Origin of the sequence: Nocardiopsis sp. L17-MgMaSL7, from assembly GCF_003182025.1 — a bacterium.
GTDB classification, from domain to species: domain Bacteria; phylum Actinomycetota; class Actinomycetes; order Streptosporangiales; family Streptosporangiaceae; genus Nocardiopsis; species Nocardiopsis prasina.
In genome coordinates, this window is the sequence record NZ_QGTF01000004.1 from 403,701 (window position 1) to 461,371 (window position 57,671).

The window sequence follows — 57,671 nt, forward strand, 5'->3', positions numbered from 1 at the left end:
GGACGAGCGGACCTTCACGCTCTACGAGGAGCGCCCGGTCGTCTCCAAGGAGGAGGTGCCGGTCGAGGAGGTCCACGTCCGCAAGCGGGACGTCACCCATGAGGAGCACATCGAGGGCGAACTCCGCAAGGAGCGCATCGACTTCGAGGACGAGGACGGAATCCCGCCCAGGGGTCCTGACGGCGCTCCGTGACGACGCGCGTACACGCTACCTCCGAGTGGCCCCTCCCAGGAGGGGCCGCTTGCTCGTGCGGGCCTCCTTGCTCGGTATTTTTGGTATACCGCTAGCAGGAAGGCTGTCATGACCGAGCAGAAGCCCCCCACGATCTTCCGCGACGTACGCCCCATGGGCGGCGCCCCCGTCGACCTGGTGGTGGTCGACGGAGTGGTGGCCGACCGCGCCTCCACGGGGGACGCCGACGTGGTCGACTGCGGCGGGCGCGTCGCGCTGCCCACGCTGGTCGACGCGCACATCCACCCGGACAAGACCTCCTGGGGTGAGCCCTGGTACTCGCGCCGCCCCGCGCGGGGGATCGCCGACCTGGGAGAACAGGACGCAGAGTTCTTCCGTGCCTGCCCCAGCCCCGTGGCCGACCGCGCCGAACGCCTCATGGGCCACGCCGTCACCCGTGGAACCCGGGCGATGCGCGCGCACGCGGACGTCGCTCCCGCCTACGGGCTGGACGGTCTGCACGGCGTTCGTGAGGCCTCCCGCCGTCTGGCGCACGCGCTGGACGTGCGGATCGTCGCCTTCCCCCAACACGGGGTCCGCCGCGCTCCCGGCACGGACGCCCTGTTGGAGGAGGCGTTGCGCACCGGCGCGGCCGACCTGGTCGGCGGGATCGACCCCGAGGGGTTCGACGACGACCTGTACGGACAGCTCGACCTCGTGTTCGGCCTCGCCGACCGGTACCGGGTGGGTGTCGACATCCACCTGCACGACAGCGGCTCCGTGGGCTCGCGCACCATGTGGGCGATCATCGAACGCACCCGGGCGCTGGACATGGGCGGCCGCGTCACGGTCAGCCACGCCTTCGGGGTGACCCTGGCCGCCGAGGACTTCGAGGCCGTGGCCGCCGGTCTCGGTGAGGCGGGGATCGCGCTCACCACCGTGGCCCCGGACCCGTCCCGGGTCCTGCCGGTGGCGCGGCTGCGCGAACACGGCGTGCGCGTCGGTGTGGGTTCGGACGGGGTCCGTGACTCCTGGAGCCCGTTCGGTGACGCCGACATGCTGCACCGCGCCCACCTGCTGGCCAGGGCGCTCAGGGCGCGGCTCGACGACCAGCTCGCGGACGCCTTCCTGACCGCCGCGCACGACGGGGCGTCCCTGGTCGGCCTGCCCCGGGCCGACTTCGCGCCGGGTGCCCCCGCCGACTTCCTCCTGGTAGACGGCGAGTGTCTGCCGCAGGTCGTGGTGGACCTGCCCCAGCGCCACGCGGTCGTCCGCGCGGGCCGAGTCGTGGCCCGTGAGGGCCGCCTCCTCTGACGCTTCGGCCTCCCGCGGGGAAAGCGGAAGAAATCTGAAAGCCTTGCGCACTAGGTTTCTTGACTGACGGACGCCGGGGCGGCGGTGCTGACACCACGAGCCCCGGTGAGGACGTGGACCCGGGCCCTGCCACCCGGGTACTCGGAGCGGTCAGGACGGGACCGCTCGTTCGTTCGGGCCGGTCAGGACGGGACGGGCCCGTGCATGCGGGGGCGGGTCGGCGGTGGGAGTGGGAAGAGCGCCCACCGCCGACCCGCCAGCCCTCCCTCACTCTGTCCCCGCCTCAAGTTAGGGTCGTGGCCCGCGACCGGAGCCTCCGGACGCGATGAAGGCAGGGAGGGCCCCGATGGCCGAGGACCGCCAGGGGAACGAGCGGATCGACCGGGCCGAGAGGATCGTCGCGGCGCCGCCAGCCGCGGTCTACCGGGCGCTGACCGACGGTGAGGTCCTGGAGGCCTGGCTGCCCCCGGAGGGCATGGGGGGTCGGATCGAGAACTTCGACCCGCGGCTCGGGGGCGGGTTCCGCATGGTGCTCACCTACGGTGAGTCCGACGCCGGGCACGGCAAGACCTCGGAGACCACCGACGTCACCGAAGTGCGGTTCGACGAACTCGTGCCGGGCGAGCGGGTCGTGCAGTCCGTTGACTTCGACTCGGACGACCCCGCCTTCCTGGGGACGATGATCATGACCTGGCGGATGGAGCCCGTCCCCCAGGGCACGCGGGTGACCATCGAGGCGACCGGTGTGCCCCCGGGCATCCGAGCCGAGGACCACGAGGTCGGTCTGCGATCCTCGTTGGCCAACCTCGCCGGGCACGTCGAGCCCTGAGGCGTCCGTGCCACCGCCCCGGGCCCGGTCCAGGCATTCTCCAGGGAGGTCCCCGTCAAGAGTGTCCGCGCGCCCGCGCAGGGGCTCCCTGGTGTGTCCTCCCTGGTCGGGACAGACCGGGCGCTTAGGGTCGCTCTTGTCGGCCGCCGACACGGAGGGGGAACGCGATGAGCGAGGACGTGGGCGCGGAGATCACCGAGGAGGAGGTCTCCGGCACGGAGGACGGGCACGGGGAGGCCCCCCGCGCCGAGCCCGAACCGCGCGGACGCGAGGCCGCACCCGGCCGGGGCCACACCATCGTCGTGGGCGCCGGAATGGCGGGGTTGGCCGCCGCGGACCGTCTGGCGGAGCAGGGTGAACGCGTGACCGTGGTCGAGGCCCGGGACCGTACCGGGGGACGCATCCACTCCTTGCACGCCTGGGAGGGCGCCACCCTGGATGTGGGGGCCTCCTGGATGCGCGGCGAGGAGAACAACCCGCTGTCCCGCCTGGTGGAGCAGGTGGGCGCGCGCACCGCCGTGTTCAACCGCTCCACCGAGACCGCCTACGACCCCAAGGGCCGCAGGCTCCTGTTCGACCGGCACCGCCGCAACCTGGAGGACGTCAACCTCCTCCACGAGCACATGTACTGGGCGACGGTCGGCGCGAGCCCGGAGGAGTCGATGGAGGAGGGCATCGACCACGCCCTCTACGACGCCAACCTCGTGCGCTCCCGGGCCAGGGACGCCGCCGAGATCGTCCACCGGATCGCCGAGGCCGACCACGGGGCGGACGCCGAGGAGGTCGCGTTCGCCGCGGTCGCCTCCCGGCACGAGTTCAGCGGGGACGACGTGGTCTTCCCCGACGGCATGAGCCAGCTCACCGACCACCTCGCTCGTGGGCTGGACGTCCGTCTGGAGCACGTGGTCCTGGAGGTGTCCCACGACGACCGGGGGGTCGGGGTGCGGGTGGACACCCCCGACGGCGAGGAGACCCTGACCGCGGACCGGGTCCTGGTCACCCTGCCCATCGGGGTCCTCCAGGCGGGCCAGGTCGACTTCACCCCGGAACTGCCCGAGGACAAACGCGACGCCGTGGCGCGACTGGGGAACGGTCTGCTGGAGAAGCTGTTCCTGCGCTTCGACGACGTCTTCTGGGGTGACGCCGAGGTCCTGGTCCACCTGGGCACCGAGGAGGGCACCTGGTTCCACTGGTACGCCGGTCAGAACGTCTACGGTCAACCCATCCTGGTCAGCCGCAACGGCGGCAACGCGGCGCGTTTCCTCTCGGACATGGGGGACGGGGACGTCGTCGAACACGCCATGGCCTCCCTGCGCGGCATGTTCAAGAAGGCCCCGGACCCGGTGGACCACTACCTCACGCACTGGATGGACGACCCCTTCGCGCGCGGCGGGTTCTCGTTCACCGCCGTCGGCGCCGGGGACGGGGACCGCGTGGCCCTGGGTGATCCCGTCGGCGACCGCCTCTTCTTCGCGGGCGAGGCCACCGAGATCGAGCACACCGCCACCGTGCACGGCGCCCTGCTTTCCGGGCGGCGGGAAGCCGACCGCATCCTCGACCTCGGCTGAACCACCACCGGAGTGTGCGTCCGCGCAGGTCGCACCCGGGTCCCGGGCGAAGTCCGTACACGGTACGATCAGCGGGAGGCCGTCCGTCCGGGCACCCGGTTCCGGTGGGGCACGAGGTGGCGGGGAACGACGGCCCCGCCCGTTATCGTTGGCGGTATGGGGCGATCCGCGGAAGAAGGCAGAGACGAGGCGGGGGGCAGCGTGGCCAGCCCGGTGGTCAGTGACCGCATCTGGACGGTTCCCAACCTGTTGAGCATGCTCCGGTTGTTGGGTGTGCCGCTGTTCCTCTGGCTCATCCTGGTGCCCCAGGCCGACTGGTGGGCGCTGCTCGTGCTCGCCCTGGCCGGACTCAGCGACTGGCTGGACGGCAAGATCGCCCGGGCCTGGAACCAGGCCACCAAACTGGGGCAGATCCTCGACCCGCTCGCCGACCGCCTCTACATCTTCGCGGCCCTGCTCGGACTGGTCCTGCGCGGCATCATCCCGTGGTGGCTGATGGGCATCCTGGTGCTGCGCGACGTCCTCATCCTTGGCGCGCTCCCGCTGCTGCGCCACTTCGGCTACGGGCCGCTGCCGGTCAACTTCGCGGGCAAGGCCGCCACCCTCTGCCTGCTCTACTCGTTCCCGCTGCTGTTCATCGCCGGATACGCGTCCCTCGTCGGAGATGTGGCCCGGATTATAGGTTGGGCCTTCGCGCTCTGGGGAACGGCTCTGTACTGGTGGGCCGGACTGCTCTACGCCGTACAGGGACTGCGTCTGATCGACCAGACCCGCCGCGACGAACGCGCTGATCACACGGGTTCCCTCACGGGGGCCCGGGACAGCGACCCCGCACGCGGCCGCGGCGTGGACCGACCCGATCCGTCCGCACCGGCGTCCGCTGACGGCGCGCTCGGCGCGGAACCCGAGGGCTCGGACGGACCGGGCTCGCCGGACCAGGGCCAGGCCGCGCCCTGATCCACCGAACGAACCGGCGGACCGGCTCACCAGAGTCCTGTCGGATCGAAAGGGAGTGTCGTCTCCGCAATGAGAACATGTCCCACCGCGCGCGACCGTGCGCGTTCCGAGAAACCATCCTTCGCCGCGTCTCCTGACGGCCCCGCCGTTCGGGGGTGCGCGCGATGACCGCACCCGACTCCGCGCCCGTCCCCCCGAACGAGGGCGCACCCACCGCACCCCCCATGAAGGCCGTGGTGATGGCGGGAGGCGAGGGCACACGCCTGCGCCCGATGACCGCCAACCAGCCCAAACCGCTCCTTCCGGTCGTGAACCGACCGATCATGGAGCACGTGCTGCGCCTGCTGCGCAAGCACGGGTTCACCGAGACCGTGGTCACCGTGCAGTTCCTGGCCACGCTCATCCGCAACTACTTCGGTGACGGCGAGGAGCTCGGCATGAAGCTCCACTACGTCGCCGAGGAGGTGCCGCTCGGCACCGCGGGCAGCGTCAAGAACGCCGAGGAACACCTGCGCGGCGAACCGTTCATCGTCATCTCCGGTGACGCGCTCACCGACATCGACCTCACCGACATGGTCCGGTTCCACAAGGAGCGCGGCGCCAAGGTCACGATCGCCCTCAAGCGGGTGCCCAACCCGCTGGAGTTCGGCATCATCATCGTCGATGACCAGGGGCGCATCCAGCGCTTCCTGGAGAAACCCACCTGGGGCCAGGTCTTCTCCGACACCGTCAACACCGGCATCTACATCATGGAACCGGAGGTGCTCGACCGCGTCGCCGAGGGCGAGGTGGTCGACTGGTCCGGCGACGTCTTCCCCGAACTGCTGGAGGAGGGCGCGCCCCTGTACGGGTACGTCGCCGACGGCTACTGGGAGGACGTGGGCACCCACGAGAGCTACCTCAGCGCACAGGCCGACGTGCTCTCCGGCAAGGTCGACGTCGAGATCGACGGCTTCGAGGTCTCGCCCGGAGTGTGGATCGGCGAGGGCGCCGAGGTCGACGCCAGCGCCGTGCTCAAGGGCCCCCTGTACGTCGGCGACTACGCCAAGGTCGAGGCCGGGGCGGAGCTGCGCGAGTACACCGTGGTCGGCAGCAACACGGTCGTGCGCGCGGAGGCCTTCTGCCACCGCACCGTGCTGCACGACAACGTCTTCATCGGCCGGGGCGCCAACCTGCGCGGCGCCGTGATCGGCAAGAACACCGACGTGATGGCGGCCGCCCGGATCGAGGAGGGCGCGGTCGTCGGCGAGGACTGCGTCATCGAGTCCGAGGCGTACGTGAGCAACGACGTCAAGGTCTACCCGTTCAAGACCATCGAGGCCGGCGCGGTGGTCAGCACCAACGTCGTCTGGGAGTCGCGCGGGCAGCGCTCGCTGTTCGGCCCCCGGGGCGTGTCCGGACTGATCAACGTGGAGATCACCCCGGAGCTCGCGGTGCGGCTGGCCAACGCCTACGCCACCACGCTCAAGAAGGGCGCGATCGTCACGACCTCCCGTGACGTCTCGCGGGCGGCTCGCACGCTCAAACGGGCGGTCATCAGCGCGCTCACGGCGGCCGCCATCGAGGTGCGCGACCTGGAGGTGGTCCCGCTTCCGGTGGCGCGCTTCCACACCTCGCAGAGCGGGATCAGCGGCGGCATCACCGTGCGCACCAGCCCCGGGGACCCCGAGTCCGTGGACATCATCTTCCTGGACGGAGAGGGCGCCGATCTCTCGTCGGGGGCCCAGCGCAAGCTCGACCGGGTCTTCTCCCGGGCCGAGTACCGCAGGGCCTTCCCCGGGGAGATCGGCGAGCTGTCCTTCCCGTCGCGCAACGTGGAGAACTACTCCCACGAGCTGCTGCGCTCCGTGGACACCTCAGGGGTGGCCGAGGCCGAACTCAAGGTCGTGGTCGACTGCGCGGGTGGGACGGGATCGCTCATCCTGCCCTCCCTGCTGGGCAGGATCGGCGTGGACGTGCTCACGGTCAACAACCGGCTGGACGAGGCCTCGCCCACCGACACCGTCGCGAAGAAGATGCGGGACCTGGAGCGGTTGGGCGAGCTGGTCGCCAACTCCGGCGCCGACTTCGGTGTGCGCTTCGACCCGGTGGCCGAGCGGCTGTCCATCGTGGACGAGAACGGCGAGCTGGTGGACGGCGACCGCGCGCTCCTGGTGGTCCTGGACCTGGTCGCCGCCGAACGCGGTGGCGGACGGGTGGCCCTGCCGGTCACCACGACCCGCGTGGCGGAGAAGGTGGCGCGCTCCCACGGGGCCGAGGTGCTCTGGACGGCCACCGCCACGGACGAGCTGACCAAGGCGGTGCGTTCCGAGGGCGCAGAGATCGTCTTCGCCGGAGACGGCCGGGGCGGCTTCGTCGTCCCCGAGTTCAGTCCCACCAGTGACGCGATCGCCGCCTTCGTGCGGTTGCTCGGTCTGGTGGCCCGGACCCGGCGCTCGCTCGGCCAGATCGACCGTGCGATCCCTCAGGCGCACCTCCTGCGCCGTTCGGTGCCCACCCCGTGGGCGGTCAAGGGGAGCGTGATGCGCGCGGTCGTGGAGGCCGCCGGAGAGCGCGAGCTGGACACCACGGACGGGGTGCGGGTGATCGAATCCGACGGCAGCTGGGCGCTGGTCCTGCCGGACACGGCGGAGGCCGTCACCCATCTTTGGGCGGAAGGTCCTGATTCGGACACTGTGCAGCGCCTACTCGACGAGTGGGCCGCCGTGGTGGAGCAGGCCGAGAGCTAGGGCGTGTTCTTTGGGCGCTCTCGTCGGTGGCGGCTCCGCCGACACCGACGAGAGCGGCCGTCTCCCCCGCTGTGCACCACTACGCAAGCACAGTGGGGGCCCGCCCGGGTTTGGCTGGCCGAGCTTCGTCGGCGCGGCGAGAGGCCCCTGGTGGTAACGCGAGACCGCACCGCAGGCGTCCGTTGAGGCTGGTGGCGGGCGGCGGGTGGGAGGAATGATTCACAAGAACACGCGCTAGCGGAGTGGCCCCGGTCCCCGGGGGCGTGTGGGCGCGGACGGAAGGGACGTCCGCGCCCACACGGTGTGTCCGCCTCCTGCCCCGGGGTGTTCACGTCCTTCATCGGGTCCGGGGATAAAGTGGACGAAGTCGCAGGCCCGGGCAGGGGAGGTCAGTTCGTGGAAATCCGCTCCGGGTGACCGAGAACCAAACGCCCGGGAAGGGCATCTGTTCCAGAACAGGTGTCGGTCTCCCACGAGGCCGGTCACCGGACGCGGCGGGGCCCCAGGTTCCTACGCGTCCGAACCCCGCGGCGCGGGCGCCCGGCGTGGTGTCCGCGGCGGGCTTGGGGGAGCGAAACCCTGTCTGGACAGGGATATGGTTTAAAGTCGAGTGTTCCCTGAGGCACCGTGTCACCACCCGCCACGGGAATCCCGGCAACGGCGGACATCCAACGGGGGTGACAAGGAGTCCTACTTGGGGGATGAGACCTAGCGACCGACCGCGTGAGGCGACCCACTGCCGCGACAGTGGACCGACTCACCGTGTTCCGGACGGTGAGTGGGCCCCTTGCCCGCCCGGCGCCCGGAACGCGCCACCGATCAGCCGAATCAAGCACCGCCCCGTGCGGTAGGAGGCCGAGCCGACCTATGTCGAGCGTTTACTGCACGCAGTGCGGTCACGCCGTTGCGGATGATGCCCGTTTCTGCTCCCACTGTGGAACACCCGTCCGCAGGGCCGAACAGCAGAGCCCACGGCCCAACGCCGGCGACTCCGCGGGAGATGTCACGTCGACCATCTCCATCTCCGGTATACAGGCGCTGGAGGAGGAGGAACAGGGCGATGAACTCGGCGGCGACGACCCCGCCAGTACCGACGCCCTTCCGCCCGGAACCGCCTTGCTGGTGGTCCGGCGGGGCCCCAACGCCGGGAGCCGGTTCCTGTTGGACAGCGACGTGACCACCGCTGGCCGACACCCCAACAGCGACATCTTCCTCGACGACGTCACCGTCTCCCGACGCCACGTGGAGTTCTTCCGCCGCGGCAACGGCTTCGGGGTCCGCGACGTGGGCAGCCTCAACGGCACCTACGTCAACCGCGAGCCGGTGGACGAGGCCGAACTCGGCGGCGGGGACGAGATCCAGATCGGCAAGTTCCGGATGGTCCTGCTGACCAAGCCGCGCCGATGACGATCCGCTGACCACGGTCGACGGGGGCGGGTGTGCCGATGAGGTTTGCGGCCCCCCGCCTCCGGACAGCTTTGTAACGAAGGGTGCCGATTTCGCCCTCGGGTCCTGATCCGACGGAGCAGGGACGAGCGCCCATCCGGCATGACGACTCGTGGGACGGAGCCGCTGTGAAACACATGGAGGTCGTCGGCGTCCGGGTTGAGATGCCCTCGAACCAACCGATTGTCCTGCTCAAGGAATCCGAGGGGGACCGCTACCTGCCGATCTGGATCGGTGGGGTGGAGGCCTCCGCGATCGCGCTCGCCCAGCAGGGTGTCTCGCCCGCGCGCCCGCTCACCCACGACCTGTTCCGCGACGTCCTGGACGCGCTGGACACGGCGCTGGAGACGGTGAACATCACGGGCCTGAGCGACGGGATCTTCTACGCCGAGCTGGTCTTCAGCAACGGTGTGGAGGTCAGCGCCCGGCCCTCGGACTCCATCGCCCTGGCCCTGCGGACCGGCACCCCGATCTACGCCCACGAGGACGTGATCGAGGAGGCCGGGATGCCGATCCCGGACGAGCAGGAGGACCAGGTCGAGGCGTTTCGGGAGTTTCTGGACAACATCTCGCCGGAGGATTTCGGGCAACGTGGTACCTGAGCGGTCGGGGCTCGCCCTTCGCGGGCCCCGATTGCTTTCTCGCGGCCGTGACCTGCGGGTTCGTCGGTCGCACTGGTGATAGATTGGGTGAACGGAATGGTCGTGGAGGGCGCAGCCGAAAACCGTTCGGTGGGTTTCGGCCCGGCGGGGTCCGGCACCGCGGCTCCATTGGCGTGCACACTTGGCGACGCGCCGCGCGCCTTCGTTGACGCTGCCCTGCGGTCGTCCTACCGTCAGTGCTGTGAAACCCACGGCGCGCCCGTTCCCTGAGTGGATTCCCCTGTCGATGCCGCCGTGGGACGAGAAGCCGGAGGTCGGCGTGGCGGTAGCGAGCGGCAAGCGGGATCACCATGACAGGCGGTCCGCGCTGCGGCTAGCGGGGCAGCAGGGCCTACTGTGCGAAGAGGACGTGATGGCGCTGCCTACGGACGTCGGGTATCGGGGTCCAGCGGCGTGTACGGCCGCCGGGATCACCTATCGACAGCTGGACTACTGGGCCAGGACCGACCTGGTGGTGCCCAGTGTGCGCACGGGAGCCCACAACGCCCCCCTGTACAGCCTTCCCGACATCCTGATGCTGAAGGTGGCCAAGCGGCTCCTGGACACCGGGATATCGCTCCAGCAGATCCGCACCGCGGTGGACCACCTGCGCGGCCGCCCCGCCGTCGACCTGTCCCGCATCACCCTGATGAGCGACGGCGTGAGCGTCTACGAGTGCACCTCGCCCGAGGAGGTCGTCGATCTCATGCAGCGCGGCCAGGGCATGTTCGGTCTGGCGCTGGCCAACGTCTCCCGCGAACTGGAGGAGGCGCTCGGTGTGGTCCCGGCCGAGGAGAGAGCCGACCTTCCCGCCGCGGCCCCCCAGGCCGTGGACGAACTGGCCCTGCGGCGCAGGGAGCGCCGCACCGGGTGAAACCGTGCCGACACTGGTGAGTCGGCCGTGGTGAAAGGTGTGCCCTGACTCGGTGTCAGGGGCCAGGATCGAGTACGGTCGTAGTCACAACGGGGATGAAAACCGACATTCGCCCTGCTTGTACACACATACAGAGCGTCAGCAGGCCGCTGATACCGCGCGGGAGAGACCTCGGCAACGGGGCGCCGACGGGGCAATACTCCCCAGTAACCTCTCAGGCACCATGGACCGCGCGGAGTAGGCCGCTCTGAAGCCTGGGCGCGGTCGTGCCCGGTGACAGAGGGGGAGACCGTGAGGAACACCGCCGACCCGATCGGCCCTGTCACCAGGAGGTCTCCGTGCCTGACCCGTCGAACGTCCCCACCCCGGGCGCCCCCGCCCGGGTGTTCGCGGACCGACACATCGGACCCGCCCCCGCCGAGACCGCCGAGATGCTCAAGACGGTCGGCTACGGATCCACCGCCGAGCTCATGAACGCCGCCGTGCCCGCGTCCATCCTCAGCTCCCCGGGCCGCAGTGCCACGCTCGACCTGCCCGAGGCGATCGGCGAGGCCGAGGCCCTGGCGGAACTGCGTGACCTGGCCTCGCGCAACAGGATCACCACGCCGATGATCGGCCGCGGCTACTACGGCACGCTCACGCCCCCCGTCATCCTGCGCAACATCATGGAGAACCCGGCCTGGTACACGGCGTACACGCCCTACCAGCCCGAGATCTCGCAGGGCCGCCTCGAGGCCCTCATCAACTTCCAGACCATGGTCTCCGACCTCACGGGCCTGCCCATCACCGGCGCGTCCCTGCTGGACGAGTCCACCGCCGCCGCCGAGGCCATGACCCTGGCCCGCCGAGCCAGCAAGGTCAAGAGCGACGTCTTCGTGGTCGACGCCGACGTCTTCCCGCAGACCCTCCAGGTCCTGCGCACCCGCGCCGAGCCCCTGGGCATCGAGGTCGTCGTCGCCGACCTCACCCAGGGCCTGCCCGAGGGCGACGCCTACGGTGTCTTGGTCCAGTACCCGGCCTCCAGCGGCGCGGTGCGCGATCCCAGCGCCGTCATCGCCGAGGCCCACGAGCGCGGCGCCCTGGCCGTGGTGGCCGCCGACATCCTCGCCCTGACCCTGCTGCGCAGCCCCGGTGACCTGGGCGCCGACATCGCGGTGGGCTCCACCCAGCGCTTCGGTGTCCCGCTCGGCTTCGGCGGCCCGCACGCCGGATACATGTCGGTGGGGGAGAAGCTCCGCCGCCAGCTGCCCGGCCGACTGGTCGGCGTATCGGTGGACGACGCGGGCAAGCCCGCCTACCGTCTGGCACTCCAGACCCGTGAACAGCACATCCGCCGCGAGAAGGCCACCAGCAACATCTGCACCGCGCAGGTGCTCCTGGCCATCATGGCCGGGATGTACGCCGTCTACCACGGCCCCGACGGACTGCGCGCGATCGCCCGCCAGGTCCACACCCGCACGGCCGCCCTGGCCGACACGCTCGCCCGGCGCGGTTTCGAGGTGCTCCACGGGGCCCACTTCGACACCCTGCGCGTGCGCGTGCCCAGTGCCGACCGGGTGGTCGAGCGCGCGCTGGAGGCCGGGATCAACCTGCTGGACGTCGACCAGACCACGGTCGGCCTCAGCGTGGACGAGACCACCACGGTCGCCGACCTGGAGAAGGTCCTGGCGGCCTTCGGGGAGGCCGACCGGGGCGCCGAGCGCGGCCCGGTGACCGTGGACGGCGACGCCGACCATCTGCCCGCCGACCTCGCGCGCGGCGTCGACTACCTGACCCACCAGGTGTTCAACACCCACCGCAGCGAGACCTCCCTGCTGCGCTACATGCGCCGCCTGTCCGACCGCGACCTCGCGCTGGACCGCACCATGATCCCGTTGGGCTCGTGCACCATGAAGCTCAACGCGACCGCCGAGATGGAGTCCATCACCTGGCCGGAGTTCGCGGGCCTGCATCCGTTCGCCCCGCTCGACCAGGCGGCCGGCAGCGTGTCGCTCATCCGCGACCTGGAGGGCTGGCTGGCCGAGGTCACCGGCTACGACGCCGTCTCACTTCAGCCCAACGCCGGTTCCCAGGGCGAGCTCGCCGGTCTGCTGGCGATCCGCGGCTACCACCGCTCGCGCGGTGACGACGACCGCGACGTCTGCCTCATCCCCAGCTCCGCACACGGCACCAACGCCGCCAGCGCGGTCATGGCGGGCATGCGGGTGGCCGTCGTGGCCTGCGCCGACGACGGCAACGTCGACCTCGACGACCTGCGCGCCAAGATCGCCAAGCACGGCGGCGAGCTGGCGGCCATCATGGTCACCTACCCCTCCACCGCAGGCGTGTACGAGGACACCATCACCGAGGTCTGCCGCCTGGTCCACGAGGCGGGCGGTCAGGTCTACGTGGACGGGGCCAACCTGAACGCACTGGTCGGCTGGGCCAAGCCGGGCGAGTTCGGGGCCGACGTCAGCCACCTCAACCTGCACAAGACCTTCTGCATCCCGCACGGCGGCGGCGGTCCGGGCGTGGGCCCCGTCGCGGTCCGCTCGCACCTGGCGGGCTTCCTGCCCAACCACCCGGGCCAGCCCGAGGCGGGCCCGCACACCGGTGTCGGCCCGGTCTCGGGCGCTCCCTTCGGCTCGGCGGGCATCCTGCCCATCTCCTGGGCCTACGTGCGGATGATGGGCGGTGACGGCCTGCGCGCCGCCACCGAGACCGCCGTGCTCTCCGCCAACTACGTGGCCAAGCGCCTGGAGCCGTACTTCCCGGTGCTCTACACGGGCGCCAACGGCCTGGTCGCGCACGAGTGCATCATCGACATCCGTCCGCTCCAGAAGGCCAGCGGCATCAGCAACGAGGACGTCGCCAAGCGCCTGATGGACTACGGCTTCCACGCGCCGACCATGTCCTTCCCGGTCAACGGCACGCTCATGGTGGAGCCCACGGAGAGCGAGAACCTCGCCGAGCTGGAGCGGTTCGTCCAGGCGATGATCTCCATCCGCGGCGAGATCGACCGCGTCGTCAAGGGCGAGTGGGACGCCGAGGACAACCCGCTGCGGGGCGCCCCGCACACCGCGGAGGCGGTCACCGCCGACGAGTGGACCCGCTCCTACACGCGCGCGGAGGCGGCCTACCCTCTGCCGACGCTGCGCCAGGACAAGTACTGGCCGCCGGTCGGCCGGATCGACCAGGCCTACGGTGACCGCAACCTGGTCTGCTCCTGCCCGCCGCCGGAGGCCTTCGAGCTGTAGCCGCGAGGGTACGGAACCGCGTGCCCGCGTGAACCTGTGAGGGGCGCCCACCCGCGAGGGTGCGGCGCCCCTTGGCGTGTCTTCCGAGGGGCCGGGGCCGACGGGAACCAGCGGCGAGGGCGACACCCCCGCCGCGGGCCCGCGACGGCCGGGAGAGGGCGCGTTAGAGTTTGCACAGCCGCCGCCGAGGCCGGTCGCGGTCACGCCCGTGGCCCGCGCTCCCCGTCGCGCGGGCCCGACACCCCCATGGAAAGCGGAACGAATGACCACGACGTCCGGACCTCCCGCGCGCTCTGGCCCCGCAGACCCCGCCGACCCCGCGCCCCGGGCCACGGACCCCGACGACGCCGAGGGCACCTCCGTGCCCTCGCCGGAGGGCGCCTCGGACCTGTGCGACCAGGCCCAGGACCTCGCCGAGGGCGGACACCTCAAACGGGCCGCCAAGCTCTACCAGCGGGCCGTCTCGGCCAACCCCCCGCCCCGGGTCCAGGCCAGGGCCCTGCTCGGCCTCGCCGTGGTGCAGGACCAGCGCGGGGACCCGGCCGCCTCCAGAGAGGCCGCGCGCCGCGCCCTGGCCACCGGAGACACCCGTTACGCCCCCCGCGCCGCCTACCACCTGGCGCTCTCCCTGGAGCAGGAGGGGGCGCACGGTGAGGCCGTCCGCGTCTGGCACCGCCTGCTGGACCTCGGAGGCCCCGCCTACACGGCGGTGGCCCGCTATGGACTGGCGCGCGCGGCGGAACTGCGCGGCGAGGAGGCGGAGGCGGAGGAGCACTGGGAGGCGGCCCTGGAGCTACCGCCCGGAGACGCGGCGATCAGCCGCCTGCACGCCGCCACCGTGGCGGAGGCCGCAGGCGACCTGGCCGGCCGACTCCTGGAGCGGGGAAGGCCGGACGCCGCGGCCGTCGCGGTCGAATGCGGCCTGAGCGTGGGCGACGACCCCGGGCTGCGGATGCTGCGCGCCGCCACCCACCTGGAGAGGGCCATCGCGGACGTGGGCACCGTGGTGGACGCCGGGTCGACCGAGGGGGAACCGGGCACGCGCCCGCGACCGCGCACCTCGGGGGCGGCGGTGGAACTGCTCGCGGGCCTGTTGTCCCTGAGAGGGGAGCCGGACGCCGGGGAACAGGTCTGGCGCCTGGGGCTGGACAGCCGTGACCGGGACACAGCCGAAGCCGTACGGGCGCGGCTGCGCAGCCCCTTCGCCCAGGACCGGCCGGAGGGCGGCGGGGAACAGCCCGAACCGTGGTGGGAGGCCTACCTGGAGGAGGCGGTCGCCACCTCCAGTGCGCCCGCGCTGGCGGGGGAGCTGTTCGCGGTCGTCACGCAGATGCACGCCCTGCTGGCCGTCCCGGTCGTCGAGGGCGAGTCCCGTCCGGCGGCCCTGCGCGCCGCCATGGAGACGGCCCTGCGCACGCCGAGCGAGCTCGTATGGGGGAGTTCCGTGCACGCCGACTTCCGGCGCCGGCTCAGCGCGGCGATGGGTGAGGACGTCCTGCCGGAGCAGTGGCCGGACGGGGGCTGAGCGGACGGGCCCGGACCGGACCCGCGGAGGACGCTCTCGGGAGCGCTCGGGTCAGGCGGCGACCCGGGGGCGGTGCGGGGCCACGACCGCGCCGTCCGGGAGGAGCTCACCGGTGTCGTCGAAGAGGACGACACCGTTGCAGAGCAGACTCCAGCCCTGTTCCGGGTGGCTGGAGACGACCCGCGCGGCCTCGCGGTCGGTGTCCTCGAAGGAAGGGCAGGCGGGTGAATGGCTGCACATGTCAGAGCCTTTCGTCGGGGTGCTCCTCGTTGAGCTGAGGCCAACAATAGTGGCTGACATCACATGATGTTGTCGGTTTAGGTCGACAACGTTCGTTGGCGTGTCTTGTTGGCCTTCACCAAGTGAGACACGCCTCACCCCGGATCGGTTCTGTTCGAGGTGACCCGTTCCCCGGGGTCCTTCGGCCGCACCGCCCCCGAAGGACCCCGGTGCGGCCCGTGGGGCGCCCCGTCAGTAGCCGCCTCTGGTGCGGCGCGCCGCGGGACGTCCGCGCATCCCGGCCCCCGCCAGACCGCCGCGCTGGAAGGCGCGCACCAGCTCCCCGCCGAGGTTGACCCCGGCACCCAGCGCCAGACCCACCATGACCGCCTCAGCGATACTGAGCAGGCCCGAGACCGCCGTGCCCTGCGTGATCTCTATCAGACCCCGGTACAGGATGCTGCCGGGCAGCAGCGGCGCGATCGACGGGATCAGGTAGGGCAGCACCGGCCTCTGGGTGCGCCGGGCCAGCCAGTGCCCGACCACGCCTACCGCCATCGCCCCCACGATCGTGCCCACCACCGCGGGCACCTCCAGCCAGAGGCGCAGCCCCGCGTAGATCAGCCAGATCATCACGCCCAGGGCACCGATGGTGGGCAGCATGCGCGGGGGCACCGCGAGGGAGATCGCGAAGGCCATGGCGATCCCGGCCGCGCCGATCAGGACCGGGATGTGCATGGCGGTCCCGGCCGAGGGCAGGTTCTCCAGGTCCAGGTCGATGCCCAGACGGGTGGCGGTGTAGGCCACGGAGACCACACCGGCCACGATCGCGCCCAGGGTGAAGAAGGTCTCCAGCAGCCGCGCGGCCGCCGACACGTAACTGCCGCTGATCCCGTCCTGGAGGCTCGAGACGAGCGGACGCCCGGGCAGCAGCGCCATGATGTTGCCGGTGATGATCGCGCCCGCTTGGAGGCCCAGGTCCAGCTCGGTGCTGGCCCACAGCAGTCCGACACCGATGGAGGAGGCCACCACGGCCGCCGCCGTCATCTGGTAGAACTCGGCGACCCCCCGGTTGGCGAGGAACACCGCGGTGCGGTCGCCCAGCACCGTGGCGAGGAAGGCGACGGTGGCCACGATCAGGCCACCGCCGACCATGAGGCTGGCGCTGGAGGCGATCAGGCCGAAGCCCACAGCGATCAGCCAGTTGGGGTAGGGCATGCGGGCCCGGCGGATCTGCTCCAGGCGCGCGTTGGCGTCCTCCAGTTCCAGGAGTCCCAGTGCCGCCTGCTGCACCAGGGTGTGCAGCTCGTTGACGCGGAAGTAGTCGAGGGTACGGCGGCGCACCACCCGCTCCCCGGTGACCGGAGGGCTGTCCCCGCCGGGGTGGGTGGACAGGGAGATGGTGGTGAAGGTGACCGACACCTCCGAGCGGGGCAGGTCGAAGGCGACCGACAGGCTCAGCATGGCCTCGCTGACGGCCTCGGTGCCCTCACCGCTGGCCAGCATCAACTCGCCCACACGCAGGACGAGGTTGATCACCCGGGCGTCCGGGAAGTTGACGTCCTCGTCGTCCTCCAGGTTGTCCGGGGTCAGCTCGCGTTCGTGCTCCGCGCGCCAGTCGCGCATCCGACTGAGCATGAACTCCTCGCTCGGCGGTCCCGAGCGATCCCGCTTGCTTGGCATGTCTGTACTCCGTTTCCTCCCCGTCGCCCGCACCCCTGATGATCGGCGTACTGCCTCGGCAACCCCAAGGGGGACGCCGCGCCCGTGCGCGCGGTTCGCCCTCCGGCCGCGGTGGCGGCGGTGAGTTCGGTCACCGGATCATCCTGTCAATCGGCGTGCTTCGACATGGTGGGCGACGCGCCGGGTCTCGGGCGCTCGCGGGGTTCGGTGACGGTGTTCAGGACGGAGGACCCGGGGCCCGCGAGTCGCGCGCCCCGTCCTGTTCCGTGTGCTGTCCGGGGCGGACCAGGCCGCTCTCGTACGCGTGCACGACGGCCTGCACGCGGTCGCGCAGGCCGAGCTTGGTGAGGATGCTTCCCACATGGGACTTGACGGTGGTCTCGCCGACCACCAGGTGTCCGGCGATCTCGCCGTTGGACCAGCCGCGGGCGATGAGCCGGAGTACCTGGCGTTCGCGGACGGTGAGGGGGTCCTCGTCGGGTTCGGGGTCGGCCACGGGGGCGGGCAGGAGGGGGGCGAAGCGGTCGAGCAGGCGGTGCAGGACGGTGGGGGAGACCACGGAGGCACCCCGGGCGACCACCTCGACGGCCGAGACGAGTTCGGTCGGGGGCGCGTCCTTGAGGAGGAACCCCGAGGCACCCGCGCGGAGCACACCGACGACGTACTCGTCCAGGTCGAAGGTGGTCAGGGCGAGGACGTGCACGTGGTGGCCGAGGGGGCGGGCCCACTCGACGATCTGGCGGGTGGCCTCGATGCCGTCCATGCCGGGCATGCGGACGTCCATGAGGACGACGTCGGGGAGCAGGCTGCGGGCCGAGCGGACGGCCTCGCGGCCGTCGGAGGCCTCGCCGACCACGGACAGGTGGGGGGACGACTCCAGGATCATGCGGAAGCCGGTGCGGACGAGTGGTTGGTCGTCGGCGAGCAGGACGGAGACGGATACGGAGTCGGACACGGCCCGATTCTCCCCCAAGTCGACGGTCCTCGGGGCCGTAAACGCTGTGACTCACCCGTGATCTGGGTCGGGGTCCCATCCCGTTACCCGCGATCGGAGGTCCTACTCCACGGATCTACCCGTGTTCGGGGTGACCGGCCCCGGCAACCGAGGGGATCGGCAGCGGCGGCGGGGTGCCGCCGAACTCCGGGCACAGGGCCTGGTGCTCGCACCACCCGCACAGCTTGCTGCGCCTGGGCTCCCAGGTCCCCGCCCGACCGGCCGCCTCGATCCGTGCCCAGATGTCCCCGATCTCCGCCTCGGCGGCGGCGAGCTCCTCCTCGGTGGGGTCGTACCAGCGCACCGAGCCGTCGCCCAGGTAGACGAGTTGGAGACGGGCGGGCACCACACCCAGGTCGCGCCAGATCATCACCGCGTAGAAGAAGATCTGGAACTTGGCCTTGTCCTCGAAGCGCGGGTGCGGCGACTTGCCGGTCTTGTAGTCCACCACGCGCATCTGCCCGTCGGGCGCCACGTCCAGCCTGTCGACGTAGCCGCGCAGGCGCAGACCGGTGGGCAGGGAGACCTCCAACCGCATCTCGCGCTCGCGGGGCTCCAGGCGCTCGGGGTCCTCCAGGTCGAAGTAGCGACGGACCAGGGCCCGGGCCGACTCCAACCACTCCGCCAGCCCCTTCTCTCCGGGGAAGAGGTGTTCGGCGACCTCCGGCTTGCCGTCCCGGATCCGGGCCCACTGGGGTTCCACCAGGCTCAGCGCGGTGCGCGGGGTCCGGGTGTCTGCGGGCAGCTCGTACAGGCGCTCCAGACACGCGTGCACCAGGGTGCCCCGCAGGGCCGCGGCGCTGGGCGCCTCGGGGAGGCGGTCGATGGTGCGGAACCGGAACAGCAACGGGCACTGGAGGAAGTCCGAGGCCCGGGAGGGCGAGAGGGCGGTCGGAAGGTGCGCGGTGGTCATGTACCGAGCCTACGAGAGGAGCGCACCCGCCCGGAGCGGTCCGAGACGACGGGTACGGAGCGGTGCGGCTCAGCCCCCACCTGCCGGGGACCCCGGTGGGACAGGGCCTAGTGTGGAGCCGTGAGCAGAGGCAGTGACCAGTCCCGACCCCGTCCCGACGACCGTGAACGGAAGAGCCCCGGGTTACTGTTGGGCCGCCCCTTCGGCGTCCCGGTCTACGTCACCGCGTCGTGGTGGATCGTCGCCATCCTGATCACCCTCGTCTACGGCGGGATCGTCGAGGCGCGCCTGGCCCTGGGGCCCTCGGCCTACCTGCTGGCCTTCGTCTTCGCGGTCCTGCTCTACGCCTCCGTGCTCGTGCACGAGCTGGCGCACTCGCTGGTGGCCCGCTGGTACGGGCTGCCGGTGCGCCGCATCGTCCTGTACGTGCTGGGCGGGGTCTCGGAGATCGACCGGGAGGCACCCACCCCGGGCCGGGAGTTCTGGATCGCCTTCTCCGGCCCGCTGCTCTCGCTGGTCCTGGCGGCGGTGGCGTTCGTGCTCGCGCACTTCACCGACCCGTTCAGCGTTCCCGGCGAGCTGCTCTTCCAGCTGTGGATCGCCAACCTCCTCGTCGGCGTGTTCAACCTGCTCCCGGGGCTGCCTCTGGACGGCGGCCGCCTGCTGCGGGCCGGGGTGTGGAAGGTGACCGGGCGCCCGCACACCGGCAGCGTGGTCGCGGCCTGGGGCGGCCGCGTGCTCGCCCTCGGTGTGGCGGCGCTGCCGTTCCTGTTCGCCTGGAGCGCGGGCAGCACCCCGGGCCCGTGGGCGATCGTGTGGGGACTGGTCCTGGCCGGGTTCATGTGGATGGGAGCCTCCGAGGCCCTCAACAACGCGCGCGTCCGTGCCCGGGTGCCCGGGCTGAGGGCGCGCTCGCTGACCCGCCGCGCGGTGACCGTTCCGGCCGACACCCCGCTGGCCCAGGCCGACCTGCGCGCCGAGGAGGCGGGGGCGGAGACGGTCGTGGTCACCGACAGCGCCGGTACGCCCGTCTCCGTGGTGCACCCCGCGGCGGCCGAGGCGATCACCGACGCGCGTCGGGCCTGGGTGCCGGTGTCGGACGTGGCCAGGGCGCTGACGGAACACTCGACGGTCTCCGCGGACCTGGAGGGCGAGGAGCTGCTGACGGAGCTCACCCGGTACCCGTTGCCCGAGTACCTGGTGCGGGAGGTCGACGGTGCGGTGCTGGGCGTGCTGCGGGCCTCCGACGTCAACGCGGTGATGACCGGACGGGCCGCGGGGGGCCGATAGCGGGGGCGCGGAGTCTGCCGGGCCCGGGCGCCGCTGGCGCGGACCGGGAACGGGATCAGCGGCGGGCCCCCTCGGGCCACAGGACCGTGACGGGGCGGTCGATCCGGTGCGCGTAGGCCACCACGTCGGCGGTGCCTCCGGGGCCGCGGGCGGGCTCCCCGTCCCAGACCGCGACCAACTGGTCGCACCGCTCGACCAGGAGGCGGCCCGCCGCCATGTGGGCACGGGGGTCGGACTCGTCATGGGGTAACGCGTGGACCTGCACGGCCTGCCCCAGGAGGCGGTCGTACACGGGGTGATGCTCGTCCGGGAGCGCCTCCCGGTAGCCGGTCGCGGGGACGATCGCCTCCAGGGGGGCGCCCGTGGCCACCACCGCCTCGGCGAAGACGACGTCGGCGCCGTCCGCGAGGCAGGACAGGCCCACCATCTCGCATCCGTACGGTTCCAGGTGAGCCTTGACCAGATCGGCGACGGCGCCGCTCACGTCAGGGGTCAGGTTGCGGTGTCCGGTGATCCCGATACGAATCACATGCCCTCCCTGCTGCTCGCTTCGCCGACTTTCTACCCACTGATGGGGATACCGGTAACCAGAGAGGAAAGCCTGTCGTCGAGGTCCTCGACGCAGTGCGCGCGGGGCCCCCGATAGCGTCTGCGGAAGGAGCGGACCCGTCCCACCACGCGTTCGGAGTCGAAGCGCACCCCGGTGGTCAGCGCCTCCTGGGCGAGCCGGAAGGCCTCGTCCACGTCACCGGCCTCGGCGTGGGCCGAGGCCAGCTCCACCTTGAGCAGCGCCGACTGCTTGACGTTGCGCGGCGCCGGGGCCACCGCCTCGGCGAAGGCGGCGCGGGCGTCGTGCGGGCTGCGCAGCCGGACCCCCACCAGTGCGCGGTAGCCGGCGACCTTGGCCTGGTCGAAGGCGAACACCCACGGCCAGGGCGGCTGGGCGTTGTCCGGGCTGTCCACCTCGCGTTCGGCGCGTCGGATGGACCGTGCGGCGGAGACGTGGTCGCCCAATCCCGCGTGGGCGAGGGCCCCGACACAGGCGAGCCAGGCCCGTGCGGTGGGGTGGGCGGTGGGGCCCAGTACGTGTTCGGCCTCCCTGACCAGGCCGAGGCCGAGCTCGGGGTCCTCCGCGACGTCGATCTCGAAGGCGGCCAGGGAACCGAGCATGTAGACGTCCAGCAGGCGCATCCCGGCCTGGCGGGCGCGGACCACGGCGGTCCGGTAGTGCATGCGCGCCGAACCCATGTCGCCCAGGTCGGCGCTGAGCCAGGCGGCGAATCCGGAGGCCTCGCTGGCGGCCGCGCTGAGCTCGGTGTGGAAGGCGGTCCCACGCGCGTTGCCGAGCATCTGTTCGGCCAGGTGCACGTGCGCCACGGCGCCGGGCAGCAGGTGCCGCGCCGGGGAGGTGGCGTCCATACGGCGCTGGCCGCCGGTGATGGAACGCAGTGCGGGGGCGGTGGTCTCGTTGATGCCGTGGTGCCCCTCGTACCCGACCGGGGGCCGCCCGCCGGTGATACCGGAGGGGGCCATGGTGACGCTCCGTGCCGGATCCCGGCGTCTGGAGGGGTTGCGCCCCGTACCCGGTGGCTCCTCCCGCGCTCCCAGGCCGAACCCCCGTGTCCCCACGTCGTCCGGTTCCCTCGCGCCGTCCAGCGCTCCTGCTCCGCGCATGGCGCCCGAGGCCTCAGGGCTCCCTGCCCCGCCGAATCGCAGCAGGTCGAGGGGGATCTCCAAGCGCCGGGCGAGGTCATGGACCTGACTCACGGTGAGGGATTGCTGGCCGTTGACGACACGGGAGACCCAGCTCTGCGAGTACGTCAGGGCCTGGGCCAGCTCGCCCTGGGACCACCCCCGCGCCGAGCGCACGCCCTCGATGACCGCCGGCATGTCACAGGTGGCCAGGGCGGCGGCCATCCGCGGGCGGGTCCACAGGTCCTGGGGCAGTTCACCGTCTCGTTGGGGCATGCAGCTTAGATTAGGGATTCCGCCAGCGCTTGGTGGCTATGTGTGAAAAAGAAAGTGTGATGCGTGATCCGCATACGGGTGCCAGTCCCGGCTCAGAGTGCGGCAAAGTTGGTGTGGTCGTTGGTTCGGCGTACGACGTGTCGCGCCGGGCCCAGGAGGAAGGCAGGGAAGCGCACGTGACCGTTGAGACACCACCGGCGGGGAGTCCGAGCCTGGCCGGGAGTGGACGGGAGCATCGTGGTGCCCCGCCCATGGGCGTGTCCGGCGCGCACACCCCCGCCGAGGCCGTGTGCCGGGTGGACCTGGCCACCCTCGCCTTGCGGGGCCTGGCCGCCGAACTGCGGGCACGCGGTGTCGAGGCCCGTGAGGACGGGGTGTTCGGCGTGGTCGACGCCGGGCCGGCCGCCCGGCCGCAGCGCGCCCTCCTGCGCCCCCACCGGGGTGACCTCTGGTGGTGGATGCGCTGGCCCTGCCAGGAGGGCCTCCCCTCGGCGCTGCGTGGGGTCCCGCTCACTCCGGTGACCCGCACCTCCGACGCGGCCCGAAGGATCGTCGGTGCCCTCACCACCACGGCGGAGGGCTGACAGACATGTCCGGATGCACGCGGCACACGGCCGCCGCATCCGGACCCAGAGCGGGCTGTGCGCGCGCACGGTCCCGGGTGTCGGAACGGTGTCCTGGGTGCGCTCGTGCCCCAGTCTCCCTCTGCGCGGGTCCCGGACCCGTTCGGCACCCGAAGCGGGACGCCCCCGCCGGTCACGGCTCCTGGCCGGTGCTCCTGGCGGGGGCGGCGGTGTCCACCCCTGAGGGGCCCGGCCTCTGCCCCGGGGCGGGGCCCCTCACCCCCTGACGGTCCGCCGCGGAGGACCCCTAGACCTCCGCGGCGGACAGGGCCGCCCCGACGATCCCCGCCGTGTTGCGCAGCTCCGCGGGCACGATCGGGGTGCGGATGTGCAGGTGGTGGAGGAACTTGTCGGCCTTGCGGCTCACTCCGCCGCCGACGACGATCAGGTCCGGCCACAGCAGGTCCTCGATGGTCCGGTAGTAGCGCTGGAGCCGGTGTTCGGCCCAGTCGCGGTACGACAGCCCCTCCCGCTCCTTGGCGCCGGAGGAGGCGCGCGACTCCGCGTCGTGGCCGTCGATCTCCAAATGGCCGAACTCAGTGTTGGGGACCAATCGGCCGTCGACGACCAGCGCCGTGCCGATCCCCGTGCCCAGGGTGGTGAGCAGGACCGTACCGCTCACGTCCCGGGCGGCGCCGTAGCGGTTCTCCGCCAGGGCGGCGGCGTCGGCGTCGTTGAGCACCCGCACGGGGCGGCCCACGGCCTCGGCGAACAGGGCGCCGGCGTCGGTGTCGACCCAGCCCTTGTCCAGGTTCGCGGAGGTACGTACCACCCCACCCTGGACCACCCCCGGAAAGGTGACGCCCAGGGGAGCTCCTTCGGTCTCGGGGAAGTGCGCGGCGATCTCACCGACGATCCCGGCCACCGTGGCGGGGTCCGAGCGGTCGGGGGTGAGGATCTTCAGGCGGTCCCTCAGGAACTCTCCGGAGACCAGGTCGACCGGAGCGCCCTTGATCCCGCTGCCACCGATGTCGATTCCCAGGCCCGTGGTCTGCTGTGACATGGGTCGTGTCTCCCGAGGTCCTCGTGTTCCGGATGGGCGTGGTGGATGACCACACGCCTGATACTGCCCAACGGGCGGGGTTTTCGCACGCCCGCTCGACCCGGTCCGTGGGCACCGACCGTTCGTCGCGGTGCTCGGGGGCCGATACGCTGGGCGACTGCCCAGACCAAACGCGACGTGGGAAGACGAGAGCGACGTTGACCGGTATCCATGGCCGCCGCGGCCCCTTCACCGACGGCGACACCGTGCAGTTGACCGACCCGAAGGGTCGCATGCACACCATCACACTGCGCGAGGGTGGGACCTTCCACTCGCACAAGGGCAAGGTCGAGCACGACGACCTCATCGGTGAGCCCGACGGCAGCGTGGTGCGTTCCAACACCGGCACGGCCTACGTGGCGCTGCGCCCCCTGCTCATCGACTACACGCTCTCCATGAAGCGCGGCGCGACCATCGTCTACCCCAAGGACGCCGCCCAGGTCATGGTCGAGGCCGACATCTTCCCGGGTGCCCGGGTGGTGGAGGCCGGCGCCGGTTCCGGCGCCATGTCCAACTGGCTGCTGCGCGCGGTCGGGGAACAGGGCGTGGTCCACTCCTACGAGCGCCGCGAGGACTTCGCGAAGATCGCTCGCAAGAACGTCGAGAACTTCTACGGGGGTCCGCACCCGGCGTGGAAGCTCACCGTGGGCGACCTGGTCGAGGAGCTCGACGAGACCGACGTGGACCGGGTCTTCCTGGACATGCTCGCGCCCTGGGAGTGCCTGGACGCGGTCGCCGGGGCGCTGATCCCCGGCGGGCTGGTGTGCTGCTACGTGGCCACGACCACCCAGCTGTCCCGTGTGGTGGAGGAGCTGCGCGCGGACGACCGCTTCTACGAGCCGCGCTCCTGGGAGACCATGCTGCGCACCTGGCACGTGGAGGGTCTGGCCGTGCGCCCGGACCACCGGATGATCGGGCACACCGGCTTCCTCGTGGTCGCGCGCCGTCTGGCCGACGGCGTGGAGGCCCCCGAGCGCCGTCGCCGTCCGGCCAAGGGCGCCTACGGCAAGGACTACGAGGCCGCCAAGGCGGCCGCCGACGCCGGTGCGAAGGCGGCCGCGCCCGAGAGCGCCACGGCGGACGCCGAGTCCGGCAGGGTGACCGAGGGCGGCGAGTAGGGACCGCGCCGCACCCGACTGTGGAGGGGCCCGTCCGGAGACGATCCGGGCGGGCCCCTTCCGCGTGTTCGAGCGCGTCCGGAAAGGGCGGCGCGCGGTGGCCCAGGGGAGTCGCGACCCCTGGGAGGTGCTTGCCCCGACCCCGCCTCAGAGGTTACTTTCTCATTACGTCGGGCCCTTCGCTACCACTGTGACCTGGCCGGACGCAAGATCCCGAAACGAGGTCCACGACACTCGTGCGGGGTTACAGGTTAGGAAACGGGCATGGGTAGGTAGGTTCCCGAGTAGTTCCTACAGGGAGGTGGCGGACGTGGCCGAACGTGAGGACGAGCGTCAGGGCGATCGGGACCGTGAAGTCGCTGAGCTCACGGCCCAGGTGGCCTACATGGAGAAGGAACTCAGCGTGGTCCGGCGCAAGCTCGCCGACTCACCCCGACATGTACGTCTGCTGGAGGAGCGGCTGCGGGAGGCCCAGGCCAGTCTCGCGGGCGCCAACGGGCAGAACGAACGGCTCGTCTCCACGTTGAAGGAGGCGCGCGAACAGATCGTCGCGCTCAAGGAGGAGGTCGACCGGCTCTCTCAGCCGCCGTCGGGCTTCGGTATCTACCTCGGCTCGCGCGAGGACGACACCGTCGAGATCTTCACCAACGGCCGCAAGATGCGGGTGAACGTCAGTCCCTCCGTGGACCTTGACCACCTGCGTCCCGGCCAGGAGGTCATGCTCAACGAGGCGTTCAACGTCGTCGAGGTGGAGTCGTTCGAGACGGTCGGCGAGGTCGTCATGCTCAAGGAGCTCCTTGAGGACGGCGAGCGCGCGCTGGTCATCTCGCACCACGACGACGAGAAGATCGTCCGCCTGGCGGAGCCGCTGCGCGACGAGCCGATCCGGCCGGGCGACTCCCTGCTGCTGGAGCCCCGTTCCGGCTACGTGTACGAGCGCATTCCCAAGTCGGAGGTCGAGGAGCTCATCCTCGAGGAGGTCCCCGACATCTCCTACACCGACATCGGCGGCCTCACCGGTCAGATCGAGATGATCCGCGACGCGGTCGAGCTGCCCTTCCTCCACAAGGACCTCTTCCGCGAACACCAGCTCACCCCGCCCAAGGGCGTGCTGCTCTACGGCCCGCCCGGGTGCGGCAAGACGCTCATCGCCAAGGCGGTCGCCAACTCGCTGGCCAAGCGGGTCGCCGAGCGCACCGGCAAGGACGTCGGCAAGAGCTTCTTCCTGAACATCAAGGGCCCGGAGCTGCTCAACAAGTACGTGGGTGAGACCGAGCGGCACATCCGCCTGGTCTTCCAGCGCGCCCGGGAGAAGGCCTCCGAGGGCACCCCCGTCATCGTCTTCTTCGACGAGATGGACTCGATCTTCCGCGTCCGCGGCTCGGGTGTGTCCTCCGACGTGGAGAACACCATCGTCCCGCAGATGCTCAGCGAGATCGACGGCGTGGAGGGGCTGGAGAACGTCATCGTCATCGGCGCCTCCAACCGGGAGGACATGATCGACCCGGCGATCCTGCGGCCCGGCCGCCTGGACGTCAAGATCAAGGTCGAGCGGCCCGACGCCGAGGGCGCCCGGGACATCTTCGGCAAGTACGTCACCGAGGACCTCCCGCTGCACGAGGACGACCTGGTCGAACACGGTGGTTCGGCCCGGGCCACGGTGGACGCCATGATCCAGCGGGTCGTGGAGCGGATGTACACCGAGGGCGAGGAGAACCGCTTCCTCGAGGTCACCTACGCCAACGGTGACAAGGAGGTCCTGTACTTCAAGGACTTCAACTCCGGCGCGATGATCGAGAACATCGTCTCGCGCGCCAAGAAGATGGCCATCAAGGACTACATCGACCAGCAGTCCAAGGGGCTGCGCGTCTCCCACCTGCTCCAGGCCTGCGTCGACGAGTTCAGCGAGAACGAGGACCTGCCCAACACCACCAACCCGGACGACTGGGCGCGGATCTCGGGCAAGAAGGGCGAGAGGATCGTCTACATCCGGACTCTCGTGACCGGGAAGAAGGGGGCTGACTCCGGTCGGTCCATCGACACCGTCGCCAACACCGGCCAGTACCTGTAGCAAATCGTTCGGAGCGGGGCCCGCGTGCGTTTCGGCGGGTCCCGCTCCGCCGTTGGTGGGGATTGCCGGACACAATGGGGGAGCGGTCCGGGAACCTCGGATCCGGATCCGGTTTGATTTTCCGAGAACCCGGAAGAAACCGTTCTGAACTGCGACGACACGCCCATCGAAGCCCAGTCGAAACGCCCGGGAAGACGGCGCTTAGGCCACAATTGGCGCGGAAGCGTTCAAGACAGGTCCGTGGCGGATAACCTCTCATCATGAGTGTGCGGCGGATTATGGGTATCGAGACCGAATACGGGATCTCCGTGCCGGGAAACCCCGGAGCCAACGCGATGGTCACCTCCACACAGGTGGTCAACGCCTACCTGGCCGCCTCGGCGGCACGGGCCAGGAGGGCACGCTGGGACTTCGAGGAGGAGAACCCGCTGCGCGACGCCCGTGGGTTCGACCTGGCGCGCGAAGTCGCCGACCCCACCCAGTTGACCGACGAGGACCTGGGGCTGGCCAACGTCATCCTCACCAACGGCGCGCGGCTGTACGTGGACCACGCGCACCCCGAGTACTCGGCGCCGGAGGTCACCAACCCCCTTGACGCGGTGCTGTGGGACAAGGCGGGGGAGCGGGTGATGGCTGACGCGGCCGCCCGCGCCGGGGCCACCCCGGGGATCGAACCGATCCAGCTGTACAAGAACAACACCGACAACAAGGGCGCCTCGTACGGGTGCCACGAGAACTACCTGATGAACCGGTCGACGCCCTTCGGCGACATCGTCCGGCACCTGATCCCCTTCTTCGTCTCACGGCAGGTCATCTGCGGCGCGGGCAAGGTCGGGATCGGCTCGGACGGCCAGGGCAGCGGATTCCAGATCTCCCAGCGGGCGGACTTCTTCGAGGTCGAGGTGGGTCTGGAGACCACCCTGAAGCGTCCCATCATCAACACGCGGGACGAACCGCACGCCGACCCGGACCAGTACCGGCGCCTGCACGTCATCATCGGCGACGCCAACATGAGCGAGATCTCCACCTACCTCAAGCTGGGGACCACCGCGCTCGTGCTGTCGATGATCGAGGACGGCTTCCTCAGCGCGGACCTGTCCCTGGAGACCCCGGTGGCGGACCTGCGGGAGGTCTCCCACGACCCGGGGCTGACCCACCGGGTCCGGCTGCGGGACGGGCGCCGGATGACCGCGCTGGAGCTCCAGGGCGAGTACCTGGACCAGGCGCGCAAGTACGTCGAGGACCGCTTCGGCACCGACGTGGACCCCGACACCGCCGACGTCCTCGACCGCTGGGAGTCGGTCCTGTCGCGGTTGGCCTCCGACCCGATGGACCTGGCCACCGAGCTGGACTGGGTCGCCAAGCTCAAGGTGCTGGAGGGGTACCGGTCCCGTGACGGCCTGGAGTGGTCCCACCCCAGGCTTCAGCTCGTCGACCTCCAGTACTCCGACGTGCGCGGGGACAAGGGCATCTACAACCGCCTGGCCGCGCGGGGGCGGATGCGGCGCCTCGTGGAGGAGACCGAGGTGGCCCGGGCCGTCACCGAACCGCCGGAGGACACCCGCGCCTACTTCCGGGGCCGGTGCCTGGCGAAGTACGCCGACGAGGTGGCCGCCGCCTCCTGGGACTCGGTCATCTTCGACCTGCCGGGCTACGACTCCCTCCAACGCGTGCCCACCCTCGAACCGCGCCGGGGAACCAAGGAGCACGTGGGCGGGCTCCTGGACGCCTCCGCCACCGCCGCCGAACTGGTGGCCGTCCTCGCGGGCAACCGCAGGAAGTGATCGCGGCGCGGTGCCCCGGCTGCCCCTCCGGCGCCGGGCACCGCGCCCCGGCGTGACCGCGTCGTCGGCGCCGCCCCCGTCGGGCGGGCGCCCGGTCCGTCAGTCGTGCCAGGTACCGTCCGCGCAGCGCATCGGTCGCAGGCTCAGCGCCGTCCACAGTTCCAGCCGCGCACGCGGGTCGCGCAGGTCGCGGCCGAGCACCCGCTCGGCGGTGCGCAGCCTGGCCCGCAGCGTGTTGCGGTGCACTCCCAGCTCCCGGGCCGTCTCCTCCACATGGGCACTGCTGTCCAGGTAGTGGCGCAGGGTGTGCGCGAGTTCCGTCCCGTTGCGCGCGTCGTGCTCCACGACGGGTCCCAGCACCGCCTCGGTGAACGCCCTCGACCCGCTCTCGGGAACGGACGACCTCAGCAGCGCCCAGGCGTCGGCCTCGTCCATGTGCCGGTACCCCTCGGCGGGGACGGCCCCGCGCGCCCTGTCCACCGCCGAGGCGAGTTCGCCCGGACCCCGCGCACGGCACGCCCCCGCCGCGGACACGCCCTCGACCAGGGCGAGCAACCGTTCGCCCGCGTGCGGACGGCCGGTGTCGGGAAGCACCGCCACCAGCACCTCACCGAGGTGGCACAGCCCGCTCGACCTGGCCGCCTCCGTGTCACCCAGCACGTCGACCAGGGCGTCGGCCGCGTCGTCCAGCGAACGCGGCTCGGAGGTACGCAGGCAGACCACCTCCCACGGCGGGGAGGGCAGTGTCAGCGGCACCCCCACCGTCTGCCCCAGCGCTGCCGCGCGCAGCAGCGGAGCGCGTTCGCCGAACATCGCACGCCGGGCGTCGCGTGAGTGCAGCAGGTCCACGGCCAGCAGCGACGCGGCGTGGTTGGCCAGCACCCGGACGTTGGGCGAGGGATCGTCGCAGCGCAGCGCCACCCAGCCGAGGGTGCGCCCGCTGGTGCCGAGCGTCTGGAGGAGGATCGCCGACCCGTCGTCGGCCAGGACCCGCATGCCCGGGGTGGGCGCCGCCCCCAACACCTCGGAGCGCACCAGCGAGTGCCAGCCCGGTTCGCGCTCGGGGACCGCCCGACTCGTCATCGCGTTGCGGTCGAGCAGCAGGCACTCGCCGGAGGTGGCCGACGCCAGTTCGCGCATCACCCCGGCCGGGCCCGAGCGCAGGGCCGCCCGCGCCATGGCGTCCTGGGCCGCCAGGACACGGCCCTGTTCACGGGTGCGTTCGGCGGCGTAGTGGTCGGCGACGGTCTCCACCACGGCGACGAACGACGTCTCGCCCTCGACCCGCAGGACCGGGAAGCCCAGCCGGTCGCCCTCGTCCAGGACCTCGGAGGGGATCTCGCTCAGCCAGATGTCGATGGCGAACGCCAGGCCCGCGCACCCCGCTCCGTGGAGGCGCCGCACGTAGGCGCGGTGCCCCGCGGCGTCACCGCCCAGACCGAGCCCGGCCGTCAGCACGAGCTCACCGCCGCGGAGCCAGCGCACCGGGTCGGGCAGCTCCGTCACGTGCGCCCACCGGACCACGCGGTCCAGCCCGGCGAGCCCCGCCGAGGCGCTGACCTCCAGGTGCGGTGACGCGGTGATGTCGCGAACGGTGATGGCCACGGGCACCTCCCGCCTTCCCTCCTGCTGTGCGACCTGCACTTTTGTCACGTTACAACCTGTGCGGACGAACCCGACGCCGGTGGCCGGGGGGTGTCTACGGTCACAACAACACCGGATCACATCGGTCGTGGTCGCCGACGACCACGCCACACGCCATCGGAGTTCCCATGTCAGAGCGGACCGCCCCCACGTCACCGCACCCCGCACGTGCGGCTGTGGCGGCCTTCGTCGGCACCACCATCGAGTGGTTCGACTTCTACATCTACGCGACCGCGGCGAGCCTGGTCTTCGCGACCCTGTTCTTCCCGGCCGACATCGACCCCATGGTCGGGTTGATGGCCTCCTTCGCCACTTTCTCGGTGGGCTTCTTCGCCCGCCCGCTGGGCGGCCTGCTGTTCGGCCACTACGGTGACCGGCTCGGCCGCAAGTCGGCACTGGTCATCACCCTGCTGATGATGGGCGTGGCCACGTTCAGCGTGGGCCTGCTGCCCACCTACGAACAGGTGGGGTTCCTCGCCCCGCTGCTGCTGGTGGTCCTGCGCTTCGTGCAGGGCATCGCCGTGGGCGGTGAGTGGGGCGGCGCGGTGCTCATGGCAGTGGAGCACGCCCCGGAGAACCGCAAGACCTTCTACGGTGCCTTCGCCCAGCTCGGCAACCCCGCCGGAGCGCTGCTGGCGACCGGTTCCTTCGGCCTCATCGCGGCCTGGGACACCGAGATCCTCTACGACTGGGGATGGCGCCTGCCCTTCCTCGCCTCGGTCCTGCTCGTGGTCGTCGGCATGGTCATCCGCTTCAAGGTGGAGGAGTCCCCGGTCTTCGACGCCGTGCAGGACGACCAGCCCCGGGGCCTCCCGCTCGGCTACGCCCTGCGTACCTCCTGGCGCACCCTCCTGCTGGGTGTGGGCGTGCTGCCGGTGGCCGTGGGCGGCTACTACATCGTCACCACGTTCCTCCAGGCCTACGGGGTCACCGAGGTCGGGATCAGCGAACAGGTCATCCTCACGGGTCTGAGCATCGCGGCCTTCGTGGAGCTGGTGGTCACCCTCGGGGTGTCCTGGCTGGGCGACCGCTACGGCACCGTCCGGGTCGTCACCATCGGCCTGGTGGGCGTGGGCGTACTGGCCCTGCCGCAGTTCCTGATCCTGGAGACCGGCAGCACGCTGCTCATCGTCCTCATGCTCTGCGTGATGCGCGTCGCCATGGCCACCGTCTACGGTCCCATCGCCCGCGTGCTCGCCCAGATGTACCCGCCCCAGGCCCGCTACACCAGCATCTCCATCGCCTACCAGACGGCGGGCGCGATCTTCGGCGGTCTGGCCCCGCTGGCCTGCACCGCCCTGTTCGCCGCCACCGGGAGCATCCTGTCCGTGGTCGGGCTCCTGGTCGGCATGGTGGTGCTGAGCGTGGTCTGCCTGGCCCGTGCGCCCCGCTACCAGGACTCGGAACTGCTCACCTCGGCCTGACCCGGCCCCCGCTCCCGAACCGCCCCGGTACCGCCGTCCCGCGGGACGGCGGTACCACCCACTCCTGAGGAGGATCCTCCCGTGACCGGTCTGCTCATCCACAACGCCCGCGTCCTGACGATGGACGACACCAACCCGACCGCGCCCGCCGTGGCCGTACGCGAGGGCCGGGTCCGTCTGGTCGGCGGCGTAGAGGCGGCCCGGGCCGCGGCCGGACCCGGAGCCGTGGAAGTGGACGCTGGCGGACGGACCGTCCTGCCCGGTTTCATCGACCCGCACAACCACCTGCTCTCCACCGCCGAGTCCCTGGCGGCGGTGGACGCGCGCTACCCCCGGGTGGGCAGCGCCGCCGACCTGGTCGCCGCGATCGCGGCCGAGGCCGAGCGCACCCCTGCGGGCCAGTGGATCCGCGCCTTCTCCATGGACGACGCCAAGTACCCGGGCGGCCGTCCCACCCGCCGCCACCTGGACGAGGCCACCACGGAGCACCCGGTCATCGTCTACCACGTCTCCGGCCACCAGGCCGTGGTGAACTCCGCCGCGCTGGCCTGGAGCGGGATCGGCGAGGACGTGCCCGACCCGGCCGGCGGCTCCTTCGTCCGCGACGAGGGCGGGCGGCTGACCGGGATGGTCACGGACGCGGCCATGGAACTCCTGCTGCCGCTGGCCGTGGACATCGGCTGCCACGGACCCAACTTCCACACCGCGCTGCCCACCGAGCACCTGCTCGGCTGGCTGTCCGACGCGGCCGGGCCGTACCTGTCGGCGGGTGTGACCACGGTGTGCGACCCGCAGGTCTCCGCACGCGAACTGCGGGTGTACCGGGCGGCGCGCGCCGCCGGGACGCTGCCGCTGCGCACCTTCGGCATGCCGCTCTCGCACCAGCTCGACTCCCTCACCCACGCCGGCCTCGCGAGCCCGTTCGGTGACGACTGGCTCCGCCTGACCGGGATGAAGTTCTACTCGGACGGCACCCTCCTGGGGGGGACCGCGAAGTTCAGCGTTCCCTACGGTGAGCACGGCCAGTTCCCCGGGAGCCTCTACCACCACCCCGACCAGCTGGTGGACCTGGTGACCAGGGCCGCCAAGGAAGGGTGGCAGGTCGCGATCCACACCCAGGGCGACGCCGCCATGGAGCACACCCTGGACGCCATCGCCTCGGCCGCGCGGGTGTCGGGCCCGGACCCGCGCCCCCGGATCGAGCACTGCGGATACCCGACGGTGGAGCAGGCCAAGCGCTTCACCGACCACGGGGTCATCCCGGTCAACCAGCCCAACTTCCTGCACGACAGCGGCGGCGACTTCCTGCGCCGACTGGGGGACCGCGCGCACCGGCTCCAGCCCATGCGCGAGGAGATCGACCTGGGACTGCGCCCTGTGCTGTCCAGCGACTCCTTCGTCTCCAGCCTGCGCCCGATGGACACCGTGGCCAACGCGGTGTGCCGCACCACTCGGGAGGGGGCCGACATCGGTCGGGAGCAGGGCGTCACCCTGCATGAGGCGCTGCGCGCCCACACCCTGGACGCCGCGCACGCGCTGGGGGTCGAGGACCGTCTGGGCGCTCTGCGTCCGGGATACCTCGCCGACCTGGTCGTCCTCGACGCGGACGTGGAGTCCCTGCCGCAGGACCGGCTGCGCGAGGTGAACGCCTGGCTGACGGTCCTGGACGGCGAGGTCGTCCACCAGGCGGGCTGAGCAGAGGAGGGGGATCGGGGCAGGTCACGGGTGGGGCCGTGGCCGGTGAACGGTTCCCCGGTGCGGACGCGAGCGTCCCCGCCCGCTGGACGCGGGCGGGGACGCCTGGTTTCTCAGATCAGCGGACCGGTGGTCCGCCGGGAACCGCGGGGATCAGGTCCGCAGACGGACGCCCCAGGAGTTCACCATGGGGGTGACCTCCTGGTAGAAGGTGGTCCCGCCGGTGCGGCAGTTGCCGGAGCCGCCGGAGGTGACGCCCTGGGCCTGGTTGCCGGAGATGTAGGAGCCGCCGGAGTCGCCGGGCTCGGCGCACACGGTGGTCCGGGTCATGTTGGTGACGGTGCCCTCGGGGTAGCTCACCGACTGGCCGCGGGCCTGGATGGTGCCGCAGTGCCAGCCGGTGGTGGAGCCGGAGCGGCAGACGGAGGAGCCGATGGGCGCCTGGTTGTGGCCGGCGACGGTGGCGTAACCGCCGGTGTTGTAGCGGCTGACCAGGTTGGTCAGCGTGAAGTTGGACGTGCCGCGGACGAAGGCGGCGTCGTTGCCCGGGAAGATGGACTGCTCGAAGACGCCCTGGCCGTTGCCGATGCTCACCTGGGTGCCCACGCGGCCACAGTGACCGGCGGTGACGAATCCGGGCTGACCGGCGGCGTTGGTGGCCGCGAATCCGACCGAACAGCGGCCGCCCATGGTGTAGGCCAGACCGCCGATGATGTCGGCGTAGAGCTCGGGCTGCGCACTGCTGGTCACCTCGACGGCCGAGGCGTCCACGCCGGCGTCGGCGAGCAGGCCGCTGACGTCGGCTCCGGAACCCTCCAGGACCTCCAGGACGACGGTGTCACCCGCCACGTCCGGGTACCAGCCGACCACGCCGGGGACGGCGTCGGCGGCGTTGAGCTCCTGGATGATCTCGTCGAGGCCCTCGATGCCGTAGGAGACGAGTTCGGTACCCGCGCCGGTGGCCTCCACAGCCTCGACCGAGGCGGCGTCGGTGACCAGGACGGTCAGTTCCAGGGTCTCGGTGTCGAAGACGGAGCCGCCGTAGGCGTCCCCGGCGGCCGCGGCCGCGGCCTCGTCGACCTCGAAGGCGGTGTCCTGGGCGGCCAGCAGTTCATCGGCCTCAAGCGGGGTCAGGCCGAGGTCGCGCTGGAGCGCCTCCTGCATGGAGACGGCGTCGGCCTCCGGGGTGGGTGACTGGGGGAGCGGTCCGGTGGCCGCGAAGGCTCCCGGGGTGGCGGACAGCACCAGGCCGAAGGCCAGGGCTCCCGTTCCGATGGCGGAGACAACGGGGGAGGGTCGCATGAGGTCCCTACTCTCCAGGGGGGGGATTAACGGGGGATCGGGGTCGAAATCTCTTCGGCCCCTGTCGTTCACCGAGACATTCGGTAAACAACGCCTAACCATAGGTGCACGTTTTGGTGAGGGAAAGACCGCCAGAACGATGGAGCATTCAGAACGCGGTGGGGTCAACCGATGATCGGTCGCCAGATCGTCGCAGAACGTGGCGACGCGAGTGGCCACCTCGCGATTGTCGGAGTCGGTGCGCTACCGACCGAATCCGGCCTCATGCCGCAAGGGGGGCATTCTGGCCACATGCGGACACAGGTACCGGGTGCCAAACGTGTCCACCCGGACACACAGGCGTAACACCAGTGGTCACGGCTTCGCTCGCGGCCTCTTGATCGTGCGCACAGCGCACTCTCGTTCGATGGGCGCCGGTCCCGCGTACCTCGGGCGGGCGACCGGGTGTGACCGCTCGCGGGAGGGTGTAGGGGGCCGTGAACGGCGAACGCCCCCGCCCGCCGAACGGCGGGCGAGGGCGCGGTTCGCGCGGGAACCACACGGTTCCCGAACGGGCCTAGCTCGTGACGAGGCTGAGGTTCCAGGTGCTCAGCGCCGGGCCGACCTCCTGGTAGTACGTGGTACCACCGGAGGAGCAGTTGCCGGAGCCGCCCGAGGTCATGCCCTGGGCCTGGTCGTCGGCGATGAACGAACCGCCGGAGTCGCCGGGCTCGGCGCACACGTCGGTACGGGTCATGTCGGTGACGGTGCCCTCCGGGTAGCTCACCGACTGCCCGCGGGCCTCGATGGACCCGCAGTGCCAGCCCGTGGTGGAGCCGGAACGGCAGACGGCCGCGCCGACCGGAGCCTGGCTGGAGCCGCCGACGGTCTGGGTGCCACCCGAGCTGTACATGTTGACCAGGTTGGTGACGGTCCAGTTGGACGTCGAACTGACGAAGGCCGCGTCGTTGCCCGGGAAGATGGACTCCTCGAACACACCGGAGCCGCTGCCGTCCTCGCTGTCGGCGGAGGTGCCGACCGTGCCGCAGTGGCCGGCCGTCACGAATCCGTCGTTGCCGGAACTGTCGGTGACCGCGAAGCCGACCGAGCAGCGCCCGCCGCCCATGTAGTAGGCGTCACCGCCGACGATGTCGGCGTACAGCTGCGGCGCCTCGTCGGTCTGCTCCACCTGGACGGCGGAGGAGTCCACGCCCGCGGCCTCGACGAAGCTCTGGGCCTCGGAGGTGTCGGTGGCCTCGATGACGACGGTGTCGCCGGCGAGGTCCGGGTACCAGCCGACGACACCCGGCTGGGCGCCGGCGGCGTCGAGCTCGTCCATGATCTCCGCCAGGCCCTCGGTGCCGTGCGAGACCAGTTCGGTCCCGGCGCCGGTGGCCTCGACGTCCGACACCGCTCCGGCGTCCGTGAGCAGGACGGTCAGTTCCAGGGTGTCGGTGTCGAACACGGAGCCCGCGTAGGCGTCACCGGCGGCCTTGGCCGCCGCCGTGTCGATCCCGAGGGCGTCCTTCTGGGCTTCGAGCAGGTCTTCGGCCTCGAACGGGGTGAGGCCGAAGTCCCTCTCAAGCGCTTCCTGCATGGTGGCCGCCTCGCCCTGGGGTGCGGGCTCGGCGGGTGCGGTGGCGGCGGAGGCGCCGGGCGCGACCGAGAGCGCGAGCCCGAAGGCCAGTGCTCCCGTGCCGATCGCGGAGATGACGGGGGAGGGTCGCATTGATCCCTACTCTCCTTGGGGAATTGACGGGGGTCGGGGCTCGGCCACACCTGAGGGCGAGGCCGGTCCCCGGGGTGAGTCCTTCGGGCGAGCCGGAGGACTCATGCGTTTGCCGAGACGCTCGGTAAACGAATCCAAACCATAAGTGAACAGCTTGGGCAGCGAAAGCCCATGAAATGGATAATTCACTCAGCTGACAAGAGGATCATCCGATCATTGGACTCAATAGGGGCATCACTCTGCGTCGCGAGGTGTCTGACCTCCTGTTTTGATGACTGGCTGTATCTGGATCACAAACCCGTCAGTAGAACAAGGGGAGTTGAGTGGCCGGATGCGGACACTGGAACCGGGTGCCATCCGTGATGGTGGCGCTACGTAGACGTACACAGCATGGTCAGGGCGTCGCAGAGGGTGAAGATCATGTTCGACAAGTGAACATGTGTGCGCATGCCGCCATTGCGGTGGGAGCGAGGGGTGCGACGTAGTGTCACGGGCGCGGTCCGGGCCGCGCTGGCGCCTCCCGACGAGGACACGCCCGGGGCGGAGTCGCCCCTCGTGCCCGCGCCGCGCGCGCCCCGGCCGGACGATTCGAGGTAACTAGCGAGTATCGGGCCTGTGGAAGACGGTTGAGGCGGGAACCGTTGGGCCAAGATAAGGGCGAGGGCCCCGAACGGGAGGTAACGACAGATGGCGAATGACAACGGCGGCCAGAAGCACTCCTCGCGGCGTGACGAGGAGGTCGAGGAGACCGAGGCGGCACCCGAGGCGCAGGAGCGCGACGAACAGCTGGACGAGGACGTCGACGACATCCTCGACGAGATCGACGACGTGCTGGAGAGCAACGCCGAGGACTTCGTGCGCCAGTTCGTGCAGAAGGGCGGTCAGTGACCAACCGGTTCGCTGACAGCGCACCCGGCCGTCCCCGGCCCCGGGGCGCACGGGACTAGGGTCGGTCCCACCGGCCGGTACCACCCCCGGCCACCACGGGAACGACAGACAGACGGACGACAGGCGCCCCACCCGCCCCCGTGACGGGGTGGGGCGCGAGCGGAGGGAGTCGCGTGTTCGAAGGCTTCGAGGGCGGACGGATGTCGGCCGCTTTCATGAGTGCGGGGACCTCGTCCTTCACCGAGTTTCTTCGGGAGGTCAAGCCCGAGCTGCTGCCCGCCCACCACATCGGATCGGCCGGCGCCCCCGGCTCGGCCGAGCACCTCACCCCGGACGCGACGACCATCGTCGCGCTCACCTTCCCCGGCGGTGTCCTGCTCGCCGGCGACCGGCGCGCCACCCAGGGCAACGTCATCGCCAACCGCGACATGGACAAGCTGTTCCGGACGGACGAGTTCTCCGCGGTGGCCATCGCCGGTTCGGCCGGGATCGGTATCGAGCTCGCCAAGCTCTACCAGGTGGAGCTCGAACACTACGAGAAGCTGGAGGGGCGCTCCCTCTCGCTCGAGGGCAAGGCGAACAAGCTGGCGCAGATGGTGCGCGGCAACCTCGGCATGGCCATGCAGGGCTTCGTCGTGGTCCCCCTCCTGGTCGGGTTCGACGAGAACACCGAACAGGGGCGGGTGTTCAGCTACGACGCCGTGGGCGGCCGCTACGAGGAACAGCGCTACTACTCGGTCGGCTCCGGGTCGGTCTACGCCAAGGGCTCCATCAAGAAGCTCTACCGTGACGACCTGGACGAGACCACGGCGATCAAGGTCGCGCTGGAGGCGCTCTACGACGCCGCCGACGACGACTCCGCCACCGGAGGCCCCGACCTGCACCGCAGGATCTTCCCGCTGGTCGACGTCATCACCGAGGACGGGCACCGGAGGATCGGCGCGGACGACGTGGCCCGCCTGGCGACGGAGGTCGTCGAAGGACGAGCCGCCGACCCCGACGGTCCGAAGGCCCGCCTGAGCTGAGGCCACCCGGGCCTCCACCCCAGACCTCTCCCGACTAGGTAAGGAACGATCCGCGGTGTCGATGCCGTTCTACGTCGCCCCCGAGCAGCAGATGAAGGACAAGGCGGACTACGCGCGCAAGGGCATCGCGCGCGGCCGCAGCGCCGTCGTCCTTCAGTACGAGGGCGGAATCCTGCTGGTGGCGGACAACATGTCCCGCACACTGCACAAGATCAGTGAGCTCTACGACCGCATCGGCTTCGCCGCGGTCGGCCGCTACCCCGAGTTCGAGAACCTGCGCCTGATGGGCGTGCGCTTCGCCGACGTACGCGGGTACCAGTTCGACCGCCGCGACGTCAGCGGCCGTCAGCTCGCCAACATCTACGCCCAGACCCTGGGCACCGTCTTCAGCGAGAGCCTCAAGCCCTGGGAGGTCGAGATCGTGGTCGCCGAGGTCGGTGACACGGCGGCCGAGGACGAGATCTACCGCATCACCTTCGACGGCTCCATCGTGGACGAACAGGGCTTCGTCGCGGTGGGCGGCTCCTCCGAGCACGTGTCCAGCCAGCTCAAGGACCGGTTCGCCGCGGACGCGCCGCTCAGCGCGGCGCTGAACGCGGCCACCCACGCCCTCGCGCACGAGAACGGCGAGGAGCGCGAACTGGAGGCGGCCAACCTGGAGGTCGCCGTCCTGGAGCGCTCCAGGGAGCACCGCAAGTTCCGCCGCATCCACGGTGACCGCCTGACCGCCCTCATCGAGCAGGGCAAGCGGGGCACCACCGGGGACGAGGCCGACGAGTGATCTGACAGCACAACGGTGCGGCGCCACCCGGGCGCCGCACCGGCCGGGCTGGTGTGGGCGACGCGGCCCCGTCGTCCACGCCACGGTGACGGAAGTTGGTGAGGCCGCGTGGAACGACGGATCTTCGGGCTGGAGAACGAGTACGGGGTCACGTGCACCTTCCGGGGGCAGCGCCGCCTGTCGCCGGACGAGGTCGCCCGGTACCTCTTCCGCAGGGTGGTCTCCTGGGGGCGCAGCAGCAACGTGTTCCTGCGCAACGGGGCCCGCCTGTACCTGGACGTGGGCAGCCACCCCGAGTACGCCACCCCCGAGTGCGACAGCCTCGTGGACCTGGTGGCCCACGACAAGGCCGGTGAGCGCATCCTGGAGGGGTTGCAGGTCGACGCCGAGCAGCGCCTCCACGAGGAGGGCATCGCCGGGGACATCTACCTGTTCAAGAACAACACCGACTCGGCGGGCAACTCCTACGGCTGCCACGAGAACTACCTCGTCGGCCGACACGGGGAGTTCGGCCGCCTGGCCGACGTCCTCATCCCCTTCCTGGTCACCCGACAGATCGTCTGCGGCGCGGGCAAGGTGCTCCAGACGCCCCGAGGGGCGCTGTTCTGCGTCAGCCAGCGAGCCGAGCACATCTGGGAGGGCGTCTCCTCCGCGACCACCCGCTCACGCCCCATCATCAACACCCGCGACGAACCCCACGCGGACGCCGAGCGGTTCCGCCGCCTGCACGTGATCGTGGGCGACTCCAACATGAGCGAGACCACCACCCTGCTCAAGCTCGGCTCCACCGACCTCGTGCTGCGGATGATCGAGGCCGGGGTGGTCATGCGCGACTACACCCTGGAGAACCCGATCCGGGCGATCCGCGAGATCAGCCACGACATGACGGGCCGCCGCAAGGTGCGCCTGGCCAACGGGCGCGAGGCCAGCGCCCTGGAGATCCAGCGCGAGTACCTGGAGAAGGTGCAGGGCTACGTCGACCGGCACGGGACCGACGCCGTCGGCAAGCGCGTCCTGGACCTGTGGCAGCGCACCCTGGAGGCGGTGGAGACCCAGAACCTGGAGACGGTCCAGCGCGAGATCGACTGGGTGGCCAAGTACATGCTGCTGGAGCGCTACCGGGAGAAGCACGACCTCACCCTCTCCTCTCCGCGCGTGGCCCAGCTCGACCTCACCTACCACGACATCCACCGCGAGCGCGGCCTGTTCTACCTGATGCAGAAGCGCGGTCAGATGGACCGCGTGGTGGGGGACCTGAAGATCTTCGAGTCCAAGTCGGTGCCCCCGCAGACCACGCGTGCCCGGCTTCGCGGGGAGTTCATCCGGCGGGCGCAGGAGCAGCGGCGCGACTTCACCGTGGACTGGGTGCACCTCAAGCTCAACGACCAGGCGCAGCGCACGGTGCTGTGCAAGGACCCCTTCAAGTCCGTGGACGAACGGGTGGAGAAGCTGATCGCCGGGATGTGAGCCCGGCCGGTGCCCACGGCCCCGGGGCCGGCCGGAGACGGCCACCCCCGGGGCCTTCGGCTGCCCTCCCACCTGCACGTTCGCTTTCGGTGGCCGTCCGCCCCGGTTTCTCGTGGGCCGAAATCAGGAACGGGTTGCTCCCAGGGGCTGGCCACACTCCGACTGTTCGGTAGTGTGACCCTGTCCTGAGCCGGAAATCAGAGGTTGTGACCCATGCACCGACGTGCTGCCGCCCTCGCGGTGCCACTGACCGCCATCGCCTTGGCGGTCTCCAGCTGCTCATCGCTCCCGGAGGACTGGCGTACCCCCGCCTTCCTCCGCATGAACGACGACACGCTCGACTCCCGGTTGCCCCAGGTCACCGGTGACGTCGGCGAGGAGCCCGAGATCGCCTTCCCCGACATCGAGCCTCCGGACGAGGAGATCTCCGGTGTCGTGAGCAAGGGCGCGGGTGAGGACGCCCTGGTCGGCGCGGACGACCTGGTCATCGCCAACGTCGTCCAGTACCAGTGGACCGCTCCGGGCGAGGGCGAGCCGGTCGAGGGCCAGTCCAGCTACGAGAACGGCGCCCCGGACCTGATCCGCATGGACCAGATGCCGGAGTACATCACCGAGACCCTGGTCAGCCAGCCCATCGGCAGCCGCGCGGTCTACGTCTTCCCGGCGCTGACCGAGGAGGAGAAGGCCCAGGCCGAGTCCATGGGGCAGGCCGCTCCCGAGGGCGCGAGCGTCCTGGTGATCGACATGGTCGACCGGTACAGCAAGGGTGCGGTCGTCCCGGGCGAGCAGACCGAAGACGGCGGCGGCGACCTGCCCACGGTGACGCAGGAAGGACACAGCCAGCCCCGGATCGAGGTCCCCGACGCCGAGGCTCCCGACGAACTCGAGGTCACCCCCCTCATCGAGGGCGAGGGCGCCGAGGTCGAGGAGGGCCAGCAGGTCATCGTCCAGTACACGGGCGTGCGCTGGGAGGCCGACGACAACGGCGAGAACGAGGTCTTCGACTCCTCGTGGAACCAGGGCGGCGTCCCCTTCGACACCACCATCGGCGCCGGCGCGGTCATCCAGGGCTGGGACGAGGGCATCGTCGGCCAGAGGGTCGGCAGCCGCGTCATGCTGGTCGTCCCCGGTGACCTGGCGTACGGGGAGTCCGAGGAGGAGGCCATGGGCGCCCCCGCGGGCACCCTGGTGTTCGTGGTCGACGTGCTGGGCGCCTACGACAACCCGCCGCCGCCCGAGCAGGAGGAGTCCGAGGAGGGCGCGGAGGACGCCGGGGGCGACGAGGTCGCCGAAGACCCGGAGGAGTCCGAGGAGTAGTCACCTCCCCGCCGACGAGACGCACCGCCGCCCCCGCGCCCCGAGCCGCGGGGGCGGCGGTGCGTTCGTGTCCGGGCCCGTCCGGTGCCCCCGCCCCGAAGACCGTTCCGGGCAGCGGAGGAGACACGCAGAGCGGGGCCGGGCTGCGGGGGAGCGGCGGCGGGCATGCGTAGAGTCGGTGGCCCACGGTGAGTATGGGGCGAGGGGGAGCCATGCCAGACCAGCGACGGTACTGCTACGTGTCGGGTCTGCGCCTGGGAGTCCCGGCCCTGGAGGAGCTCTGCGCCCAGGGGCGGCCACCGAGCCTGATGGTGTCCTACCCGGCCGAACTGGCGCACCGCTGCGGATACACGGACTTCGAGGAGCTCACCCGTCGCCACGGCCTGCCGCACCTGCGGGCGGCCGACATCAACACCGACGAGGTACGCGACGCCCTCCACGCCCACCGGATCGACCTCATGGTGGTCGCGGGCTGGTCGCAGCTGGTCCACGAGGAGGTCCTGGCCTCACTGCCGCTGGGCGGGGTGGGCCTGCACCCCTCCCCGCTCCCGGTCGGTCAGGGCCGCGCACCCATCCCGTGGACGATCCTGCGTGACATGCGCTCCAGCGCCGTCAGCCTCTTCCACCTCACACGCGAGGCCTTCTCGGGCGACATCGTCGACCGGATCTGGTTCGACGTGGCCGAGGACGTCACCGCCACCGGCCTCTACGAGCGGACCGGCCAACTCCAGTCCGAACTGCTCGTGCGCAACCTGGACGCCCTCCTGGAGGGACGCGCGCCCCGGCGCCCCCAGGCGGGCCACGGCTCGGTGTGGCCCCGGCGCCGCCCCAGCGACGGGCACCTCGACCTCTCGGCGGCCGGACGGGACGTGGACCGGATGGTGCGCGCCCTGGCCGATCCCTACCCCGGTGCCTTCGCGATGTTCGGCGGAGCGCGCATCACCCTGTGCGGAGGTCGGCTCTCCGGCGAGGCCGTGGGCGGCGACCCGGGGCAGATCGTCTCCGCTGGCCCGGGCCGTGAGTGGGGTGTGACCTGCGGGGACGGAAGCGTGTACGTGCCCGAGTCACTCCGGGTGGACGAGGGCGTGCGCGCGGAACCGACCTCCCTGGCCATGTTCCGGCCCGGGCGGTACTTCGACGTACCCTCCGAACACATGATGGCCGACACCCGCCGCACTCCGCTCCCAGGTTCGGAACTGTCCTTCCCGGGCCCCCAGTACCGCGGGGACCACGACTCCGACCACCGGGTCGGTCAGGACGAACCGCGCGGCCTCAAGCACCGATGAGGGTCGCGGCGTGGCGCCCGGCGGCCGCCGCGCTGAGGAAGGCCGACCGGTCCTCGTCCAGGCCGCGCCCCATCGTGGACACCTTCACCGGAAGCGCGCGCACCTCGTCCTCCAGGCCGCTCACGGACACCTCCACGAGCGTGTGGCGCTCGCCCAGGTGCCAGGCCTGGTCCCGGACGCGCTCGCCGAAGAAGCCCGGCAGCCGGGGCACCACCACGTCGGCCGGGGCCAGGGCCACCCGCCCGTAGGCGGTCAGGCTGTGGTGGGACACCCCCCGGTGCCGCTCCCGGGGGTCGGCCTCGCTGACCCTCAGGCTGGCCACGGGACGACCGCCGAGGACGGCGGCGGCGTTGACCGCCTCGCCGCAGGACACACCGGAGAACCCCCACGGAGTGCCGGTGCCCAGGTTGCCCGGCCCCTGGCAGACCACCGCGACCTCCGCGTCCAGCACGTGCCTGGCCGCCAGCAGCCCCGAGTGCACCGTGACCGCCTCCAGGTCACCGCCGAAGGCCTGACCGGTGGTCACGCACCCGCTGAGCAGACCGTCCTCCCTCAGCGCGCCCACGATCCGCGAGAACGCGGCGGGAAGCGCGCCGCCGTCGAGCATCACGTTGACCACCCGCGTCCCGGGGCGCTCGACGCGCACCCCGGCCAGGACGGCGGGCAGCGCGGAGTGGAGGTCGGCCACGACCACGGGCATCCCGTCGATCCCCTCGGCCGTGCGCAGCGCCTCGTGGTGGGGCGAGCCCTGCTCGTCCGCGCCCAGGACGGTGGCCTGGAGGGGCGTGTAGCGGGCCTTCACCAGGTGTCCGGGGCCCTCACGGTCGGCGGGCAGGCGGTCCGGGACCGCCACCACCAGGGCGTATCCGCCCGTGCCCAGACCCAGGTCCAGGGCTCCGGTGTTGAGCAGGACCCGGTCCCCCACCTCGGGGGCTCCCACGAGGTCGGTGTAGGCCAGGGCCGTGCAGGTCGCGGTCCCTTCGGCCCCGTCCCCTCTGACCGGCACCGAGACCGCGCACACGCGGACCCCGGGCCAGGAGGGCAGGACCTGTAGGACTTCACCGCGGCGCCACCGGATCATGCTGGGCACGGTACCGTCGGACCTGAACCGAAGGTGGGAGGACGCGCCCTCGCGGCCCCGCCCGGTCCACCACAGCGGGCAACACAGCGGGCAAGGGGAGTGCGGACGATGTCGCGCAGGAAGACCGAACGGCAACTGAACCTGGTCATCTGCCTGTTGTCCACGCGGCGCCACCTGACCGCCCAGGAGATCAGGGCGACGGTGCAGGGGTACGCCGAGGCCGACACCGAGTCGGCGTTCAAACGCATGTTCGAGCGGGACAAGCGGGAGCTGCGCGACAGCGGCATCCCCATCCAGGTCGGTACCGGGGACGCCTTCAGCGGCGAGGAGGGCTACCGGATCTCCCGCTCCGACTACGAGCTGCCCGAGATCGAGCTCCTGCCCGACGAGGCGGTCGTGCTGGGCCTGGCCGCCCGCGCCTGGCGCCACGCCTCCCTGGGTGAGGCCGCCGCCAACGCCCTGTTCAAGCTCCGCTCGGCCGGGGTACCGGTGGACACGGAGGCCGCCCCGGGGCTGACCCCCGCGATGCGCACGGACGAGCCCGCCTTCGGTCCCGTGTGGCAGGCCATCCGGGACCGCCGTGCCATCTCCTTCGACTACCGCAAGCCCGGCGAGAACGGGGCCCAGCGGCGCGAGGTTGAGCCGTGGGGCATCGTCAACCTGCGCGGCCACTGGTACGTGGTCGGCCACGACCGGCTGCGCGACGCGCGCCGGGTGTTCCGCCTGGGGCGGATGCGGGGCGGGGTCACCGTGGACCGTACCGGCCCGGACGTGGTCGTTCCCGAGGGCGTGGACCTGCGCTCGGTGGTCTCCCAGCAGAGCGCCGTGCCCGAGCGCACCGCGACCCTGCGGGTGCGTACCGAGGCCGCCCACGACCTGCGCCGCCTCGCGCTGCGCGTGGTCCCGGGTGAGCGGGACAGTACCGGAGACGGCTGGGACACCCTCACCCTGCCCTACACCAGCACCACGGGACTGGTGCGGAAGGTGGCCTCACACGGCTCGCGCGCGGTGGTGGTGGAACCCGAGCCGGTCCGCGCGGCGATGGCGGACCACCTGGCCGGGGTGGTCGAGGGCACCATCGCGGCGGAGGAGGCCGACACCGCCGAGGGGCCGGACGCCGCCGACGCCCCGGCGCGCGGTCCCCGCTCCGCCGACCAGTTGCGCCGACTCCTGATGCTGGTGCCGTACGCGCTCGGCCGCGACGTGCGCGTGCCCGAGGTGGCCCGGCACTTCGGACTCAGCGAGAAGCAGGTCGTCTCCGACCTGAGCCTGCTGTGGATGTGCGGTCTGCCCGGGTACACCCCCGGCGACCTGATCGACGTGGACCTCGACGCCGCCCGCGAGACCGGCGAGATCATCATCGCCAACGCCGACACCCTGGCCCAGCCGCTGCGGCTGACCGCCGACGAGGCGGCCAGCCTGGTCGTGGGCCTGTCCCTCCTGGAGGCGTTGCCCGAGGCGCAGGGGATCGAGGGCGGTGCGCTCAAGCGGGTGGCGGAGAAGCTGCGCACGGCCGCGGGCTCGGCTGTGAGCGACCTGGCCGACGCCGTGCAGGTGCGGGTCGAGGTGGACGAGCAGGTGGCCCTGACCCAGCGGCGCTGCGCCGACGCCCTCAGCGGCGGCCAGCGCCTCCACCTGCGGTACCTGTCCGGGTACCTGGACCAGGTGACCGAACGTGACGTCGATCCCATGGGCCTGGTGGTCCAGGACGGCCAGACCTTCCTGGAGGGCTACTGCCACCTGCGCGGGGACGTGCGGCTGTTCCGCCTGGACCGGGTCCTGGAACTGACCGTGCTGCCCTTCGCCGCCCAGGTGCCGGAGGGGGTGGTCCGCCGCGACCTGTCCGCCGGGGTGCTCCAGCGCTCCGAGCGCGACGCCCTGGTGACGCTGGCACTGGAGCCCTCCGCGCGCTGGGTGACCGAGGACTACGTGTGCGAGTCGGTGACCGAGATGACCGACGGGGAGGCCCGGGCCACCCTGCGCACCCCGGCGCCCGCGTGGGTGGCCCGACTGGCGTTGTCCCTGGGACGGGAGGGGCGAGTGGTGTCACCGGCAGCCCTCGCCAAGGACGTCCGTGCCGAGGCGGAGCGGGCTCTGGAGCACTACCGTACTGTTCGAAACCGAACCGCATTGGTCGAGACCACTTCGTCTCCGGAGTGACGCGTAGCCGTTCACCGGGGGGTGGGGTACAGGTCATGACGGAAGGGATATGGTGAACCCGTGATCGCCTTCGCTGTCCTCTGCGGCGTGTTCTGCGCAGGAGTGCTCGTCGTCGGCGCCCTCGGACTGAGGGTGCGCCGCGCGGCCTCCGCGCTGTCCGAAGGGGTGACACGGGCGACGGGCGGGTACCAGGCGAGCAGCGCTGACCTGCGTGAGCGCGTCCGCCATGGCGGTGCTGGGACATGACGGCCCCGCGGACGAACGCGCGTACCATCAGAGGCGCTTGGTCGCGCCCCACAGAGAGGTAGAACCATGGGACCGTTCAACGGACCTACCATCGCCATCCTGGTGATCCTGGCCATCCTGCTGTTCGGAGCCAAGAAGCTTCCGGACCTGGCCCGTTCCCTGGGGCGCAGCGCTCGCATCCTCAAGGCCGAGAGCAAGGGCCTGGTCGACGAGGAGAACAACGAGTCCGAGGGGCAGCAGGGCGAGCAGGCCCAGCAGAACCAGCAGCAGCCGCAGCAGCAGGCCCAGCAGAACCCGGCTCCGCAGCAGAACCAGCAGCAGCCGCAGCAGCAGGGCTACCCGCAACTGCCCCCCGGTCAGCGCATCGTCAACGAGTCCGGTGAGCCGACCAACCAGACCTACAACAACTAGACCCTTCCGGTGGACCGGCGTGGTACCGGAGGGTGCCGCGCCGGTCGGCTGTCGTCCGCGGGAAGCGCCCGCCCCCGCGGCGGGCCCAAGGAGAAGAGAGTGACCGAAAGATGAGGTCCCGAAGCCGGTCGGCGAACCCGGACGCCCGGATGCCGCTCATGGACCACCTGCGCGAGCTGCGCAACAGGCTGGCCAAGGCGCTGCTCATCCTGTGCCTGGGTGCTGTGGTCGGCTTCGTCTTCTACGACCAGATCTGGGACTTCCTCACCAGGCCCTACTGTTCGCTTCCCGCCTCGCAGGTGGTCGACGGCGGCGGCTGCTCCCTGATCGTCACCGGCCCCTTCGACGCCTTCTTCGTCGCCTTCAAGGTCTGGATCTTCGTCGGAGCCCTGGTCACGGCCCCGCTCTGGCTCTACCAGCTGTGGGCCTTCGTGGCCCCGGCCCTGCACGGCAGCGAGAAGAAGTACGCCTACATCTTCGCCCCGCTGGCCGGGATCCTGTTCGTCTCCGGCGCGGCCCTGGCGTACTCGATCACCGCGCTCGCGCTCCAGATGCTCTTCGGGTTCCTGCCCGACGACGCCGACCCCTACCTCACGATCGGCGAGTACCTCAGCTACATGCTCATCATGATGAGCATGTTCGGCCTGGGCTTCGTCATGCCGCTGCTGGTGGTCCTGCTCAACATCGTCGGCATCGTCACCCACGAGGCCATCGCCAAGTGGCGCCGGGTCATCATCTTCTGCGCCTTCCTGGTCGCCGCGGTCATCACCCCGGCCGAGCCGATCTCCATGCTCGCCCTGGCCGTCCCCCTCGTGATCCTCTTCGAGATCGCCGAGGTGTTCTGCTACTTCAACGACCGTCGCAAGAAGCGCCGCGACCCCACCAGCGAGCTGGACGACGACGAGATCTCCGAGCTGGACGACCAGCTCTCGGAGCTGGACCACACCCCCGCCCCGCTCGAGGAGACTGACTCCGACGGCGGTTCCGGCAAGCGTTCCTGAGCAGCTCGGTGACGCGCTAGGGTTCGGCCGGGGGCCGTCGGCCGCCTCCCGGGCCGGGCGCGGCCGTCCGCCGGTCCGACACCGACCCGTCTCACCGCTGGGACACCAAGGAGCCTTCCCCCGAACGGGCTCCCGGACTAGGAAGTGCTGATGAGCGAGCAGACTGAGGCCAAGAGGGACCTGCCGCCCGAGGCCATGGGCAACGAGAAGTGGCACGACACCACGCACGCCGTGTGGTTGCGCTCCTCCCTGTCCAAGGAGGAATCCGAGGCGGTCGTGGAGGTCGCCGAGTTCGACGACGGCTTCCGCGCGGTGCGCGACGGCAAGTCCCCGGAGAAGGGCACCCTGTTCTTCACGCCCGCCGAGTGGGAGGCGTTCGTCCTGGGCGCCCGTGACGGTGAGTTCGACATCCCGGAGGAGTACCTCACCGAGGAGGAGATCGCGATCCAGCGCGGCGAGACCGAGGTCGAGGCGACCTGGGTTCCCTCCCCACTGAACACGCCGGAGGCGATGGAGGAGTACCATCGCCGCCAACGTGAGGAATCCGAGCGGAAGTCCACGACCGAGGACGACTGACCGGAGCACCCACACCCGGGCGCGCGGGTGTACGGGCTCCTCACCTGACCCCGTACACCCTTCGTTCCCAAATGTGGGTAGCTAAGGACCGGCATATGTCCCCTCATATCGCCCTTCTGGTCAACCCGGCCTCCGGCCGACGCCGCGCCGCCGTCATCGCGGTGAGGCTGAAGGAGGCCCTGCGCGCCCAGGGCGCGCGCGTTCACGTCTACACCGGCCGTTCGGCCGCGGACAGCCGCAGGCTGGCCAGGTTGGCCGCCGCGGACCGCCCCGACGCACTGGTCGCGGTGGGCGGTGACGGCCTGGTACACCAGGTTCTTCAGGGCGTCGTCGGCAGCGGCGTCCCCCTCGCGGTCATCCCGGCGGGCAGCGGCAACGACGTGGCCCGCGCCTTCGGAGTCCCCAAGGGTTCGCCCGATCAGATCGCCGAGGCGATCCTGGCCGGACGCACCCGCGCCAGCGACGTCGTCCGCCTGACCACCGCGGACGGCCGGCAGCGGTACTACATGAGCGTTCTGGCCTGCGGTTTCGACGCCCGGGTCAATGAACGGGTGAACAACTTCCGGTTCGGGATGGGCCGGTTCGGCTACCTCATCGGGATCGTCGCCGAACTCCGTTCGTTCAGGCCCATCGACTTCGAGGTCGACGTCGACGACGAGCGGATCGCCGAACCCGGCATGCTCGTGGCGGTCGGCAACACCAGTGCCTACGGCGGCGGCATGCACGTGTGCGCCGACGCCGTCCCCGACGACGGGCTGCTCGACGTGGTCTTCGTGAAGCACGGGTCGCTCGGCCGCTTCCTGCGCCTGTTCCCCCGGGTCTTCGCCGGCAGCCACCTGGGACTGGACGAGGTGGTCTTCCGGCGGGGGCGCTCCGTCACCATCCGGGGTGAGGCGGGGACCGCCTACGCCGACGGGGAACCGACGGGCGCACCGACACTCGTGTGCGAGGTGGTGCCGAAGTCGGTCGAGATGTTGGACCTGACCTCATAGGCTGGCAATCCTATGAGTAGTCACTCCGAGCGTTACGCCGCCTTCCGCAGGCGCCAGAGCGCCTCCAGCGCCGCGATCGAGGCCTTCCAGGGGCTGTACGGGTTCGAGTTCGACCCCTTCCAGATCAGGGCCTGCAAGGCCCTGGAGAGCGGACACGGGGTGCTGGTCGCCGCGCCGACCGGTTCCGGTAAGACCGTGGTCGGCGAGTTCGCCGTGCACCAGGCCCTCAACGAGGGCACCAAGTGCTTCTACACCACGCCGATCAAGGCCCTGTCCAACCAGAAGTACAACGACCTGGTCAGGCGCTACGGCGCCGACCAGGTCGGTCTGCTCACCGGTGACAACAGCGTCAACGGCGAGGCGCCCGTGGTCGTCATGACCACCGAGGTGCTGCGCAACATGCTGTACGAGGGTTCGTCCACCCTGGGCGGGCTGGCCTACGTGGTCATGGACGAGGTGCACTACCTCGCCGACCGCTTCCGGGGCGCGGTCTGGGAGGAGGTGATCATCCACCTCCCCGAGTCGGTGCGGATGGTCGCGCTGTCCGCGACCGTCAGCAACGCCGAGGAGTTCGGCGAGTGGCTCCAGCAGGTGCGCGGCGACACCACGGTGATCGTCGACGAGAAGCGGCCCGTCCCGCTGTGGCAGCACGTGATGGTGGGCAGGCGCATCCACGACCTGTTCGTCGACGAGCAGCCGGAGGAGACCGGCGTGGACGAGGAGGAGGGCGGCGGCAGGAGCAGGCGAAGGCGCGAACGCCGCAGGGCCCAGCACCAGCGTCCACGCGAGATCCAGGTGGGCGGGCGCAAGCTGCTCATCAACCCGTACCTGACCCGCACCGCCGAGGACGACGCCCGCACCACCCAGCTGGCCAACCGGCGCAGGCACCCGCAGACCCGTGCCCGGGGCAACGTGCGTCCGCGCACCCGCTTCGCCCCGCCGTCACGGCCGATGATCATCGAGGAGCTGGACGCGGAGGGCCTGCTCCCCGCGATCACCTTCATCTTCAGCCGGGCCGGATGCGACGACGCCGTGCGCCAGTGCGTGGCCTCCGGGCTGGTGCTCACCACCCCGGACGAGGCGGCGTACATCCGCGAGTACGCGGAGTCGCGGTGCGCGGACATCCCGCGCGCGGACCTGACCGTGCTCGGATTCGACTCCTGGCTGCGCGCCCTGGAGGCGGGCATCTCCGCGCACCACGCGGGGATGCTGCCCACCTTCAAGGAGATCGTGGAGCACCTGTTCTCGCGCGGGCTGATCCGGGCGGTCTTCGCCACCGAGACCCTGGCCCTGGGCATCAACATGCCCGCGCGCACGGTCGTGATCGAGAAGCTCGACAAGTGGAACGGCGAGACGCACGCCTCGCTCACCCCCGGCGAGTACACCCAGCTCACCGGGCGTGCCGGTCGACGGGGTATCGACGTCGAGGGGCACGCGGTCGTCGTGTGGCAGGCGGGGACCGACCCCGAGTCGGTGGCCAGCCTCGCGGGCACCCGCACCTACCCGCTCAACTCCAGCTTCCAGCCCTCCTACAACATGGCGGTGAACCTGGTCGGCCAGGTCGGCCGCCAGCGCAGCCGGAACATGCTGGAGGCCTCCTTCGCCCAGTTCCAGGCCGACCGCGCCGTGGTGGGCCTGGTCAAGCAACTGCGCAAGCACGAGGAGGCCCTGGAGGGCTACGCCGAGGCGGCGGAGTGCCACCTGGGTGACTTCATGGAGTACGCGGCCCTGCGGCGGGCCCTGAGCGACCGCGAGACCATGCTGGCCAGGAACCGTTCGGCCGAGCGCCGCGACGAGGCCCTGGAGAGCCTGGAGCGACTGCGCCCGGGCGACATCATCCGCATCCCGGCCGGACGCTACTCCGGACACGCCGTCGTCCTGGACCCGGGCCTGCGCCACGATCTGCCCGCGCCCCTGGTGCTCACCGTCGACAAGCAGGTCAAGCGGGTCAACTCCAGCGACTTCCCGGTTCCGGTGCACCCCTCGGGGCGCATGCGCATCCCCAAGTCGTTCTCCGCGCGCTCGCCGCGTTCACGCACGGACCTGGCCTCCACCCTGCGCAACAAGCTCAAGGAGCGGGGGAGCGACCCGTCCTTCGAGCGGGGCGGGCGCCGGGGCGCCCAGGAGGACCCGGAGATCCAGCGGCTGCGCGCGGACCTCAAGGAACACCCGTGCCACGGTTGCTCCGACCGCGAGGACCACGCCCGCTGGGCGGAGCGGTACTTCCGCCTCCAGAAGGAGACCGACGCGCTGCGCCGCCGCGTGGAGGGCCGTTCGCACGTCATCTCCCGCACCTTCGACAGGGTGTGCGGTGTGCTGGAGGACCTGGAGTACCTCTCCGGCGACGACGTCTCCGCGGACGGCGGCAAGCTCGCCAAGATCTACTCCGAGCTCGACCTGCTGGTCGCCGAGTGCCTGCGCCGGGGTGTGTGGGACGAACTGAACCCGGTGGAACTGGCGTCCTGCGCGGCCGCACTGGTCTACGAGGCCCGGCGGGGTGACGACGCCTACCCGAGGCTGCCCGAGGGGAAGGTCGAGGAGGCCCTGACCGAGATGACGCGGCTGTGGGGCCAGCTCAACGAGGTCGAGTCCCGGCACCGGGTGTCGTTCCTGCGCCAGCCCGACCTCGGATTCGTGTGGACCGCGCACCGCTGGGCGCGCGGCGACCGGCTCGACGCGATCCTGCGCCAGTCCGACATGACCGCGGGCGACTTCGTGCGCACCGCGAAGATGCTCGTGGACATGCTCAGCCAGATCGCGGGGGCCGCCGCCGACCCGCATGTGCGCGGCAACGCCCGCAGGGCCGCCGACCTCGTCCGGCGCGGAGTGGTGGCCTACTCCTCCTTCAACTAGGCGTCGGGGCGCCCCGGTGGTCAAACCGGGTCATACGGGGCGCGATCATGGGATACGCACGGGACCCCTCCGGGGGCCTGTAGTCCGCGACACATCCTGAAACGAGGCTTCGTCCATGCTGCGCACCCTCATGAACGGCAAGATCCACCGCGCGACGGTCACCCAGGCCGACCTGCACTACGTGGGGTCGGTCACCATCGACGCCGACCTGATGGACGCCGCCGACATCGTCGACGGCGAGCAGGTTCACATCGTCGACATCGACAACGGTGCCCGCCTGGTCACCTACGCCCTGGTCGGTGAGCGGGGGAGCGGAGTCATCGGGATCAACGGCGCCGCCGCGCGCCTGGTGAGCCCCGGCGACCTGGTCATCATCATCGGCTACGCCCAGGTGGACGAGCGGGAGAGGGCCGACCACGTCCAGCACGTCGTGCACGTGGACGGTGAGAACCGGATCGTCGCGCTGGGCAACGACCCCGCCGAGCCGGTCCCGGGCAGCGACACCATCGCTGGTCGCTGACCGACACGCACCACACGACGCCCGTGTCAGCGCACGGGCGTCGTTTGTGCGTCGGGGTGCGGATCGGGCCGTCGGAACGGTGGCGAAACGCGCGGAAAGACCCTCAGAATGGCCGGTTCCGGCCTGATCGGACATGCGGGTCCCGGGTATGTCCAGGGGCGCCATGGACGAACGGGACGAGGAGCGGCGCCGGGTCGCCGAACACATCGAGTGGCAGAAGCAGGGTGCTTGGGTCGTCCTCTGGGGTCCCTACACCCGGCGTTTCTGGGCGTTCGCCTGCTGGCCGGTCATCCCCGCGGGCGGGGTGGTGGTACACGCCGACGGCCCCGACCTGCTCTACGCGGAGATGCGCTACGTCGAACGCGAGCACGACTTCCTGCGGTGGCGCTACGGGCGGGGCTGAGTCAACGCTGGCCGAATGTGACCGGCGATCTGGCCCGAACCGGAGCCGAGGACTACGATTCATCCGTTGGCCGGATGAATCGGAGAATCCACCTCGTGTCCACACAAACCAGCCGGAACGGGGAGCCCCTCACCGAGTCGGCACGGTCCCGCCTGCAACGACGCACCGTCCTGGTGCTCATGCTCGCCCAGGTCGTCGGCAGCATCGGGATGGGCGCCATGCTGGCCGTGGGCGCGCTCATCGCCCTCGACCTCAGCGGTTCGGACGCGTGGTCGGGGATGGCCACCACCATGATCACCCTGGGCGCGGCCGCGTTCGCCCTGCCCCTGGCCTCACTGGCCGCCCGGAGCGGTCGCCGTCCCGGCCTGGCCCTGGGCTGGTTCTTCGGAGCGCTGGGCGGGACCGTGGTCATCGCCGCCACGCTCCTGGACCTCTTCGCCCTCTTCCTGCTCGGCATGCTCCTGATCGGTGCCGGGACCGCCACCAACCTCCAGGCCCGGCACGCCGCCGCCGATCTGGCCACCGAACGTACCCGGGGCCGCGACCTGTCCGTGGTGGTGTGGGCGACCACCGTGGGTTCGGTGGTGGGCCCCAACCTCATCGGCCCGACCGGAGGCCTGGCCGTCCTCCTGGGCCTGCCGGACCTTCTGGGGCCGGTGCTGCTCACCACGGCCGGGTTCCTCGGCGGGGCCGTGGTCATCGTGATCCTGCTGCGCCCCGACCCGCTGCTGACCGCGGCCGCCGAGGCGGCCCGGGACGACGCCGACCAGGGGAGGGCGCGCAGGGGCGGGGTCGGGCTGGCCGACGCGCTGCGGGCCATCGGCCGTACCCCCTCGGCGCTCCTCGCGGTGGTGGGGGTCGTGGCCAGTCACACGGTGATGGTCTCGGTGATGACCATGACACCGGTGCACCTGACGCACCACGGCGCGGAACTCACCGTGATCGGACTGACCATCTCCCTGCACATCGCCGGGATGTACGGCCTCTCCCCGTTGGTGGGCTGGCTCGCGGACCGCTTCGGCCGCACGCCCACGCTCCTGGCCGGACAGGTGATCCTGCTGGTGGCCGCCGCCGTCGCCGGAACGGCCGGACACAGTGAGCCCCTGGTGACCACCGGACTCGTCCTGCTCGGGGTGGGCTGGTCCTTCGGGCTGGTCTCGGCCAGCGCGCTGTTGGCCGAGTCACTGCCCGCCGAGGTCCGCCCCCGCGCGCAGGGATTCAGTGACCTGGCGATGAACCTGGGGGCCGCCTCGGCCGCCGCCGTGTCCGGCGTGGTCCTGGCGACGGTGGGGTTCGGGGGACTGAACCTGTTCGCCGCCCTGTTCACCGTCCCGGTGTTCCTGCTCGCGCTCCGGGCTCGGGGCAAACACTTCCGGACCTTTACCGGAAACGCCCGGTGAGCTCCGCTCCGGCCCTCCTTCGCACGGTTACGGTGCGGTTCTGAAGTGCCCGCTGGTTCGTTCGGCGGGACCGTGCCGCTGGACGAAGGGGTGTTCTGGGTGAGTGATCGGGAGCCCGAGGAGGGTGCCGGTGAGCGGCCGGACCAGGATCCGGTCAACCACCACCCACCGGAGGAGTGGCGCCCGGGGGACCCCGGCGATCCGATCGAGGGCGGGCCGCAGCCGCCCGGGGAACCCCGGCACGGACCCGCTCCCGGCGGAGCGCACCGGCAGGGTACCCCGTGGTGGGGACAGCCGTCCCACACGCCCCCTCCCGTGGGGCCGTATCCGGGTGGGGCGCTGCACGGCGGACCACCTCCGTCCGGGGGCCCACCTCCGTCCGAGGGCGCGACTCCGCTCGGGGGACCGCTTCCGCCCGGGGGACCGCTTCCGGGCGATCACCCACCCGGTGCCCCTCGCTTCGATGCGCCCTCGGGAGGACAGCCCGTGTGGTGGCAACCTCCGGGCGGCCAGTCCCCCAACGGCCACGCCTCGGAGGCCCAGTGGGGTGAGGGTCCCCCTTACGGTCCGCCACCGGGCGAGCCGCAACCGTCCGGGGGCGAACCGGACCCGGCGAGCCCCGGTGAGTACTCCCAGGGGCCCAGCGGCCCGGGAAGCGCGGGGTACGAGCGCGAGGGGTTCGCGCCCGGCTACGGCGGCTACCCGAACGAACCGGTCAACTACGGTGCCCAGGGCGGCTACGGGCCGCCCGGGGGCTATCCCCCCGGCGGTTACGGACCTCCGGGCCAGGGCGGTTACGGGCCGCCGCCATCGAAACCGACTCCCTGGGGCAAGATCATCGGGATCGGCTGCGGTGTCCTGCTCCTCCTGCTCCTCGCACTGGGCGGCTGTGCGGCGGTGGCGCTGGTGCTGGCGGACCGCGGCGCGCCCAGCGGCGGCGGTGATCCGGGGGTCGAACGGACGGAGGACGGAGAGCCCGGCGGGGAGGTGCCCTCGGAGGCGGATCTGACCGCCACCGCCACCGAGTTCGAGCCCAGCTCGCTCTACGTGGAGGGCGAGTTCACCAGCGTAGAGGTGACCGTCGCCAACACCGGCTCGGACGCCCTGGACGTCAATCCGCTCTACTTCGTGGTGGTGGACACCGAGGGGACGGAGCACAGTCCGGGCGACGCGATCGCGATGGACGCCAACGAGCTCGGCGTGCAGACCCTGGACCCCGGTCAGACCGCCAACGGCTCGATCACCGTCGTCGGTGACATCGAGCCGGAACGGGTCCTCTTCGAGCCCTACTTCACCGGTCCGGTGGAGGTTCCGGTGACCTGAGCGGCGGCGCGCCGGGTACGCGGTGAAGGAGAGGTCCTGTCAGGGGGCGAGCGCGGGGTCGCGCAGCCACTCGGACAGGGCCTCCTTGCGTTCGCTGTCGCACTTGAGCGGGCAGGTGGTGCAGAAGCCGTGCTCGGGGTCGCCCTTGTAGTCGAAGCAGCAGGTGCCGCGGACCGCCCAGGTGCCCCGGGGGTGGTCGGGAGCGAACGGGAACAGGCGCGGACGCTTGCGGGTGACGGCCCCCGCCTCGACCACCGCGTCGCCGAGCCGGGTAGCCAGATCCCAGGCCTGTTCGGCGTCCTGGCCGAGGTAGCGGGCCGGGTTGAGCATGTAGAAGTGCATGGTGTCCAGGACCCAGCCCCACAGGGTGCGCTTGCCCGCGCGTGAGTGCGCGTGCAGGGTCTCGATCAGGGGTTCGACGGTGGCGAAGAGGGCCTCGGCGACCAGGCGCAGCTGTTCGTCCTCGTCGCGGGCGATCACGGTGTCGGGGTGGTCGGCCGCGGGGTCGTCCGGCAGGACCACGGTGCGCGGGTCCACCACGGTGGGCGTGCCGAACCTGCTCCGGGCGGTGTCCCAGGGCAGGTAGAGGGTGTCGGGGGTGAGCAGCGGGCCGCGTCCGGTGAGGTAGAGGCAGGCGGCCACCAGGAAGACGGGTTCGCGCAGGGTGACCCGCAGGAAGTTGGTGGCGGCGGGGAGCCGGTGACCGGGACCGTGCTCGGTCCGGAGCTTGTCGAACAGGACGGGCAGCCAGCCGTACCCGGTCATCGAGGCGACACTGTGGAACTGGACGCCGTCCACCGGTCGGCCGTGAAGCTGCTCGGAGTCCGTGAACTCGGGCAGCGGCGCGAACTTCAGCCGCGCGCGGACGCCGAGGAGGGCGTCGAGCGGATCTGGAGTCACCTGGAAACCCTTCGTCGCGGAGCGGAACCGACAGGTCCGGGGCGTGCGGCCGCAGCGGCCGCCGGACGGGGTCGGGTTCACTTGCGCCTGTGAAGTGAGGCTATCCTAACCAGCCCGGCGGTGGCAATGCGTCAGCCTGGACGTTTGCCGAATCCTGGACACCGAGTGCCCCGGGCCATGACCGCACCACGGGTGCGGGGCCCGCGCTTTCACAGACTCAGGGCACGGAAGCGGCGCAGTGACAGCGGGACGCACACGGCCACCAGCAGCGC

The 57,671-nt window shown here is 71.1% G+C and carries 48 protein-coding genes and 1 riboswitch (2 of these 49 cut by a window edge); of the genes, 35 read left to right on the top strand and 13 right to left on the bottom strand.

The window, feature by feature from the left end:
* From BDW27_RS09485 to BDW27_RS09535, 11 genes are all read left to right on the top strand, one after another.
* Window positions 1-193, top strand: the final stretch of a protein-coding gene (locus tag BDW27_RS09485; RefSeq protein WP_017544789.1) for a DUF2382 domain-containing protein. The gene continues 737 nt to the left of window position 1, outside the view; only the last 193 of its 930 coding nucleotides appear in the window; the start codon falls outside the window, past its left edge; the stop codon is at window positions 191-193.
* A 108-nt stretch (window positions 194-301) separates the two neighbouring features.
* A complete protein-coding gene (locus BDW27_RS09490; RefSeq protein ID WP_110049031.1) occupies window positions 302-1,486 on the top strand; it encodes an amidohydrolase in 1,185 nt (394 codons plus the stop codon).
* A 346-nt stretch (window positions 1,487-1,832) separates the two neighbouring features.
* Window positions 1,833-2,315, top strand: a complete 483-nt coding sequence (locus BDW27_RS09495) for an SRPBCC family protein (protein WP_110049032.1) — start codon at window positions 1,833-1,835, stop codon at window positions 2,313-2,315.
* 167 nt (window positions 2,316-2,482) lie between these two features.
* Window positions 2,483-3,883, top strand: coding sequence for an NAD(P)/FAD-dependent oxidoreductase (locus tag BDW27_RS09500; RefSeq protein WP_110049033.1), 1,401 nt, complete (start codon window positions 2,483-2,485; stop codon window positions 3,881-3,883).
* A 201-nt stretch (window positions 3,884-4,084) separates the two neighbouring features.
* On the top strand, window positions 4,085-4,840 hold the full coding sequence (locus BDW27_RS09505) for a CDP-alcohol phosphatidyltransferase family protein (RefSeq protein ID WP_110049034.1): 756 nt from the start codon (window positions 4,085-4,087) through the stop codon (window positions 4,838-4,840).
* A gap of 224 nt (window positions 4,841-5,064) precedes the next feature.
* On the top strand, window positions 5,065-7,569 hold the full coding sequence (locus BDW27_RS09510; RefSeq protein WP_110049098.1) for a mannose-1-phosphate guanyltransferase: 2,505 nt from the start codon (window positions 5,065-5,067) through the stop codon (window positions 7,567-7,569).
* 867 nt (window positions 7,570-8,436) lie between these two features.
* Complete coding sequence (locus BDW27_RS09515) at window positions 8,437-8,976, top strand: FHA domain-containing protein (RefSeq protein ID WP_026129298.1); 540 nt, start codon at window positions 8,437-8,439, stop codon at window positions 8,974-8,976.
* Between the two features lie 167 nt (window positions 8,977-9,143).
* Entirely contained in the window at window positions 9,144-9,617 is a 474-nt protein-coding gene (locus tag BDW27_RS09520; RefSeq protein ID WP_026129299.1) for a bifunctional nuclease family protein, read from the top strand.
* Between the two features lie 412 nt (window positions 9,618-10,029).
* Window positions 10,030-10,530: a MerR family transcriptional regulator gene (locus BDW27_RS09525; RefSeq protein ID WP_049566375.1), complete on the top strand. Its 501-nt coding sequence runs from the start codon at window positions 10,030-10,032 to the stop codon at window positions 10,528-10,530.
* Window positions 10,531-10,680: 150 nt separating this feature from the next.
* A riboswitch (glycine riboswitch) is annotated at window positions 10,681-10,771 on the top strand.
* 97 nt (window positions 10,772-10,868) lie between these two features.
* Complete coding sequence (gene gcvP / locus BDW27_RS09530; RefSeq protein ID WP_110049035.1) at window positions 10,869-13,766, top strand: aminomethyl-transferring glycine dehydrogenase; 2,898 nt, start codon at window positions 10,869-10,871, stop codon at window positions 13,764-13,766.
* Window positions 13,767-14,028: 262 nt separating this feature from the next.
* Window positions 14,029-15,291, top strand: a complete 1,263-nt coding sequence (locus tag BDW27_RS09535) for a tol-pal system YbgF family protein (protein WP_110049036.1) — start codon at window positions 14,029-14,031, stop codon at window positions 15,289-15,291.
* A gap of 51 nt (window positions 15,292-15,342) precedes the next feature.
* Here the strand turns inward: BDW27_RS09535 and BDW27_RS09540 are convergent, their stop codons facing one another.
* From BDW27_RS09540 to BDW27_RS09555, 4 genes are all read right to left on the bottom strand, one after another.
* Window positions 15,343-15,531 carry a DUF5999 family protein gene (locus BDW27_RS09540; protein WP_017544800.1) on the bottom strand — a complete coding sequence of 63 codons (189 nt, stop codon included), beginning with the start codon at window positions 15,529-15,531 and terminating at the stop codon, window positions 15,343-15,345.
* Between the two features lie 231 nt (window positions 15,532-15,762).
* Complete coding sequence (locus tag BDW27_RS09545; RefSeq protein WP_233515702.1) at window positions 15,763-17,193, bottom strand: threonine/serine exporter ThrE family protein; 1,431 nt, start codon at window positions 17,191-17,193, stop codon at window positions 15,763-15,765.
* A gap of 217 nt (window positions 17,194-17,410) precedes the next feature.
* The gene (locus BDW27_RS09550; RefSeq protein WP_017544802.1) at window positions 17,411-18,148 is read right to left on the bottom strand and encodes a response regulator transcription factor; all 738 of its coding nucleotides are present in this window, start codon (window positions 18,146-18,148) and stop codon (window positions 17,411-17,413) included.
* 115 nt (window positions 18,149-18,263) lie between these two features.
* A complete protein-coding gene (locus tag BDW27_RS09555) occupies window positions 18,264-19,100 on the bottom strand; it encodes a RecB family exonuclease (protein WP_017544803.1) in 837 nt (278 codons plus the stop codon).
* 120 nt (window positions 19,101-19,220) lie between these two features.
* Between BDW27_RS09555 and BDW27_RS09560 the strand changes: the two genes are divergently transcribed.
* Window positions 19,221-20,390 carry a site-2 protease family protein gene (locus BDW27_RS09560; RefSeq protein ID WP_026129300.1) on the top strand — a complete coding sequence of 390 codons (1,170 nt, stop codon included), beginning with the start codon at window positions 19,221-19,223 and terminating at the stop codon, window positions 20,388-20,390.
* Between the two features lie 55 nt (window positions 20,391-20,445).
* Here the strand turns inward: BDW27_RS09560 and BDW27_RS09565 are convergent, their stop codons facing one another.
* Both BDW27_RS09565 and BDW27_RS09570 read right to left on the bottom strand, forming a co-directional pair.
* Entirely contained in the window at window positions 20,446-20,919 is a 474-nt protein-coding gene (locus BDW27_RS09565) for a hypothetical protein (RefSeq protein ID WP_017544805.1), read from the bottom strand.
* A gap of 32 nt (window positions 20,920-20,951) precedes the next feature.
* Window positions 20,952-22,307 carry a helix-turn-helix transcriptional regulator gene (locus tag BDW27_RS09570; protein ID WP_199560600.1) on the bottom strand — a complete coding sequence of 452 codons (1,356 nt, stop codon included), beginning with the start codon at window positions 22,305-22,307 and terminating at the stop codon, window positions 20,952-20,954.
* A 302-nt stretch (window positions 22,308-22,609) separates the two neighbouring features.
* Between BDW27_RS09570 and BDW27_RS09575 the strand changes: the two genes are divergently transcribed.
* Window positions 22,610-22,942: a hypothetical protein gene (locus tag BDW27_RS09575; RefSeq protein ID WP_017544807.1), complete on the top strand. Its 333-nt coding sequence runs from the start codon at window positions 22,610-22,612 to the stop codon at window positions 22,940-22,942.
* A 286-nt stretch (window positions 22,943-23,228) separates the two neighbouring features.
* On the opposite strand, the gene ppgK is transcribed toward BDW27_RS09575, so the two are convergent.
* Complete coding sequence (ppgK, locus tag BDW27_RS09580; RefSeq protein WP_017544808.1) at window positions 23,229-23,984, bottom strand: polyphosphate--glucose phosphotransferase; 756 nt, start codon at window positions 23,982-23,984, stop codon at window positions 23,229-23,231.
* A gap of 197 nt (window positions 23,985-24,181) precedes the next feature.
* On the opposite strand from ppgK, the gene BDW27_RS09585 reads away from it, so the two are divergent.
* From BDW27_RS09585 to dop, 3 genes are all read left to right on the top strand, one after another.
* Window positions 24,182-25,141, top strand: coding sequence for a tRNA (adenine-N1)-methyltransferase (locus tag BDW27_RS09585; protein WP_110049040.1), 960 nt, complete (start codon window positions 24,182-24,184; stop codon window positions 25,139-25,141).
* Between the two features lie 301 nt (window positions 25,142-25,442).
* The gene (gene arc, locus BDW27_RS09590) at window positions 25,443-27,212 is read left to right on the top strand and encodes a proteasome ATPase (RefSeq protein ID WP_017544810.1); all 1,770 of its coding nucleotides are present in this window, start codon (window positions 25,443-25,445) and stop codon (window positions 27,210-27,212) included.
* A gap of 260 nt (window positions 27,213-27,472) precedes the next feature.
* Window positions 27,473-28,996, top strand: coding sequence for a depupylase/deamidase Dop (dop, locus tag BDW27_RS09595; RefSeq protein WP_110049041.1), 1,524 nt, complete (start codon window positions 27,473-27,475; stop codon window positions 28,994-28,996).
* A gap of 99 nt (window positions 28,997-29,095) precedes the next feature.
* On the opposite strand, the gene BDW27_RS09600 is transcribed toward dop, so the two are convergent.
* Window positions 29,096-30,601 carry a PucR family transcriptional regulator gene (locus tag BDW27_RS09600; RefSeq protein ID WP_110049100.1) on the bottom strand — a complete coding sequence of 502 codons (1,506 nt, stop codon included), beginning with the start codon at window positions 30,599-30,601 and terminating at the stop codon, window positions 29,096-29,098.
* A gap of 167 nt (window positions 30,602-30,768) precedes the next feature.
* Here BDW27_RS09600 and BDW27_RS09605 point away from each other — a divergent pair, with 167 nt between their 5' ends.
* Together BDW27_RS09605 and BDW27_RS09610 are read left to right on the top strand one after the other, a co-directional pair.
* Window positions 30,769-32,064 (top strand): MFS transporter, encoded by a 1,296-nt coding sequence (locus BDW27_RS09605; protein WP_026129305.1) that lies wholly within the window; start codon window positions 30,769-30,771, stop codon window positions 32,062-32,064.
* A gap of 81 nt (window positions 32,065-32,145) precedes the next feature.
* A complete protein-coding gene (locus tag BDW27_RS09610) occupies window positions 32,146-33,759 on the top strand; it encodes an amidohydrolase (protein WP_110049042.1) in 1,614 nt (537 codons plus the stop codon).
* A 153-nt stretch (window positions 33,760-33,912) separates the two neighbouring features.
* Here the strand turns inward: BDW27_RS09610 and BDW27_RS09615 are convergent, their stop codons facing one another.
* Window positions 33,913-35,061 (bottom strand): S1 family peptidase, encoded by a 1,149-nt coding sequence (locus BDW27_RS09615; RefSeq protein ID WP_110049043.1) that lies wholly within the window; start codon window positions 35,059-35,061, stop codon window positions 33,913-33,915.
* Between the two features lie 556 nt (window positions 35,062-35,617).
* On the bottom strand, window positions 35,618-36,769 hold the full coding sequence (locus BDW27_RS09620) for a S1 family peptidase (RefSeq protein WP_017544816.1): 1,152 nt from the start codon (window positions 36,767-36,769) through the stop codon (window positions 35,618-35,620).
* Window positions 36,770-37,456: 687 nt separating this feature from the next.
* On the opposite strand from BDW27_RS09620, the gene BDW27_RS09625 reads away from it, so the two are divergent.
* The 6 genes from BDW27_RS09625 to BDW27_RS09650 all read left to right on the top strand — a co-directional run bounded on the left by BDW27_RS09625 (window position 37,457) and on the right by BDW27_RS09650 (window position 43,533).
* On the top strand, window positions 37,457-37,657 hold the full coding sequence (locus tag BDW27_RS09625) for a ubiquitin-like protein Pup (RefSeq protein ID WP_017544817.1): 201 nt from the start codon (window positions 37,457-37,459) through the stop codon (window positions 37,655-37,657).
* Window positions 37,658-37,830: 173 nt separating this feature from the next.
* Window positions 37,831-38,682 (top strand): proteasome subunit beta, encoded by an 852-nt coding sequence (gene prcB, locus BDW27_RS09630; protein ID WP_017544818.1) that lies wholly within the window; start codon window positions 37,831-37,833, stop codon window positions 38,680-38,682.
* 55 nt (window positions 38,683-38,737) lie between these two features.
* Window positions 38,738-39,463, top strand: a complete 726-nt coding sequence (gene prcA / locus BDW27_RS09635) for a proteasome subunit alpha (protein WP_017544819.1) — start codon at window positions 38,738-38,740, stop codon at window positions 39,461-39,463.
* Window positions 39,464-39,571: 108 nt separating this feature from the next.
* Window positions 39,572-40,930, top strand: coding sequence for a Pup--protein ligase (gene pafA / locus BDW27_RS09640; protein ID WP_017544820.1), 1,359 nt, complete (start codon window positions 39,572-39,574; stop codon window positions 40,928-40,930).
* 213 nt (window positions 40,931-41,143) lie between these two features.
* Window positions 41,144-42,247, top strand: a complete 1,104-nt coding sequence (locus tag BDW27_RS09645; RefSeq protein WP_017544821.1) for an FKBP-type peptidyl-prolyl cis-trans isomerase — start codon at window positions 41,144-41,146, stop codon at window positions 42,245-42,247.
* A 212-nt stretch (window positions 42,248-42,459) separates the two neighbouring features.
* Entirely contained in the window at window positions 42,460-43,533 is a 1,074-nt protein-coding gene (locus BDW27_RS09650) for a methionyl-tRNA formyltransferase (RefSeq protein ID WP_110049044.1), read from the top strand.
* Here the strand turns inward: BDW27_RS09650 and BDW27_RS09655 are convergent.
* On the bottom strand, window positions 43,520-44,614 hold the full coding sequence (locus tag BDW27_RS09655) for a DUF3866 family protein (RefSeq protein WP_110049045.1): 1,095 nt from the start codon (window positions 44,612-44,614) through the stop codon (window positions 43,520-43,522). The genes BDW27_RS09650 and BDW27_RS09655 overlap by 14 nt on opposite strands.
* Window positions 44,615-44,722: 108 nt before the next feature.
* Between BDW27_RS09655 and BDW27_RS09660 the strand changes: the two genes are divergently transcribed.
* The 11 genes from BDW27_RS09660 (at window position 44,723) to BDW27_RS09715 (ending at window position 56,499) form a co-directional block, all read left to right on the top strand.
* Window positions 44,723-46,774 carry a YafY family protein gene (locus tag BDW27_RS09660; RefSeq protein WP_110049046.1) on the top strand — a complete coding sequence of 684 codons (2,052 nt, stop codon included), beginning with the start codon at window positions 44,723-44,725 and terminating at the stop codon, window positions 46,772-46,774.
* Between the two features lie 60 nt (window positions 46,775-46,834).
* Complete coding sequence (locus BDW27_RS09665; RefSeq protein WP_083927523.1) at window positions 46,835-47,020, top strand: hypothetical protein; 186 nt, start codon at window positions 46,835-46,837, stop codon at window positions 47,018-47,020.
* Window positions 47,021-47,086: 66 nt separating this feature from the next.
* The gene (gene tatA / locus BDW27_RS09670; RefSeq protein ID WP_110049047.1) at window positions 47,087-47,431 is read left to right on the top strand and encodes a Sec-independent protein translocase subunit TatA; all 345 of its coding nucleotides are present in this window, start codon (window positions 47,087-47,089) and stop codon (window positions 47,429-47,431) included.
* A 149-nt stretch (window positions 47,432-47,580) separates the two neighbouring features.
* Window positions 47,581-48,432 (top strand): twin-arginine translocase subunit TatC, encoded by an 852-nt coding sequence (gene tatC / locus BDW27_RS09675; RefSeq protein WP_017544827.1) that lies wholly within the window; start codon window positions 47,581-47,583, stop codon window positions 48,430-48,432.
* A gap of 150 nt (window positions 48,433-48,582) precedes the next feature.
* Window positions 48,583-49,008, top strand: coding sequence for a DUF397 domain-containing protein (locus BDW27_RS09680; protein ID WP_026129308.1), 426 nt, complete (start codon window positions 48,583-48,585; stop codon window positions 49,006-49,008).
* 95 nt (window positions 49,009-49,103) lie between these two features.
* Window positions 49,104-50,000 carry a diacylglycerol kinase family protein gene (locus BDW27_RS09685; protein ID WP_017544829.1) on the top strand — a complete coding sequence of 299 codons (897 nt, stop codon included), beginning with the start codon at window positions 49,104-49,106 and terminating at the stop codon, window positions 49,998-50,000.
* A 12-nt stretch (window positions 50,001-50,012) separates the two neighbouring features.
* Window positions 50,013-52,853, top strand: a complete 2,841-nt coding sequence (locus tag BDW27_RS09690) for an RNA helicase (RefSeq protein WP_110049048.1) — start codon at window positions 50,013-50,015, stop codon at window positions 52,851-52,853.
* A gap of 115 nt (window positions 52,854-52,968) precedes the next feature.
* On the top strand, window positions 52,969-53,373 hold the full coding sequence (panD, locus tag BDW27_RS09695) for an aspartate 1-decarboxylase (RefSeq protein WP_017544831.1): 405 nt from the start codon (window positions 52,969-52,971) through the stop codon (window positions 53,371-53,373).
* A 163-nt stretch (window positions 53,374-53,536) separates the two neighbouring features.
* On the top strand, window positions 53,537-53,776 hold the full coding sequence (locus tag BDW27_RS09700; protein WP_086002862.1) for a hypothetical protein: 240 nt from the start codon (window positions 53,537-53,539) through the stop codon (window positions 53,774-53,776).
* Between the two features lie 74 nt (window positions 53,777-53,850).
* A complete protein-coding gene (locus tag BDW27_RS09705) occupies window positions 53,851-55,176 on the top strand; it encodes an MFS transporter (protein ID WP_370446471.1) in 1,326 nt (441 codons plus the stop codon).
* Window positions 55,177-55,662: 486 nt separating this feature from the next.
* On the top strand, window positions 55,663-56,499 hold the full coding sequence (locus tag BDW27_RS09715; RefSeq protein ID WP_110049050.1) for a DUF4352 domain-containing protein: 837 nt from the start codon (window positions 55,663-55,665) through the stop codon (window positions 56,497-56,499).
* Window positions 56,500-56,538: 39 nt separating this feature from the next.
* Here BDW27_RS09715 and BDW27_RS09720 read toward each other — a convergent pair whose 3' ends face one another.
* Complete coding sequence (locus BDW27_RS09720) at window positions 56,539-57,399, bottom strand: ferric iron reductase (RefSeq protein ID WP_110049051.1); 861 nt, start codon at window positions 57,397-57,399, stop codon at window positions 56,539-56,541.
* A 209-nt stretch (window positions 57,400-57,608) separates the two neighbouring features.
* A protein-coding gene (locus tag BDW27_RS09725) for an ABC transporter permease (RefSeq protein WP_110049052.1) crosses the window boundary here: on the bottom strand, window positions 57,609-57,671 show its final stretch. It continues 798 nt past the right edge of the window; 63 of the gene's 861 nt are visible here — the last part of the coding sequence; the start codon falls outside the window, past its right edge; its stop codon occupies window positions 57,609-57,611.

Bases quoted from the DNA above. Each gene is read 5' to 3' on its own strand.
- BDW27_RS09490 (WP_110049031.1), top strand. From the start codon at position 302: ATGACCGAGCAGAAGCCCCCCACGATCTTCCGCGACGTACGCCCCATG.
- BDW27_RS09495 (WP_110049032.1), top strand. From the start codon at position 1,833: ATGGCCGAGGACCGCCAGGGGAACGAGCGGATCGACCGGGCCGAGAGG.
- BDW27_RS09500 (WP_110049033.1), top strand. From the start codon at position 2,483: ATGAGCGAGGACGTGGGCGCGGAGATCACCGAGGAGGAGGTCTCCGGC.
- BDW27_RS09510 (WP_110049098.1), top strand. From the start codon at position 5,065: ATGAAGGCCGTGGTGATGGCGGGAGGCGAGGGCACACGCCTGCGCCCG.
- BDW27_RS09515 (WP_026129298.1), top strand. From the start codon at position 8,437: ATGTCGAGCGTTTACTGCACGCAGTGCGGTCACGCCGTTGCGGATGAT.
- BDW27_RS09525 (WP_049566375.1), top strand. From the start codon at position 10,030: ATGGCGCTGCCTACGGACGTCGGGTATCGGGGTCCAGCGGCGTGTACG.
- BDW27_RS09535 (WP_110049036.1), top strand. From the start codon at position 14,029: ATGACCACGACGTCCGGACCTCCCGCGCGCTCTGGCCCCGCAGACCCC.
- BDW27_RS09540 (WP_017544800.1), bottom strand. From the start codon at position 15,531: ATGTGCAGCCATTCACCCGCCTGCCCTTCCTTCGAGGACACCGACCGC.
- BDW27_RS09545 (WP_233515702.1), bottom strand. From the start codon at position 17,193: ATGCCAAGCAAGCGGGATCGCTCGGGACCGCCGAGCGAGGAGTTCATG.
- BDW27_RS09555 (WP_017544803.1), bottom strand. From the start codon at position 19,100: ATGACCACCGCGCACCTTCCGACCGCCCTCTCGCCCTCCCGGGCCTCG.
- BDW27_RS09570 (WP_199560600.1), bottom strand. From the start codon at position 22,307: ATGGCCGCCGCCCTGGCCACCTGTGACATGCCGGCGGTCATCGAGGGC.
- BDW27_RS09575 (WP_017544807.1), top strand. From the start codon at position 22,610: ATGGGCGTGTCCGGCGCGCACACCCCCGCCGAGGCCGTGTGCCGGGTG.
- ppgK (WP_017544808.1), bottom strand. From the start codon at position 23,984: ATGTCACAGCAGACCACGGGCCTGGGAATCGACATCGGTGGCAGCGGG.
- dop (WP_110049041.1), top strand. From the start codon at position 27,473: ATGAGTGTGCGGCGGATTATGGGTATCGAGACCGAATACGGGATCTCC.
- BDW27_RS09605 (WP_026129305.1), top strand. From the start codon at position 30,769: ATGTCAGAGCGGACCGCCCCCACGTCACCGCACCCCGCACGTGCGGCT.
- BDW27_RS09615 (WP_110049043.1), bottom strand. From the start codon at position 35,061: ATGCGACCCTCCCCCGTTGTCTCCGCCATCGGAACGGGAGCCCTGGCC.
- BDW27_RS09620 (WP_017544816.1), bottom strand. From the start codon at position 36,769: ATGCGACCCTCCCCCGTCATCTCCGCGATCGGCACGGGAGCACTGGCC.
- BDW27_RS09625 (WP_017544817.1), top strand. From the start codon at position 37,457: ATGGCGAATGACAACGGCGGCCAGAAGCACTCCTCGCGGCGTGACGAG.
- BDW27_RS09645 (WP_017544821.1), top strand. From the start codon at position 41,144: ATGCACCGACGTGCTGCCGCCCTCGCGGTGCCACTGACCGCCATCGCC.
- BDW27_RS09650 (WP_110049044.1), top strand. From the start codon at position 42,460: ATGCCAGACCAGCGACGGTACTGCTACGTGTCGGGTCTGCGCCTGGGA.
- BDW27_RS09655 (WP_110049045.1), bottom strand. From the start codon at position 44,614: ATGATCCGGTGGCGCCGCGGTGAAGTCCTACAGGTCCTGCCCTCCTGG.
- BDW27_RS09660 (WP_110049046.1), top strand. From the start codon at position 44,723: ATGTCGCGCAGGAAGACCGAACGGCAACTGAACCTGGTCATCTGCCTG.
- tatA (WP_110049047.1), top strand. From the start codon at position 47,087: ATGGGACCGTTCAACGGACCTACCATCGCCATCCTGGTGATCCTGGCC.
- tatC (WP_017544827.1), top strand. From the start codon at position 47,581: ATGCCGCTCATGGACCACCTGCGCGAGCTGCGCAACAGGCTGGCCAAG.
- BDW27_RS09680 (WP_026129308.1), top strand. From the start codon at position 48,583: ATGAGCGAGCAGACTGAGGCCAAGAGGGACCTGCCGCCCGAGGCCATG.
- BDW27_RS09685 (WP_017544829.1), top strand. From the start codon at position 49,104: ATGTCCCCTCATATCGCCCTTCTGGTCAACCCGGCCTCCGGCCGACGC.
- BDW27_RS09690 (WP_110049048.1), top strand. From the start codon at position 50,013: ATGAGTAGTCACTCCGAGCGTTACGCCGCCTTCCGCAGGCGCCAGAGC.
- panD (WP_017544831.1), top strand. From the start codon at position 52,969: ATGCTGCGCACCCTCATGAACGGCAAGATCCACCGCGCGACGGTCACC.
- BDW27_RS09700 (WP_086002862.1), top strand. From the start codon at position 53,537: ATGGACGAACGGGACGAGGAGCGGCGCCGGGTCGCCGAACACATCGAG.
- BDW27_RS09705 (WP_370446471.1), top strand. From the start codon at position 53,851: ATGAATCGGAGAATCCACCTCGTGTCCACACAAACCAGCCGGAACGGG.